The 48,721-nt window shown below is 75.0% G+C and carries 46 protein-coding genes, 4 pseudogenes and 1 riboswitch; of the genes and pseudogenes, 29 read left to right on the plus strand and 21 right to left on the minus strand.

What is annotated here, in order from left to right:
* The first annotated feature begins 56 nt into the window (after nt 1-56).
* From GA0070558_RS21405 to GA0070558_RS21415, 3 genes are all read left to right on the plus strand, one after another.
* The gene (locus tag GA0070558_RS21405) at nt 57-524 is read left to right on the plus strand and encodes a DUF4442 domain-containing protein (RefSeq protein ID WP_091283037.1); all 468 of its coding nucleotides are present in this window, start codon (nt 57-59) and stop codon (nt 522-524) included.
* Nucleotides 525-627: 103 nt separating this feature from the next.
* A complete protein-coding gene (locus tag GA0070558_RS21410; RefSeq protein ID WP_091283038.1) occupies nt 628-1,380 on the plus strand; it encodes a beta-phosphoglucomutase family hydrolase in 753 nt (250 codons plus the stop codon).
* Nucleotides 1,377-3,749: a glycoside hydrolase family 65 protein gene (locus GA0070558_RS21415; RefSeq protein ID WP_091283040.1), complete on the plus strand. Its 2,373-nt coding sequence runs from the start codon at nt 1,377-1,379 to the stop codon at nt 3,747-3,749. The genes GA0070558_RS21410 and GA0070558_RS21415 overlap by 4 nt, the downstream gene beginning before the upstream one ends.
* Nucleotides 3,750-3,812: 63 nt before the next feature.
* On the opposite strand, the gene GA0070558_RS21420 is transcribed toward GA0070558_RS21415, so the two are convergent.
* The 3 genes and pseudogenes from GA0070558_RS21420 to GA0070558_RS35240 form a co-directional block, all read right to left on the minus strand.
* Nucleotides 3,813-3,995 (minus strand): hypothetical protein, encoded by a 183-nt coding sequence (locus GA0070558_RS21420; protein WP_091283042.1) that lies wholly within the window; start codon nt 3,993-3,995, stop codon nt 3,813-3,815.
* A gap of 137 nt (nt 3,996-4,132) precedes the next feature.
* The gene (locus tag GA0070558_RS34500) at nt 4,133-4,399 is read right to left on the minus strand and encodes a thioredoxin family protein (protein ID WP_091283044.1); all 267 of its coding nucleotides are present in this window, start codon (nt 4,397-4,399) and stop codon (nt 4,133-4,135) included.
* 50 nt (nt 4,400-4,449) lie between these two features.
* Nucleotides 4,450-4,761, minus strand: a pseudogene (locus tag GA0070558_RS35240) (MerR family transcriptional regulator); the annotation flags it as partial.
* Between the two features lie 129 nt (nt 4,762-4,890).
* Between GA0070558_RS35240 and GA0070558_RS21435 the strand changes: the two are divergent.
* Complete coding sequence (locus tag GA0070558_RS21435) at nt 4,891-5,574, plus strand: dienelactone hydrolase family protein (RefSeq protein ID WP_091283045.1); 684 nt, start codon at nt 4,891-4,893, stop codon at nt 5,572-5,574.
* Nucleotides 5,575-5,622: 48 nt separating this feature from the next.
* On the opposite strand, the gene GA0070558_RS21440 is transcribed toward GA0070558_RS21435, so the two are convergent.
* Nucleotides 5,623-6,876, minus strand: a complete 1,254-nt coding sequence (locus tag GA0070558_RS21440; protein WP_256092055.1) for an AI-2E family transporter — start codon at nt 6,874-6,876, stop codon at nt 5,623-5,625.
* A 197-nt stretch (nt 6,877-7,073) separates the two neighbouring features.
* Between GA0070558_RS21440 and GA0070558_RS21445 the strand changes: the two genes are divergently transcribed.
* From GA0070558_RS21445 to GA0070558_RS21455, 3 genes are all read left to right on the plus strand, one after another.
* Entirely contained in the window at nt 7,074-7,259 is a 186-nt protein-coding gene (locus GA0070558_RS21445) for an antitoxin (RefSeq protein ID WP_091283047.1), read from the plus strand.
* Between the two features lie 286 nt (nt 7,260-7,545).
* Entirely contained in the window at nt 7,546-8,748 is a 1,203-nt protein-coding gene (locus GA0070558_RS21450) for a cytochrome P450 (RefSeq protein WP_091283049.1), read from the plus strand.
* Nucleotides 8,749-8,767: 19 nt separating this feature from the next.
* The gene (locus GA0070558_RS21455; RefSeq protein ID WP_077935820.1) at nt 8,768-9,010 is read left to right on the plus strand and encodes a ferredoxin; all 243 of its coding nucleotides are present in this window, start codon (nt 8,768-8,770) and stop codon (nt 9,008-9,010) included.
* Nucleotides 9,011-9,106: 96 nt separating this feature from the next.
* Here GA0070558_RS21455 and GA0070558_RS21460 read toward each other — a convergent pair whose 3' ends face one another.
* The 5 genes from GA0070558_RS21460 to GA0070558_RS21480 form a co-directional block, all read right to left on the minus strand.
* Nucleotides 9,107-9,730 (minus strand): hemerythrin domain-containing protein, encoded by a 624-nt coding sequence (locus GA0070558_RS21460; RefSeq protein ID WP_077935821.1) that lies wholly within the window; start codon nt 9,728-9,730, stop codon nt 9,107-9,109.
* A 71-nt stretch (nt 9,731-9,801) separates the two neighbouring features.
* Nucleotides 9,802-10,209, minus strand: coding sequence for a pyridoxamine 5'-phosphate oxidase family protein (locus tag GA0070558_RS21465; RefSeq protein ID WP_043961593.1), 408 nt, complete (start codon nt 10,207-10,209; stop codon nt 9,802-9,804).
* A gap of 87 nt (nt 10,210-10,296) precedes the next feature.
* Nucleotides 10,297-10,629: a YkvA family protein gene (locus GA0070558_RS21470; protein WP_091283050.1), complete on the minus strand. Its 333-nt coding sequence runs from the start codon at nt 10,627-10,629 to the stop codon at nt 10,297-10,299.
* A gap of 113 nt (nt 10,630-10,742) precedes the next feature.
* Nucleotides 10,743-11,561 (minus strand): hypothetical protein, encoded by an 819-nt coding sequence (locus tag GA0070558_RS21475; RefSeq protein WP_091283052.1) that lies wholly within the window; start codon nt 11,559-11,561, stop codon nt 10,743-10,745.
* Between the two features lie 242 nt (nt 11,562-11,803).
* On the minus strand, nt 11,804-12,226 hold the full coding sequence (locus GA0070558_RS21480) for a hypothetical protein (RefSeq protein WP_091283054.1): 423 nt from the start codon (nt 12,224-12,226) through the stop codon (nt 11,804-11,806).
* A gap of 259 nt (nt 12,227-12,485) precedes the next feature.
* Here GA0070558_RS21480 and GA0070558_RS21485 point away from each other — a divergent pair, with 259 nt between their 5' ends.
* Complete coding sequence (locus GA0070558_RS21485) at nt 12,486-13,097, plus strand: lipocalin family protein (protein WP_091283056.1); 612 nt, start codon at nt 12,486-12,488, stop codon at nt 13,095-13,097.
* Between the two features lie 135 nt (nt 13,098-13,232).
* Here GA0070558_RS21485 and GA0070558_RS21490 read toward each other — a convergent pair whose 3' ends face one another.
* From GA0070558_RS21490 to eccB, 6 genes are all read right to left on the minus strand, one after another.
* A complete protein-coding gene (locus tag GA0070558_RS21490; protein WP_218107050.1) occupies nt 13,233-15,530 on the minus strand; it encodes an FtsX-like permease family protein in 2,298 nt (765 codons plus the stop codon).
* Nucleotides 15,527-16,297, minus strand: coding sequence for an ABC transporter ATP-binding protein (locus GA0070558_RS21495; RefSeq protein WP_091283058.1), 771 nt, complete (start codon nt 16,295-16,297; stop codon nt 15,527-15,529). The genes GA0070558_RS21490 and GA0070558_RS21495 overlap by 4 nt, the downstream gene beginning before the upstream one ends.
* Nucleotides 16,294-16,818 (minus strand): PadR family transcriptional regulator, encoded by a 525-nt coding sequence (locus tag GA0070558_RS21500; protein ID WP_091283060.1) that lies wholly within the window; start codon nt 16,816-16,818, stop codon nt 16,294-16,296. The genes GA0070558_RS21495 and GA0070558_RS21500 overlap by 4 nt, the downstream gene beginning before the upstream one ends.
* A 103-nt stretch (nt 16,819-16,921) precedes the next feature.
* Nucleotides 16,922-18,133, minus strand: coding sequence for a WXG100 family type VII secretion target (locus GA0070558_RS21505; RefSeq protein WP_091283061.1), 1,212 nt, complete (start codon nt 18,131-18,133; stop codon nt 16,922-16,924).
* On the minus strand, nt 18,126-18,494 hold the full coding sequence (locus GA0070558_RS21510; protein WP_091283064.1) for a hypothetical protein: 369 nt from the start codon (nt 18,492-18,494) through the stop codon (nt 18,126-18,128). The genes GA0070558_RS21505 and GA0070558_RS21510 overlap by 8 nt, the downstream gene beginning before the upstream one ends.
* Before the next feature lie 139 nt (nt 18,495-18,633).
* Complete coding sequence (eccB, locus tag GA0070558_RS21515) at nt 18,634-20,046, minus strand: type VII secretion protein EccB (RefSeq protein WP_077935834.1); 1,413 nt, start codon at nt 20,044-20,046, stop codon at nt 18,634-18,636.
* Between the two features lie 185 nt (nt 20,047-20,231).
* Between eccB and GA0070558_RS21520 the strand changes: the two genes are divergently transcribed.
* Nucleotides 20,232-21,425 (plus strand): type VII secretion protein EccE, encoded by a 1,194-nt coding sequence (locus tag GA0070558_RS21520; protein WP_091283066.1) that lies wholly within the window; start codon nt 20,232-20,234, stop codon nt 21,423-21,425.
* 20 nt (nt 21,426-21,445) lie between these two features.
* On the opposite strand, the gene eccD is transcribed toward GA0070558_RS21520, so the two are convergent.
* Entirely contained in the window at nt 21,446-22,843 is a 1,398-nt protein-coding gene (gene eccD, locus GA0070558_RS21525; RefSeq protein WP_091283068.1) for a type VII secretion integral membrane protein EccD, read from the minus strand.
* 201 nt (nt 22,844-23,044) lie between these two features.
* Here eccD and eccCa point away from each other — a divergent pair, with 201 nt between their 5' ends.
* From eccCa to GA0070558_RS21575, 10 genes are all read left to right on the plus strand, one after another.
* Nucleotides 23,045-27,007, plus strand: coding sequence for a type VII secretion protein EccCa (eccCa, locus tag GA0070558_RS21530; RefSeq protein WP_091283070.1), 3,963 nt, complete (start codon nt 23,045-23,047; stop codon nt 27,005-27,007).
* Nucleotides 27,008-27,091: 84 nt separating this feature from the next.
* Nucleotides 27,092-27,511 carry a YbaB/EbfC family nucleoid-associated protein gene (locus tag GA0070558_RS21535; RefSeq protein WP_228986355.1) on the plus strand — a complete coding sequence of 140 codons (420 nt, stop codon included), beginning with the start codon at nt 27,092-27,094 and terminating at the stop codon, nt 27,509-27,511.
* A 19-nt stretch (nt 27,512-27,530) separates the two neighbouring features.
* Entirely contained in the window at nt 27,531-27,824 is a 294-nt protein-coding gene (locus tag GA0070558_RS21540) for a hypothetical protein (RefSeq protein ID WP_077935838.1), read from the plus strand.
* 31 nt (nt 27,825-27,855) lie between these two features.
* Nucleotides 27,856-28,581, plus strand: a complete 726-nt coding sequence (locus GA0070558_RS21545) for a hypothetical protein (RefSeq protein ID WP_091283072.1) — start codon at nt 27,856-27,858, stop codon at nt 28,579-28,581.
* 27 nt (nt 28,582-28,608) lie between these two features.
* On the plus strand, nt 28,609-28,851 hold the full coding sequence (locus GA0070558_RS21550; protein ID WP_091283074.1) for a hypothetical protein: 243 nt from the start codon (nt 28,609-28,611) through the stop codon (nt 28,849-28,851).
* A 205-nt stretch (nt 28,852-29,056) separates the two neighbouring features.
* The gene (locus GA0070558_RS21555) at nt 29,057-29,365 is read left to right on the plus strand and encodes a WXG100 family type VII secretion target (protein WP_043961610.1); all 309 of its coding nucleotides are present in this window, start codon (nt 29,057-29,059) and stop codon (nt 29,363-29,365) included.
* A 28-nt stretch (nt 29,366-29,393) separates the two neighbouring features.
* Complete coding sequence (locus tag GA0070558_RS21560; RefSeq protein ID WP_043961611.1) at nt 29,394-29,675, plus strand: WXG100 family type VII secretion target; 282 nt, start codon at nt 29,394-29,396, stop codon at nt 29,673-29,675.
* Between the two features lie 81 nt (nt 29,676-29,756).
* Nucleotides 29,757-31,013 carry a type VII secretion-associated serine protease mycosin gene (gene mycP / locus GA0070558_RS21565; protein WP_091283076.1) on the plus strand — a complete coding sequence of 419 codons (1,257 nt, stop codon included), beginning with the start codon at nt 29,757-29,759 and terminating at the stop codon, nt 31,011-31,013.
* A gap of 37 nt (nt 31,014-31,050) precedes the next feature.
* On the plus strand, nt 31,051-31,590 hold the full coding sequence (locus tag GA0070558_RS21570) for a hypothetical protein (RefSeq protein WP_077935842.1): 540 nt from the start codon (nt 31,051-31,053) through the stop codon (nt 31,588-31,590).
* 17 nt (nt 31,591-31,607) lie between these two features.
* Entirely contained in the window at nt 31,608-32,921 is a 1,314-nt protein-coding gene (locus GA0070558_RS21575) for a WXG100 family type VII secretion target (RefSeq protein WP_091283078.1), read from the plus strand.
* Between the two features lie 22 nt (nt 32,922-32,943).
* On the opposite strand, the gene mycP (GA0070558_RS21580) is transcribed toward GA0070558_RS21575, so the two are convergent.
* Both mycP (GA0070558_RS21580) and GA0070558_RS21585 read right to left on the minus strand, forming a co-directional pair.
* Nucleotides 32,944-34,140, minus strand: coding sequence for a type VII secretion-associated serine protease mycosin (gene mycP / locus GA0070558_RS21580; RefSeq protein ID WP_256092056.1), 1,197 nt, complete (start codon nt 34,138-34,140; stop codon nt 32,944-32,946).
* Between the two features lie 110 nt (nt 34,141-34,250).
* Nucleotides 34,251-34,559 (minus strand): annotated as a pseudogene (locus GA0070558_RS21585) (helix-turn-helix transcriptional regulator); the annotation flags it as partial.
* 193 nt (nt 34,560-34,752) lie between these two features.
* Between GA0070558_RS21585 and GA0070558_RS21590 the strand changes: the two are divergent.
* Nucleotides 34,753-35,463: a carbonic anhydrase gene (locus tag GA0070558_RS21590; RefSeq protein WP_091283118.1), complete on the plus strand. Its 711-nt coding sequence runs from the start codon at nt 34,753-34,755 to the stop codon at nt 35,461-35,463.
* Between the two features lie 118 nt (nt 35,464-35,581).
* Here GA0070558_RS21590 and GA0070558_RS21595 read toward each other — a convergent pair whose 3' ends face one another.
* Nucleotides 35,582-36,607, minus strand: a complete 1,026-nt coding sequence (locus tag GA0070558_RS21595) for a coiled-coil domain-containing protein (RefSeq protein ID WP_043961613.1) — start codon at nt 36,605-36,607, stop codon at nt 35,582-35,584.
* A gap of 4 nt (nt 36,608-36,611) precedes the next feature.
* Nucleotides 36,612-36,742: riboswitch (cyclic di-AMP (ydaO/yuaA leader) on the minus strand.
* 166 nt (nt 36,743-36,908) lie between these two features.
* Nucleotides 36,909-38,348 carry a YibE/F family protein gene (locus tag GA0070558_RS21600; RefSeq protein WP_091283080.1) on the minus strand — a complete coding sequence of 480 codons (1,440 nt, stop codon included), beginning with the start codon at nt 38,346-38,348 and terminating at the stop codon, nt 36,909-36,911.
* Between the two features lie 320 nt (nt 38,349-38,668).
* Here GA0070558_RS21600 and GA0070558_RS21605 point away from each other — a divergent pair.
* The 3 genes and pseudogenes from GA0070558_RS21605 (at nt 38,669) to GA0070558_RS21615 (ending at nt 42,197) form a co-directional block, all read left to right on the plus strand.
* A pseudogene (locus GA0070558_RS21605) lies at nt 38,669-40,719 on the plus strand (heavy metal translocating P-type ATPase).
* Between the two features lie 104 nt (nt 40,720-40,823).
* On the plus strand, nt 40,824-41,456 hold the full coding sequence (locus GA0070558_RS21610) for a hypothetical protein (RefSeq protein WP_091283082.1): 633 nt from the start codon (nt 40,824-40,826) through the stop codon (nt 41,454-41,456).
* 84 nt (nt 41,457-41,540) lie between these two features.
* Nucleotides 41,541-42,197 (plus strand): DUF305 domain-containing protein, encoded by a 657-nt coding sequence (locus GA0070558_RS21615; protein WP_091283119.1) that lies wholly within the window; start codon nt 41,541-41,543, stop codon nt 42,195-42,197.
* A gap of 234 nt (nt 42,198-42,431) precedes the next feature.
* On the opposite strand, the gene GA0070558_RS21620 is transcribed toward GA0070558_RS21615, so the two are convergent.
* A complete protein-coding gene (locus GA0070558_RS21620) occupies nt 42,432-42,734 on the minus strand; it encodes a metal-sensitive transcriptional regulator (protein WP_091283084.1) in 303 nt (100 codons plus the stop codon).
* A gap of 149 nt (nt 42,735-42,883) precedes the next feature.
* Here GA0070558_RS21620 and GA0070558_RS21625 point away from each other — a divergent pair, with 149 nt between their 5' ends.
* The 6 genes and pseudogenes from GA0070558_RS21625 to GA0070558_RS34505 form a co-directional block, all read left to right on the plus strand.
* Entirely contained in the window at nt 42,884-43,093 is a 210-nt protein-coding gene (locus GA0070558_RS21625) for a heavy-metal-associated domain-containing protein (RefSeq protein ID WP_043961619.1), read from the plus strand.
* A gap of 34 nt (nt 43,094-43,127) precedes the next feature.
* A complete protein-coding gene (locus GA0070558_RS21630; protein WP_091283086.1) occupies nt 43,128-44,141 on the plus strand; it encodes a DUF8832 domain-containing protein in 1,014 nt (337 codons plus the stop codon).
* Nucleotides 44,142-44,153: 12 nt separating this feature from the next.
* The gene (locus GA0070558_RS21635; protein WP_091283088.1) at nt 44,154-46,427 is read left to right on the plus strand and encodes a heavy metal translocating P-type ATPase; all 2,274 of its coding nucleotides are present in this window, start codon (nt 44,154-44,156) and stop codon (nt 46,425-46,427) included.
* Nucleotides 46,428-46,501: 74 nt separating this feature from the next.
* Nucleotides 46,502-46,675, plus strand: coding sequence for a CsbD family protein (locus GA0070558_RS21640; protein WP_043961622.1), 174 nt, complete (start codon nt 46,502-46,504; stop codon nt 46,673-46,675).
* A 170-nt stretch (nt 46,676-46,845) separates the two neighbouring features.
* A complete protein-coding gene (locus tag GA0070558_RS21645) occupies nt 46,846-47,364 on the plus strand; it encodes a hypothetical protein (RefSeq protein ID WP_091283090.1) in 519 nt (172 codons plus the stop codon).
* A 1,129-nt stretch (nt 47,365-48,493) separates the two neighbouring features.
* Nucleotides 48,494-48,721 (plus strand): annotated as a pseudogene (locus tag GA0070558_RS34505) (IS701 family transposase); the annotation flags it as partial.

A 48,721-nucleotide genomic window follows, 5' to 3' on the forward strand; every position in this document is an offset into this window, starting at 1 on the left:
CCCGCTGGCCCCGCCGGGCGCTTGAGCCGCAAGTTACTGGGGAGTAGCGTGCGGGCATGACCATCGACTCGCGCCAGGTCGCCGCCGGCATGCTGGAGGCGGTGCCGTTCGCCCGCACGCTCGGCGTCGAATTCGTCGAGGTGGCCCCGGAGGCCGAGGGCGGCGTGCGCGCCGTGGTCCGGCTGCCCGACTCGCCGGCCACCCACAACCACGTCGGCGGCCCGCACGCCGGAGCGATGTTCGCCCTCGGCGAGACCGCCTCCGGCGCGGTGGTGCTCGCCGCGTTCGGGCAGTTCCTCGACCGGGCGGTGCCGCTGGCGGTGCGGGCCGAGATCGCGTACGGGAAGGTGGCGATGGGGCCGGTGCTGGCCACCGCGCGGCTCGGTCGGCCGGCGCCCGAGGTGATCGCGGAGCTGGAGGCCGGCCGGCGGCCCGAGTTCCCGGTCGACGTCGAGATCGGCACCGAGGACGGCACCCCCACCTCGGCGATGACGGTCGTCTGGACGCTGCGCCCCCACCGCTGACTCGGGTGGTGAGAAGGGTGCCCTTCTATACCGTATGCGTTAACAGGGGGCCCTTCCTTCGCAAAGGGGTTTGGGGGGTTCCGGGGGTGGATAGATTCGTACCGTGCTGGGCCTGCCTGCTCACGTGACCGCGTGTCTCTTCGACCTGGACGGTGTGCTGACGCAGACCGCCCGGGTGCACAACGCCGCGTGGACCGAGACGTTCGACGCGTTCCTGAAGCGTCGCGCGGCGGCCACCGGCGAGCCGTACCGGCCGTTCGACCCGGGGCCCGACTACAACCGGTACGTCGACGGCAAGCCCCGCGCCGACGGGGTGCGGTCGTTCCTCGCCTCCCGGGGCATCGTCCTGCCGGAGGGCTCGCCCGACGACCCGCCCGACGCGGACACCGTCCACGGCGTCGGCAACCGGAAGAACGCCGTCCTGCTCAAGCGCATCCACACCGACGGGGTCGAGGTCTATCCGGGCTCCGTGACGTACCTGCGGGCGGCGGCCGCCGCCGGCCTGCGCCGCGCCGTCGTCTCGGCCAGCGCCAACTGCCGCGACGTCGTCGCCGCCGCCGGGCTGGAGTCGCTGCTTCAGGCCCGGGTCGACGGGGTGGTCGCCCGCGAGCAGGGGCTGCGCGGCAAGCCGCACCCCGACACGTTCCTGGCCGGCGCGAAGCTGCTCGGCGTCGACCCCGCGCAGGCCGCCGTCTTCGAGGACGCCCTCGCCGGGGTGGCCGCCGGCCGGGCCGGCGGATTCGGGTACGTCGTGGGCGTCGACCGGGTGGGCCAGGCCGACGAGCTGCGCGCGCACGGGGCGGACGTCGTGGTGACCGACCTCGCCGACCTGGTGGACAGGAGGCCCGACGCATGATCCGGGAACGCGCCTATCCGGTGGAACCCTGGCACATCCGCGAGACCCGGCTCGACATGGACGTCCTGGCCCAGTCCGAGTCGGTCTTCGCGCTCTCCAACGGGCACATCGGCCTGCGCGGCAACCTCGACGAGGGCGAGCCGCACGGCCTGCCCGGGACATACCTGAACAGCTTCTACGAGCTGCGCCCCCTGCCTTACGCGGAGGCCGGGTTCGGCTTCCCCGAGTCCGGCCAGACCATCGTCAACGTCACCAACGGCAAGCTGATCCGGCTGCTCGTCGACGACGAGCCCCTCGACGTCCGGTACGGCGAACTCCTCGCCCACGAGCGGGTCCTCGACCTGCGCGCCGGCACCCTGCACCGGGAGCTGCACTGGCGCACCCCGGCCGGGCGCGAGGTCAAGGTGCGCAGCACCCGGCTGGTGTCGTTCACCCAGCGCTCCGTCGCCGCCATCAACTACGAGGTGGAGGCGGTCGACGGGCCCCTGCGGCTGATCCTCCAGTCGGAACTGGTGGCCAACGAGTCCCTGCCGGCGCAGAGCCGCGACCCCCGGGTGGCGGCGGTGCTGGAGTCGCCGTTGCAGGCCGAGGAGGAACTGACCACCAACGACGGCGGGCTGCTCATCCACCGCACCAAGGTCAGCGGGCTGCGGGTGGCCGCCGCCATGGACCACGACGTGCACGCCCCGGAGCACACCACCGTCACCACCGAGGGGTACGAGGACTGGGTCCGCACCACCGTCGGCTGCGTGCTCAAGCCCGGCGAGAAGCTGCGGGTGGTCAAGTACCTGGCGTACGGCTGGTCGAGCCGCCGGTCGCTGCCGGCGCTGCGCGACCAGGTCGGCGCGGCCCTCGCCGCGGCCCGCCTCGACAGCTGGGACGGGCTGCGCCGGGAGCAGCGGGAATACCTCGACGAGTTCTGGGACGCCGCCGACGTCCGGGTCGAGGGCGACCCGGAGGTGCAGCAGGCGGTGCGGTTCGGGCTGTTCCACGTGCTCCAGGCCGGGGCGCGGGCCGAGCGCCGGCCGATCTCCGCGAAGGGCCTCACCGGCCCGGGGTACGACGGGCACGCGTTCTGGGACACCGAGATGTTCGTGCTGCCGGTGCTCACCTACACCCAGCCGGGCGCGGTGCGCGACGCCCTGTACTGGCGGTACTCCACCCTCGCGCAGGCGCAGGAGCGGGCCCGCACGCTCAACCTGGCCGGGGCGGCGTTCCCGTGGCGCACGATCGAGGGGCCGGAGTCGTCGGCGTACTGGCCGGCGGGGACGGCGGCGTTCCACATCGCCGCCGACGTGGCCGACGCGCTGCGCCGGTACGTGCTGGTCACCGGCGACGAGGGGCTGGAGCGGGAGATCGGCCTGGAGTTGCTGATCGAGACGGCCCGGCTGTGGCGCTCCCTCGGCCACCACGACCGGCAGGGCCGGTTCCACATCGACGGCGTGACCGGCCCCGACGAGTACACGGCCGTGAAGAACGACAACGTCTACACCAATCTGATGGCGCAGCGGAACCTGCTCACCGCCGTCGAGTGCGCGATGCGGTTCCGGGACCAGGCGATCGACCTGGGGGTCACCGAGGAGGAGGCGGCGGCCTGGCGGGACGCGGCGAACGCGATGTGCGTCCCGTACGACGAGGGCGTCGAGGTGCACGAGCAGGTGGAGGGATTCACCCGGCTCCAGGAGTGGGACTTCGAGAACACGCCCACCGAGAAGTACCCGCTGCTGCTGCACTACCCGTACTTCGACCTGTATCGCAAGCAGGTCATCAAGCAGGCCGACCTGGTGCTCGCCATGCACTGGCGGGGGGACGCGTTCACCGAGGAGCAGAAGCGGCGCAACTTCCTCTACTGCGAGCGGCGCACCGTGCGGGACTCGTCGCTGTCGGCCTGCACCCAGGCGGTGATCGCCGCCGAGGTCGGCTACCTGGAGCTGGCCCACCGGTACCTGCGCGAGGCCGCGCTGATGGACCTGCACGACCTCAACGAGAACACCCGCGACGGCGTGCACATGGCGTCCCTCGCCGGGGCGTGGATCGCCCTGGTCGCCGGGTTCGGCGGGCTGCGCGACCACGACGGGCTGCTGACGTTCGCGCCCCGGCTGCCGAGCCGGCTCGACCGGCTGGAGTTCTCGTTGCAGTGGCGGGGGCTGCGGCTGCGGGTCGACGTCCGGGCACACCAGACGACGTACGCGCTGCGCCACGGCTGTTCCGGCGACGTGGTGGAGCTGCGGCACCACGGCGAGAAGGTACGGGTGACCTGCGCCGAGCCGGTCACCGTGCCGGTGCCGCCGCTCACGCCGCCGGGTACCGAGCCGGAACAGCCGCCCGGCCGGGCACCCCTGCTCCACCTGCCGGAACACCTCGGCTGAGCCCGTCCGCCCGGCGGGCGTTCCCGGTCGGCCGGGGCGCTTCCCCGACCGACCGGGGAGGGGTCAGAACTGCCGCCCGTTCGAGGGGCGACCGGCCGCGTCGTGCGGGGCGATGGCCCTCGGGTCGTCGGCGGTGCGGGCCTGCGCCGCCTCGTCCGCCCAGTCCCGGCTGCGCTCGGCGTCCCGTTCCCGCTGTTCGTCCCGCTCGGCGGTCTGCTGCTTGGACCTGTCCTGTCGTCGGGCCATGACGATCCTCGCGATCCGTCGGGGCGCGGCTGCGCCGGTGCTGCGGTCACCCCGGGCCTTCCCGCCCGGCCCGGCGGCAAACCGCAGCGGCGGGCGGCGGCCGGTGGCATGGGGGTAGCGCCGGGCGGCCGGCCGGGTCAGGGCCGCCAGGGCTCCAGGTGCCGGGCGAAGCTCAGCCGCAGGTTGCTCTTGGGGCGGGCCCCGACGGTGGAGCCGACCACCTCCCCGTCGCGGAACACCAGCAGGGTCGGCATCGACATCACCTGGTACGCCCGGGTCGTCGCCGGGTTCTCGTCGGTGTTGAGCGTGACGATGCGCAGCCGGTCGCCGAACTCCCCGGCCAGCTCGGCGAGGCTCCGGGAGACCGCCACGCACAGCGGGGTGGTTCCCGTTTCCTGAGGCATGTTTCCTCCCGGTACGCGATGGCCTGGGCGAGTTGGTCGTGCAGCTGTCGCCGCACCGCGCCGAGCCGGTCGAGGTAGGCGTCCACCTCGGCCAGCTTGCGACGCAGCACGGCCACCGAGTCCGGGCAGACGTCCCCGGAGGCGTGCCCGGCCCGGAGGCAGGCCACGAACGGCCGGATGTCGTCCAGGCCGAAGCCCACCGCGAGCAGGGCCCGGATCTCGTGTACGACGCGCAGCTCCGCCTCGTCGTAGACGCGGTAGCCGTTGGCGGAGCGGCGGGGCCGGACCAGCCCCTGCGATTCGTAGTACCGCAGGGTCCGGGTGCTCGTGCCGGCGCGTTCCGCAAGCTCACCGATCAGCATCCGACCTCCTTCACCCGCCACCGACCGCAACGCTAGACCTTGCCGCCGATGTCAAGGCAACGGCGAATCCCGGCCGCCGGGGCGGGTAAGCGACGCCGGACGAGGCGGAAGCCGTGGGGAGGATGTGCGATGGCGGCACGGGGACAGGTGGGCACGACGACCCGGGGTGGCGAGGTCACGATCCCGGCGGGTGATGCCGGGCTGCCGGCCGACGTCCTGGTCCCGGCCGGGGCCACGGGGGTCGTGCTCTTCGCGCACGGCAGCGGCAGCTCCCGGCACAGCCCCCGCAACACGGCAGTGGCGGGGGTGCTGAACGGGCGGGCGCTCGGCACGGTGCTGGTGGACCTGCTCACGCCGGAGGAGGACCGGGTCGACGCCCGTACGGCCGAACTCCGGTTCGACATCGGGCTGCTCGCCGACCGGCTGGCCGCGATCGTCGACTGGATGGCCGTCGAGCCGACGCTGGCCCGGTTGCCGGTGGGCCTGTTCGGCGCGAGCACCGGTGCCGCCGCCGCGCTGGTCGCCGCGGCGGCCCGCCCCGAGCGGGTGCGGGCCGTGGTCTCCCGGGGCGGCCGACCGGATCTGGCCGGCATCGCCCTGCCCCGGGTGGCCGCCCCGACGCTGCTGCTGGTGGGCGGGCTGGACGAGCAGGTGATCACGCTCAACGAGCAGGCGAAGGCGGAGCTGGGTGACGTCGGCGAGCTGCGGGTGGTGCCCGGCGCGACCCACCTGTTCGAGGAGCCGGGCGCGCTGGAGCAGGTCGCCGACGCGGCGGCCGACTGGTTCGCCACCCACCTGCGCCCGCCCACCTGACCGCGCCCGTGCCCCGGGCCTGCCGGGTCCGAGCGGGGTAGGCGGGTCTCAGGCCGGCGCGGGTGGTCGGGCAGCGGCGGCCTGCCGGTGCCGCTGCACGGTGTCGATCACCCGGTACACGACCGCCGTGATCGGCACCGAGACGAACGCCCCGGCGATGCCGGCGATCAGCGTGCCGGCCGTCACCGCCACCAGGACCACCGCCGGATGCAGCTGGACCTGCCGCTTCATCACCAGCGGCTCCAGCAGGTTGCCCTCGATCTGCTGTACGGCGATCACGGCGGCCAGCGTGAGCAGCGCGACGGTCGGCCCCTTCGCGGCGAGCGCCACCAGCACCGCCACCGCCCCGGCCACGGTGGCCCCGATGATGGGGACGAACCCGCCGAGGAAGGTGATCAGGGCCAGCGGCAGGGCGAGCGGCACCCGCAGCAGCACCAGGGCCAGGCCGATCCCGAGCGCGTCGATCGCCGCGATGATCATCGTCCCCCGGCTGTACGCGCCGAGCGTCCGCCAGCCCACCCGGCCGGCCTCGGCGGCGACGTCCCGGTTGGGGCCGGCCGTGCGGCGCAGCACCCAGTGCCACATGGACCGGCCGTCCTTGAGCAGGAAGAAGAGCAGCACCAGGGAGAGCAGGACGGAACCGGCGACCTCGGCGGCCGTCCGCGCCCCGCCGACCGGGTCGGGGGCGCCGCCGCCCAGCCCGTCCCGGGTCTGCCGGATCAGCTTGTCGAGCTGGTCGTCGGTCACCGGGAGGGTGGAGGTGACGAAGTCCCGCGTCCGCTGGAGGCCCTGGTCCAGCTCCTGGCTCAGCTCGCTGAACTGGCTGGCGGTCAGGTTCCACACCAGCACCCCGACGCCGACCAGGATGCCGAGCAGGAACAGCACGGTGAGCAGGGCGGCCAGCGCCGCCGGCAGCCGGAGCCGGCGCAGCAGGAGCAGCACCGGGTCGAGCAGCGCGGTGAGGAAGAGCGTCGCGGCCAGCGCGATCGCCAGCGGGGCCAGCAGCACGGCGATCTTCCCGACCAGGTACAGCCCGGCGACGACCACCACCAGGCAGGCGCTCCACAGCACGGCCGAGCGGACCAGCCACGGCAGCCCGGCCCACGCCTGGCGCGGCCCCGCGCCGCTGGCGTCGACCGCGACCTGCCGGGCGCGCTGCCCGTCGTCCGTCGTCGGCGGGGTGTCTCGCCCGTCTCCCGTCGCCGACTGGCTGTGTCGCCCGTCGTCCGTCGTACCCCCGGCACCGTCGTCGACCACGTCACCCTCCCACTTCTCGGCGAGTTCCCCGTACCCGAACGTCACCTCCCCGACACCCGCCCCACCTCGTACCAATCTTGGACGGTTGTCGTTCGGACGGAACGCGAACTGTCCAAGGTCGGCGGGCGCGGCCGACCCCGGCGGCGGTTTGTGCGGGTGGGGGCAGGGAACGCTTCCGTCAGGGAACCGGAGGGATCCAGCGAGGGATCCAGCGAGGGATCCAGCCCCAGGAGGAGAAGCGCGTGAGTGACTTCATGGACAAGGCCAAGGACTTCGCCGACAAGCACGACAAGCAGGTCGACCAGGGCATCGAGAAGGCCGGCGACATGGCCGACCAGCGCAGCGGCGGCAAGTACGACAAGCAGATCGACAAGGGTGTCGACATGGCCCAGCGGCGCACCGGCGAGGGCGACACCTCGCCGCGCTGACCCCGACCCGCCTCCGGTCCCGGGCCGCCACGCCGAGGCGCCCCGGGACCGTCGTGTCGGAGCGGCCGTCGTGTCGGAGCAGCCGTCGTGTCGGAGCGGCCCACCGCGCCGGGGCGGGCCAGGGGGACTCTCGTCAAGGCGACCGGGGCCGGAAATCCGGCCCCGCTCACTGGCCGATCATCGAACTCTCTCGCTACGATCCGTATTCGGGGCATGACTCCAGGTGGGTCGCCCCGGCGGACCGGGCGGCCCGACGGCGGGGCCGCGGACGAGAGGGAGTCATCCGGTGACCGACACATCCGAGGCGACGATCCAGCGCTACCCGTTCGGCGATCCCGACCGGCTCAACCTCGATCCGCGCTACGCCCGGTTGCGCCGGGACGAGCCGCTGATCCGGGTCCGCCTGCCGTACGGCGAGCCGGCGTGGCTGGCCACCCGGCACGCCGACGTGCGTACCGTGCTCGGCGACGCCCGGTTCAGCCGGGCCGCCGCCGTGGGGCGCGACGAGCCGCGCAACACCGCGCGGCAGATCCAGGGCGGCATCCTGTCCATGGACCCGCCCGACCACACCCGCCTGCGCCGGCTCGTGGCCCGCGCGTTCACCGCGCGCCGGGTCGAGGAGCTGCGGCCCCGCACCCGGCAGATCGCCGACGAGCTGGTCGACAACCTGCTCGCCGCCGGCCCGCCGGCCGACCTGGTGGAGCACGTGGCCACCCCGCTGCCGATCCGGGTCATCTGCGACCTGCTCGGGGTGCCGGTCACCGACCAGGATCGGTTCCACACCTGGTCGGAGGCGATCGTCTCGACCACCTCGCTCAGTCCGGAGCGGATCCAGCAGTACATCGACAACCTGTTCGCGTACATGGGGGAGCTGATCGCGCGGCGGCGCGACGAACCCACCGACGACCTGATCGGCGCGATGGTCCGGGCCCGCGACGCCGACGACCGGCTCAGCGAGGAGGAGGTGGTCCAGCTCGCGGCGGGGCTGCTCGCCGCCGGCCACGAGACCACCGTCACGCAGATCCCCAACTTCGCGTACGTCCTGCTGCAGCACCCCGACGAGTGGGCCCGCCTGCGGGCCGACCGGACGCTGGTCCCCCGCGCGGTCGAGGAGCTGATGCGCTTCGTCCCGCTCGGCGCGACCGCCGCCTTCGCCCGCTACGCGAAGGAGGACGTCGAGATCGGCGGCGTGCTCGTGCGCGCGGGTGAGCCGGTGGTCGTGTCGATCCCGTCGGCCAACCGCGACGAGACGGTCTTCGCCGACGCCGACCGGCTCGACCTGGGCCGGGAGGTCAACCCGCACCTGGGCTTCGGGCACGGGGTGCACCACTGCGTCGGCGCCCAGCTCGCCCGGATGGAGCTCCAGGTGGTGCTGGACACGCTGCTCGACCGCACCCCGGGGCTGCGCCTGGCGGTGCCCGAGCCGGAGCTGGTCTGGAAGAGCGGCCTGCTGGTACGCGGCCTCACCGCGATGCCGGTGGCCTGGTGAGGGGGAGGATCAGGTGAGCATGGAGGAAGGGCAGTCCGGCCCGGGGTGGCGGCTGCACGTGGACCCGACCCGGTGCATCGGCTCGGGCATCTGCGCCGGCACGGCACCCAGGCACTTCGGCCTGGTGGACGGGTTGTCCCGCCCGCTGGCCGAGCGGGTGTCCCCGGCGCAGGCGGTGCTCGACGCGGCCGACTCCTGCCCGATGGAGGCGATCCTCGTCTCCGAGGCGGACAGTCGCCGACGGATCGCCCCCGAGCCGTGACCGGCGACGCACCCACCATCCACTGAGGACGAACGCATCGCCGCCTGCCGGGTCGCCCGGGGGAGGGCCCGGCAGGCGGCTTCGCGAGTCCCTGCGTCAGAGCTGCTTCTCGCGCAGCTCCTCCATGGAGGTGGGCCGGCCGCTGAGGGCGTCCCGGAGCCGGTCCACCAGGCCGGTGCCGGGGGCGAGCAGCCGGTTCGCCGGCGGGTGGTCCGGCGCGGCCGGGTGCGGCCGGGTCGGCGCCGACCTCTTCGCCGCCTGCACCCTGCCGGCCAGCTCCACCAGTTCCTCCCGGGCCATCGCGGCGCGCAGCCGGGGGAACAGGTCGGACTCCTCCTCCTGCACGTGGTGGCGGATGGCCTTGGTCAGGTGGGCCAGCAGCGGCTCGAACCGGGCCTCCGACGGGTCGACCGATTCCAGCTCCTTCATGGTCCGCTCGGCTTCGGCGTGCTCGGCGATCTCGTGCTCGGCGAGCTGGTCGCCGTCGGGCAGCGCCCGGCGGGCGGCCGGGTAGACGTACTGCTCCTCGGCGACCGAGTGGCGGACCAGTTCGGCGATCACCACGTCGGCGAGCTGCCGGCGGTGCTCCGGGGTGCCCTGCCGGCCCTCCAGCTCCACGAAGATCGCCTCCACCTCGCGGTGGTCGGCGACGAGTACGTCCACGACGTCCTGGTCGGTCACGCCCTGCGGGTGGTCGGTCCTGCTCTGCGGGTCGGTCATGTCGTACCCCTTACCGGTTGCGGGATCGGTCGGTGCTGAGGCTGGTACCCCGACGCGACCGTCCGAACCGGTCAGAGACTGCCCAGCACCCGGGTCACGGCGATCTCGATGACGACCCGCTGCGGATTGGGGCGCGGGACGCGGTAGCGCTCGGCGTACCGGCGCTCGGCCTCGGCGACCGACGCCGGGTCGGCGCGCAGCACCGCCCGACCCTCCACGGTCAGCCAGCGCCTCCCGTCGACGTGACAGACCGCCACCGGGGTGCCCGCCGCGCCGGCCGCCGCGACGTGCCGGGCCTTGGCCGACGTGCCCGACGTGATCACCCGGGCGAGGCCGGCGGCCGGGTCGAGGGTCATCCCGACCGGTACGACGTGCGGGGTCCCGTCCGCGCGCAGCGTCGTCAGGGTGGCCAGGTGCCGCTCCCGGCAGAACGCGAGGACCCGTTCGTCGTGGATGCCCAACCGATGGTCGCCCGGCATTGTCCCGCCCCCGTCCGATCCGGCCGCCCCGCGCGGGCCCCTGTGCGGCCTTTTCGTGCGGGGCCCGGCCCCGATCATGGCACGGGCTCAGCCGACCGGGCGGCGCGTCCTGCCTTCCTGGGGCTCGGGCTGGCCGGGGAGCTGCCGCTGGGCGGCGCGGTGCTGCCGGACCAGCCGGCCCAGGTAGAGCAGGGCGGCGGCGAGCACCCCGATGTCGTCGAGGTAGATCGGGTCGGGCAGCACGTCGATCGGGAAGATCGTGTAGGCCAGCGCGCCCCAGAAGGCGACCTTGCCGCCGACGCCCAGCGTGCCGAGCAGCTTGCGGGTGCGGACCACCCGTACGGCCAGCACGATGGCGCCGACGAGTGTCGCCGCCACGATGAGGCCGGCGACGACCAGCAGCCAGGTGCGCTCCGTCATGCGCCCACGCTAGCCGACCGGTGGTAAGGAAGGGCCCCCTGTTAACGCCTCCGGTCGAGAGGGGTCCCCTTCTCACCACGGCGGCGGGGGCGGCCCGGCGGTGCCGGGCCCGCTCAGGCCGGGACGGCGGCCCGGCCCCGCGCCACGGCCGGCTTCTGCCGGGCGACCACCGGCATCTCCCGGGTCTGCTCGGCGGCCGGCGACGGCTCGTCGCCCACCCCGGGCAGCAGCGACTCCTGCTCCTGCGGGGCGGGCACGGTCGCGGCGAAGGCCTCGTCCCGCAGGCTGCGCGCGGCGACGGCGGCCTGCCCGGCGGCCCGCCAGGCGGCCTGCTCGCGCTCCCGGGCGGCCTCCTGCCGGGCGCGCAGGTGGTCGCGTACGGCGCGGCGCAGCACCAGCTCCTGGTCGACCGGGTGCAGCCGGGGGTCCCACCCGTTGCGGTGCGCGAACACGTCGCTGAGCTGCTCCTCCGACAGCTCCCGACGCCAGTACGCGTCCAGCGCGGCCCGGTGCAGGTAGCGCTCGCGGTCGGCGTACTCGGCGGGGGTGCGCTCGGTGTGCGGGCGGGGCAGGGCCGTGGCGGCGGCCAGCCGGCGGACGTCGGCCTCCGCCGTCTCGTACGCCTGCCACGCGGCCTCGACCTCGTCCTGTGCGGACAGCCACTCGGCCCGCATCCGGCCGGCGGTCGCCGCGGCCCGTTCCGCCGCGGTCGCCACCTCGTCGGCGTACCGGCGCTGGGCCCGTTCCTCGGCGGCCTCCTCCAAGAGGCTGGGCATGGCGGCCTCGCGGATCCGCCCGCCGATCACGGAGCGGAACAGGTCGGGCCGGGCGACCAGGCCGGCCACGGCGACGACGGCGAGGACGAGCAGGGCCAGCCAGATCGCGGCGGCCCGGGGCACGTCGAGCAGGACGGAGGAGAGGGCGGTCTGCATGAGGGGCACCTCGGAGGGGACGAAGTGGACTGACGGTCGGGGCCCGCGGTGCGGGCGGGGGCCGCGCGTCGACCGGTGCCGGACGGGGCCCTACCGGGGTCGTCACCGGGGCGGGTGACGGCGGGCGGGGTCGTCGGCGGCGCGGGGCGCGGCGGGTGGCGGGCTCGCGGCGGGCCGGTGCGGTGCCGGCGCGGCGGTACGACGCCGGGGCGGACCGGATCGGCGGCTGGTGGCGGCCCGGGTCAGTGCCGGGGCGGCCCGCGCCGGACGACGGCGCCGGCGGCCGGGTCGACGGCGGGCCGGTCGGCCGGGACGGCCGCCACGGGCCCGCCCACCGGGGCGGGGACCGGCCGCCGCGCGTCGCCGACGACCGGGCGGGCGTGCTGGGCGGCCGAATCGGTGCGCGGCTCGGCCGTCGCGGCGGGGCCCAGCGAGTCGACCCGGCTGGCCACCACGACGGTGTGGGCCGGGCCGGTGGCCGCGGACGCCATGGCGGGAGCGCCGGCCGTGAGGGCGGCGACGCCGCCGAGGCCGACGGCGAGGACGAGGGTGGTCAGCGCGAGGCGACCCAACTCCCCGATGCGGCGCAGCCTCGACCGCCACGAGAGGCGCATCCCGCGCAGCGTCGCCGGCAGGGACGGCCGGGCGAACGCTACGGACTGCACGACACCAACCTATCGCCGTTGCGGCCCGTCCGCAGCCTCCGCGGTCGGCCCGGCTGGTGACCCGGGCCACGACCCGCCGCAGTGGACAGAAGGTTCCCGTCGGGATACGACGGTCGCGCCGCCGGCGGATGCATCGACGGCCATGAGAATGCTGACAGTTTCCCGGCGGCGGCCCCGGGCACCTGTCGGGCAGCGCGGCCCCGCCGTCGCCCGTGGGGTGCCGCACCCCACGGTGGAGCCCAAGACCGGAGGAGACCCCATGGGAGTACGTCGACAGGTGGCGCACGCCGTCGCCGCCACCGCCCTGCTCGTGGCCGCGACGGTGGCGGCCACCGGCGCGCCCGCCAGCGCCGCGCCGTCGGTGGACGCCGCGGCGGTGACCCCGGTGGCGGCGGTCGACCTCCAGCGCTACGCCGGGGACTGGTACCAGGTCGCCGCGATCCCGGCGATCTTCGAGATCCAGTGCTTCAAGAACGTGCGGGCCCGGTACGACGTCCAGCCCGACGGCACCGTCGGGGTGCGCAACACCTGCCGGACGATCCTCGGCACCACCAGCGCGGTCACCGGCCGGGCCCGCAGCGAGAACCCGCCGGCCAACTCGGTGCTGACCGTCTCGTTCCTGGAGGTCGGCGGGCGCTGGCTCTACTTCGGTGGGCCGAACTACGTGGTCATGGGCCTCGACGCGGACTACCGCTGGGCCGTCGTCGGCGACCCGGACCGCCGCACCGGCTTCGTGCTGTCGCGCGGGCCGGCGCTGGGCGGCGCCGAACTGGCCGAGGCGAAGGCGGTGCTGACCGCCAACGGCTACGACCTCTGCGACTTCCGCACCACCCGGCAGGACGGCGGGGCCGACGCCGGCAGCTTCTGCTGACCGCCCGGCCGGCCCGTCGACGCCCGGCCTGCCAGCAGGGGGCGCGACGGGCCGGCCGCCCGGCCCACGCCGGCCCTCGTCGGCCGGCGCGGGGAGTGACCGGGGCGGCGTCGGCCGGCCGGCTCCGGGCCGGCGTCACTCGGTCCGCAGGCCCGCCGGCCGGGTCAGCCGCCACAGGGCGGGCAGGCTCGCGCCGGTGACCAGCAGCACCACGCCGCCGCCGAGGGCGACCCCGAGGCCGACCACCGGCCAGCTCACCGAGACCGGCGCGCCGACCATGCGCAGCAGCACCGCCCCGAGGCCCAGGCCGAAGGCGACGGCGAGGCCGAGCCCGACGAGCACCGGCACGGCCGCCTGCCACAGCACCGACAGGCCCAGCGTGCGGCGCGGGGTGCCGACGGCGGCCAGCATGGCCAGCAGGCGGCGGCGCTCCCGCAACTGCTCCAGTACGCCGACGAGCATGCTCGCGCCGAGCAGCAGCAGGGTCACCGCGACGCCGACGACGAGGCCGCGCTTGACGTTGACGAACTGCGTGGCCTGGCGTTCCTCGTCCAGCGCGAGGACCTGGGCGCGCAGGTCCACCTCGGCGGCGGCGTTGCGGACCCGCTCCAGCGCGTCGGGGTCGTCCGGGTCGAGGCTGAGCAGCGCCTGCGCTCGCAGTCCCGTCCAGGCGGCGTCGGCCGCGCCGGGGGTGACCAGCAGGCCCGCGCCGATCCAGCCGGCGGGGTCCGGTATCGCCGGCACGGTGCGTAGCCGCCGCGGCAGGGTCCAGGCCGTCTCGCTTCCGCTCACGGTCACCCGGTCGCCGGGGCCGAAGCCGGTGAGCTGCTGCTCGCCGGCCGGCGGTTGGGCGAGGAAGACGTCGCCGTCGGCGCAGGGGCCGAGCCGCGCGTACTCGGCCAGGGTGGCGCAGTCGCCGATGCGCACGTCGGCGGTGCGGTTGGCCGCGCCGCTGCCAAGCGCGAAGGTGCCCGACGTGCCCGCGCTGCGGGTGACGCCCGGCGCGGCGGCCAGCCGGGCCAGCGCCGCGCCGGGGTCGGGCAGCTCGTCGAAGTTGACGAACACCTGGGCCCGGGAGGTGTCCTGGCCGGTGCGGGTGGTGAACCGCGCCTCCACCCCGGCGACGAGCATCTGCAGGCCGATGCTGCCCGCCACCGCCACCGCCACGCCGCTGACCAGGCGCGCGGAGGTGGCGCTGTCCAGTTGCAACCGGCGCACCGCGAGCTGCCAGGGGACCGGGCCGCCGTGCAGCCGGCGTACGGCGAGGTCGACCAGCCAGGGCAGCAGGGTGACCGTGCCGACCAGCAGCAGCACCGCCCCCGCCGCCACCTGGTAGTCGGCGGTGTCGGCGCGGCCCTTGCCCACACCGGTCAGCGGGTAGAGCAGCGCCAGCCCGGCGGCCGGCAGCAGCAGCCGCCACCACAGGCGGCGACGCACGGCCGCGCCCTGGCGGCTCACCCCGAGGGGCTCGACGACGACCCGGCGCAGCGCGACGAGCGCCACCAGGACGGCGAGCACCGGCACCGCGACCGCGACCGCCGCCACCAGGGCCGGGGCGGGGCGCAGGTCCGCCGCGTACACGCTGATGTCGCGGAGGGTGACCAGCGGGGCGAGCTGGCGGCCAGCGGCGAAGAGGACGCCGCCGACGGCGAGGCCGAACACCGCGCCGGCCGCCGCCTCGCCCGCGGCGATCCGCCGGACCATCGCGGTGTCGGCGCCGAGCAGGCGCAGGGCGGCGAGCCGGCGGTCCCGGCGGTCCCCGCCGAAGCGGACCGCCGCGCCGACGAAGACGACGATCGGCAGCAGCAGCACCACGACGACGACCACGACGAGGACCATCAGCACCGGCGAGAACTCCTCGCCGGGCTCCCCGCCGCCGAACTGGTCGCGCCGCACGGCCCACTCGTCGGTGAGGTCCGCGCTGCCGAGATAGAAGGCCAGCTCACCGGGGCCGGCGAGGCCCTGCGCGCCGATCGTGCCGGCGACCCGCGCGCCGCCGAGCCGGGGCGCGAGCAGCGGGCCGTCGGGCGAGTCGAGCAGGTCCCGCAGCGCCGGGGAGACGACCACCTCGCCGGCCCCGGGCAGCCGGGCCAGCCCCGGCGGCACCGGCGCGGCCGGCCCCTCGGCGCGCACGATCCGGCCGCGCATCGGGCGGTCCCGGAACTCGGTGTCGACGGTCGTCACCAGCACGGTGTTGGCGGCGGCGACCCGCTCGGGTCGCCACCCCGTGTCGTTGCGGGCCTCGTTGCGGACGGCCCGGGCGTCGAGCGCGCCCGGCACGGCGGCGGCGAGCAGCAGCATGGCCACCCCGATGCCGACGCCGAGCGCGGTCAGCGCCGCCCGCGTCCACCCGTCCCGGCCGCCGGTGACGGCCATCCGCGCGCCCATCCACAGGTCGGCCAGCACCCGGCCCCGCTTACGCGGCCCGGTCACGCGGCCGGCTCCAGGCTGCGGGTGCGGCCGTCGCGCACCACGACCTCCCGATCCGAGTACGCGGCCACCCGCGCCTCGTGGGTCACCAGCACCACGGCGGCACCGGTGTCCCGGGCCGCCCCGGTCAGCAGCCGCATGACCCGCTCGCCGTGCAGCGAGTCCAGCGCGCCGGTCGGCTCGTCGGCGAAGACGACCCGAGGGGCGGTGACCAGCGCCCGGGCCACGGCGACCCGCTGGCCCTGCCCGCCGGAGACCTCGCCGGGGCGCTTGCCGGCCACGTCGCCGACCTCCAGCCGGCCGAGCCACTCGGCGGCGCGCCGCTCCGCCTCCCGCCGCCCGACCCGTTCCAGCCGCAGCGGCAGGGCCACGTTCTCCAGGCAGGTCAGTTCGGGCACGAGCTGCCCGAACTGGAACACGAAGCCGAACTGCCCCCGCCGCAGGGCGCTGAGCTCCCGGTCCGACATGGCGGTCAGGTCCGCGCCCCGGTAGGTCACCCGCCCCGAGTCGGGGCGGACGATGCCGGCGAGGCAGTGCAGCAGGGTCGACTTGCCGGAGCCGGACGGGCCCAGCACCGCCAGCACCTCGCCGGCCCGGACGGTCAGCGACGCCCCGGCGAGCGCCGGGGTGGGGCCGAAGGCCCGGTGCAGCTCCTCGGCGACGAGCAGCTCCTCCGCCGGGCTGCCCCGGTCGTGGCCGTCCGCCGGCGCCCCGCCGTCGGCGCGTCGGCCCGTCGCCGCTGCCCCGCCGTCGGCGTGGATGCCCGTCATCGCCGCACCGCCTCGGCCAGCTCGTCCAGCCGGGCCGCCGTCAGCTCCAGCCAGCGCAGGTCGGCCTCGAGGTGGAACAGGGCGTGGTCGCAGATGAGCCGCTCGGCCAGGTCGCCGGAGTCCCGACGCCGGGTCAGCTCGCGCATCAGCCGCAGATGCTCGGCGCGCTGCGTGTCGAGCAGGTCGGCGGCGGAGCGGCCGGTGAGCAGCGCCAGCACCACCTTGGTGTAGAGGACGCTGTGCAGGTACGGCTCGGGCTTCTCCGGCTGGGACAGCCAGCGCCGCACGTCGGTCACCCCGGCCTCGGTGATGGCGTAACGCTTGCGGTCGGGGCCCTCGCCGGCCTCGACCGAGTCCACCTCGACGAGGCCGTTGCGCAGCAGCCGGGACAGGGTGGCGTAGACCTGGCCGAAGTGCAGCGGGCGGGCCTGGCCGAAGCGCTCGTCGTAGGCGCGTTTCAGGTCGTAGCCGTGGCGGGGGGTGGACTCCAGGAGCCCGAGGAAGGTCTGACCGATCGACATGGCCGCGACTATACACACCATGTATACGCATGGTGGATACGCAGGTCGGAAGAGGGGCCCTCCCCGTCGGGGAGGGCCCCGCAGCGTACGCGTGGCGGAAGCGTCAGCCAGCGTCGAGCACCGGAGGGACTCCCGGGTCGCCGTCCCGCCAGACCATGTCGTCCTCCGTCAGCCAGGTCAGCCGCTCGTCGGACTCGTCGTCGTCGGCCCGCCCGCGCCCGCCGAGCACGCCCGCCCGGCCGCCCCCGGTGCCGTTCGCGCCCACCCGGCCCACGCCCGTGGCGGCCCGGTGCTCGGCCCCCGCCAGGCCACCCGCCGGCCGGGCCGCCACCGTCGCGCCCGTGCGGGCCGACCCGGCCAGGGAGCCGGTGCCGCCGCCGAGCACGCCGACCGGCGCCCCGGCGGGCGCGCCGAAGAGCAGCCCCGCCCCGGCCCCGGCCGACGCGGCGGCCGTCACGCCGCCCGCCGTGCCCACCGGGCCAGCCGGCACGCCGCCGCCGAGCGGCGCAGCGCCGGCCAGGGACGTGCCGGTGTCGAGGTCGGTGCCGCCGGCCCCGGCCGTGCCGCCCGGCGACGTCGACCCGTCGTCGTTCCCGCCCGTCGTCCCGGTGTTCGGCCCGTCCGTCAGGTTGCCCGGGGCGTCCACCGTCGCGTGACCCGTGGTCGGGTTGCCGAAGCCGCCGCCCGGCGCGCTCCTCGGGGCGTGGGCCCCGGGACCGGCCGTCGGCGTCGACGTGCTGGTGCTCGGGTCGTACGGCAGGTCGCCGTCCGGCGGCGGCGGGTCGACCAGCCGGCCGTACGCCGACAGGTCGTAGCCGGCGGCCAGCTCGGCGACCACCTGGACCATCCGCCGGTGCGCCTTCTCCTGCTCGGCCTTGTCCTGCCCGTGCCCGAGGAAGCCGCCGACGATCGCGCCCGGCAGGCCACCGGTGAGGCCGCCCGTGATCGCCCCGGAGACCGTCTTGTCGTGGTCGTCGGTCTCGGCCGGGCTCTCCGCCTGCTTCTGCGCGGCGCGCAGGTCGGTGGCCATCAGCGTCAGCCCCTGCCGCACGTCGGCCATCCCCTCGGTGAGGGTCGTCGAGTAGTCGACGATCAGCGACACCCGCCGCTGGAACTCCCGGCCGGCGTCGCCCGTCCAGCCGTTGGCCAGCTTCTCCAGGTCGGCGCGCAGGTCGCGGGCGAGGTCGTCGAGGGTGCCCTTCATGGAGCTCCAGCTGCTGGCGAGACCGTCGATCTGCTCGGGGTCGCCGGCCCGCACGGCGTCGTAGAGCCGCTCGTGGCTGACGTTCTCGTAGCGCGCCGTGTATTCAGACACGAGGGTCGTCCCTCCCGTTCAGCGCGTCGTTGACCCCGGTCAGCGCGGCGGCGATGTCGGCGGCGTTGGCCGCGTTGCGCGCCTCCGTGGTCCGGTAGTTGGTCAGGATCGTGCCGGTCGCGCTCTGCGCCGCCTGCACCGCGTCGCGCAGCCGCTCGACCCGCTGCGCGTAGCTCGTCTGCAGGGCCGAGTAGCGGCGGGCGTTGCTGGTCGCGTCGGCGAACGTGCCCAGATCCGGCGGCCGGCACTGCAACTCGGTGGTGAGCTTCCTGAGCACGGCCTCGGCCTCGGCGAGCCGCGCGGCCAACCGTCGCTGGAAGTCCTCCAGGGACAGTACGTCGACTGTCGTGCGCCCGGTCATGGCATTCCCCGTACGTCGTCGATAACCGTTGGCGAGGATCAGGTTAGTGGACGGCGACCAGACCGGGCGACCCGTGACGACGCCCCACGGCAGCGGCTGCGTGCCCGTGCGGCAGCGCCGACGTGCCCGGCGGCAGCGGCTACGTGCCCGGGGCGAAGTAGGCGAGCGCGTCCTGGCGTTCCAGGGCGGGACCCGTCGGGATGAGGGCCAGCAGTGACGCGGGCACCGCCAGCGGCTGCACCCCGCCGTAGCCGAGGGCGGTCAGCGCGTCGCCCGACCGGGTGCCCAGCGGGTGGCGTACCCCCTGGGCGGTGACCAGGTAGACCGTCGAGCCCGGCGCACCCGCGCCGCCCTCCCCGGCGCCCGGCGCGGCCTGGACCAGCACGCCCCTGCCGCCCGGCAGCAGCACCTGCTCGGCGGTGCGGACCGCGTCGCGGGCCCCCTGCCGGACCGGGGTCGCGGCCGGGCCGGTCAGCTCGGTCGGCACCCGGTCGAAGACCTCCAGGGTGGTGGTGGGCGGCGCGTCGGCCGCCGACCTGCGGTAGGTGGCGCAGAGCACCGTCCGGCCCGCCTGCACCGGGTGCAGCGTCGGCAGGGTGCGCGGCGTGCCCTCCGGCTCCACCCGCTGCCGGGTCAGCAGCCGGCCGGCCTCGTCCGGGGTGATGTCGGTGATCCGGCCGCCGTCGCGCAACAACAGCAGGGCGCTGACCTCGCCGATCGACGCCAGCCCCTCCCGGGTCAGCACGTAGTGCTGACCGGCGGCCCGGAACACGTCGCCGACCCGGGCCGGCCCGTCGCCCACGGCCTGCCGGCCGGTCTCGCCGTCGCCGGGCAGCTGCGGCTCGCGGAGCACCGGCCCCGCCGGCACGGCGTTGAGCAGCTGCTCGCCGACCGTGAGCGTGGTGGCCCCGGCCATCCGCAGCGCGGCGGTCGCCGGGTCCCCGCCGGCGATCCGCAGCCGGGCGTCGCCGGTGAGCAGGTAGCGCCGGCCGTCCACGGTGGCCAGCACCGCGCGGTCGCCCAGCGGCGTGCCGCCGGCGAGCGGCCGGTCGATCACCACGTGCGTGGTCGACCGGTCGGGAGCGGCCGGGTCCGGCACGTCGCAGACCGACCAGGGCAGACCGACCAGCGCCTTCCGGTCGGGCAGCGCGTCCGGCGCGCCGACGATCCCGATGGTGCGCCCGCGCGGCCGGTCCGCGATGGATGCCCGCGACATGGTCCGCACCGTCGGGTCCGCCTCGTCGAGGACGAGCCGGGCCGAGGCGTAGTTCAGGGTCGGGTGCAGCAGGCCGTCCACGTAGACGTACGTCGCGCCGGTCTCCCGCTCGATCACCAGCGTGTTCGCCTCCAGCGGCGCGGCGTTGCCGGTGAGCTGGCCGTATGCGCCGACGCCGCCGAGCACCACCGCCGCGGCGACCACGCTGCCGACCACGGCCAGCCCGAGCCGCCGCATCGGCAGGTTCGTCGTCTCGGGGTCGCCGGAGAGCAGCGCGGAGACGATCCGGCGGGTGACGAAGCGGTACGCCTGCACCTGGTCGCGGCGGGTCCGCATGAGCTACCTCCGGCGGCGGGTCGGGCCGCGACGATCGAGCCCGACGACGGGGTGGGCCGTGGCGATCAGGTCCGAGCGCCGCCACGGGCTTCCCTACGATAAGGGGCCGCCGTCCACGCGGGGCGGGGGCCGCCGCCCGCCGGGCCGCCCGCCAGGAGAGCCGCTGTCGAGAAGGGACGCCACCGATGACGCAGGTCCAGGCGCCACCCGGTCGTACGGCCGCCGGCCCGGCCGACCCGCCCGCGCGGCCCGCCCCGCCCGACCGCGCGGTGGTCCCCGCCGACCGGCGCAGCCGGGGCCGGCTCGGCCCGGTCGTCGTCGGCCAGCTCGTCGTGGCGGAGCTGGCCGCGCTGGCCGGCTACGCCGTGCTCGGCGGACCCCCGTGGCTGGTCGGCGTCGTCGGGGTCGGCGCGGTGGCGGCCGTCGCCGCCGCCTTCGCCCGCCGGGGCGGCCGCTGGTGGTACGAGGACCTGCTGCTGCGCCGCCGGCTGCGGCTGCGCCGGGAGGAGGCGCGGGCGGCGGCGGGCGGCGACACGGGCGAGGCGCGGCTGGCCGTCGTCGCCCCCGAGCTGACCATGATCGAGCTGACCGAGCGCGGCACCCGCCTCGGCGTCGGCCAGGACGTCCGGGGCTGGTTCGCCGCCGTGGCGCTGGACCCGCCGCCCGGCGCTCCCGCCGGCTCGGTCGACGCGGCGGTGGTGGACCGGGCGCTGGCCGTGCTCACCGAGTTCACCGCGCCGGTGTCGCTGGCCCAGGTCGTCTCGCACACCCTCGTCTGGTACCCGACGCCGGGCGCGCCCCCGGCCGCCCACCGCACCGTCTGGGTGGCCGTACGGCTGTCCGTGCGCGACGCCCGCGCCGAGGCGGTGACCCGGGGCGGCGGGACGCTCGGCGTGCACCGCACCGTCGCCGCCGCGGTCGGCCGGCTCGGCAAGGCGCTGCACGCCGCCGGCCTGCGCCACCGGGTCCTGGGCCGGGACGAGCTGCGCGCCGCGCTGGTCTCCGGGGCCGGCCTGGACCTGACGCCCGAGCCGCAGGCGGAGACCTGGACCGGGCTGCGCGGCGGCGGCTGGACCCAGCGCTGCCTGGCCCTGCGCGCCCGCGCCGGCACCACCTGGGGGCCGCTGGTGGACGCCGTCACCGCCACCTCCGCGCCGTCGCACACGTTCGCGGCCGTGGCCCGCCCCGGCGACCGGCCCGGCCCGCCGCTGCTGCGCGTCGCCGCCCCGGCCGACCACGTCGAGGCACTGGTCACGGTGGTCCGGGACGTCGCCCGCCGGGCGGGCACGCCGGCCCGGCCGCTGGACGGCGAGCACGGCCCCGCCGCCTGGGCCGCCGCCCCGACGGCCCGCCGCGTCGTCGACCACCGACCCGGCTGAGCCCTCCCCGCAGGGGCGGGTCAGGGGCGGAGGTTGACGATCCAGCCGTAGAGGCCGCAGACCCAGACCGCGAGGGGCACCAGGGAGATGATCAGCAGGACCTCGACGATGTCCAGCAGCCGCCCCCAGACCGGCGAGATCCGCTTGCCCGCGACGGTCAGCCCGTAGATCAGGCTGACCACGGCCGCCACCACCAGCCCGCCGAGGACCACGCCGAGCCGGACGGCCGCCCCGCCCGCGGCGAACGTGGCCGCCGCCGTGAGGCCCAGCCCGAGGCCCCCGGCCAGCAGCACCGGCACGCGTTGGGCGCGGCCGAGGAACGGCCGGGCGCGCAGCAGCGACAGCAGGGCCAGCACCAGGCAGAGCAGCACCGCCGGCAGCCGGCCGTCGAGGGCGAGCACGACCTCCCCGCCCAGCACCAGCAGGGCGACCGTCCACAGCAGGCCGGTGAGGAACTCGTCGGCCCGCTCGCTGCGCCGCAGCACGCCGCGGCCGTCGACGGTCTCCGTGTCGGTCTTGAGGTCGTCGGGGCCGGTCGGGATGGACGGCACGGGCAGCCGGGCCAGCCGGTACGCCGCCATCGGCAGCGCCGGCAGGGTGGCGAACGCGACCGTGGCGACCACCGCGGCGGCGGCCGGCGCGTCCACCGAGAACGCCAGGCTCACCACCGCGCCGAAGCCGACCGCCCCGCCGACGGCGACCGCGCCGAAGAACAGCGGCAGCCGGTCGCCGACCGCCAGCGCGGCGACCGCGCCGAACACCACCACGGCGGTCGCGGCGAGCAGCACGTGCGGGCCGGCCAGCTCGCCCAGGCCCCGGTCGCCGGCCAGCACCAGCAGGCCGCCGACGGCGGCGTGGCCGAGGCCGACCAGGGCGAGCACCGCGCCGGTGCGGCTGTCGCCGGCCGCCCGGGACAGCACGGCCGCGCCGACCAGCAGGGCGACCGCCACCAGCAGGGCGGCGATAGCCCCGGGCAGCTGCGGCGGGCCCGTGAACAGCGCCGCCAGCGCGCCGGCCGACAGCGCCGCCGCCGCGAACAGCACCGCGAACGAGCGGCTCGTGCTCACCTGCCAGCTGCCGGGGCGCTGGTTCGTCGCCGTGGCCACCGCGTCCACCACGTCGTCGAAGACGATCTCCGGGGCCGCCGCCGCGCGGGGGTTGAAGTAGAGCACCTCGCCGTCGCGGACGCCGAGCTGCGCGGCCGTACGCCCACCGTCGAGCGGCTGTCCGCCGAGCCGGGCCAGGCTCCAGCCGCCGTGCCGCACCCCCTCGTCGGCGAGGTCCTCACCCGCGTACCGCAGCAGCGTCGGCAGCAGGTCCGCCAGCGGCACGTCGGCGGGGAGGGCGAGGTCCATCCTGGTCCGGGGCGCCACGATGGTGACCCGGCTCAGGCCGCCGGTCGCCGTCCTCGTCGCCACTGTGGCCTCCTCGCGTTCGCCTGCGCTCTACCCGCCCGGGCCGCCGCCGAAGTGGGTCCCCGACGCCCACGGGAGATTACCTACGATGGCCCCTACGTACGATGCCCACCCGACGGCCCGCGCCCGGTCGTCGCGCCACCCCGGCCGCACGTCACGCCGCGCCGGCCGGCGTCCGGGCCGCTTCTGGGGGAGGAGAACGCCGTGAGCACCGTCGTGTTCCGTCGGCTTCCGCGTCAACCGGGGCCGGCCCTGCCGCGCGGCGAGGTGCTGCTGGAGTCCCCGCCGGAGCTGCCCGAGCCGACCCCCCGGGGCATGGGCCAGCTCCTGATGATCCTGCCGATGGTCTGCGGCGTCGGCGCGATGGCCTTCCTCTACGCCGGCCGGGGCGGCGGCATGATGACGTACGTCGCGGGTGGGCTCTTCGGGGTCTCCATGCTCGGCATGGCGATCGGCTCGCTGAGCAACGGCGGCAACGACAAAGCCGAGCTGAACGCCGAGCGCCGCGACTACATGCGCTACCTGGCCCAGATGCGCAAGCGCACCCGGCGCGCGGCCGAGCAGCAGCGGGCCGCCATGACCTGGCGGCACCCGGAGCCCGACGCGCTCTGGTCGATCGCCGCGTCGCGCCGGCTGTGGGAACGCCGGGTCACCGAGGACGACTTCGGCGAGGCGCGGATCGCCGTCGGCCCGCAGCGGCTGGCGGTGGAGATCGTGCCGCCGGAGACGAAGCCGGTGGAGGACCTGGAGCCGATGAGCGCGATCGCGCTGCGCCGGTTCGTCCGCGCCCACTCCACGGTGCCGGACCTGCCCACCGCGCTGTCGGTGCGGGCGTTCTCGCGGGTGGTGCTGCGCGGCGAGCGGGAGCCGGTGCTCGACCTGGCCCGGGCCACGATCGGTCAGCTCGCCACCTTCCATGCCCCGGACGACCTGGTCGTCGTCGTGGTCGCCGCCGACGACCGGCAGCCGGCCTGGAACTGGGTGAAGTGGCTGCCGCACGCCCAGCACCCCGGCCGCACCGACGCCGCCGGGGCCCGCCGCCTCGTCTTCGCCACCCTCGCCGAGGCCGAGGAGTCCCTCGCCGACGAGCTGGCCGGCCGGGCCCGGTTCAGCCCGGACGCCAAGCCGCTGACCACCGCGCCGCACCTGGTGGTGGTCGTCGACGGCGGCGAGGTCGCCGCCACCTGCCAGCTCACCGGGCCGAGCCTGCTCGGCACCACCGTCGTCGACCTCTCCGGGGCCGTCCCCCGCGACGCCGGCCGCTGGCTGCTCTGCCTCGACGTCGGCGACGGCACCGCCGTCGACCTGGTCCGGGGGGCCACCACCACCCGGCTGGGCCGCCCCGACCGGCTCACCGCCGCCGCGGCCGAGGGGCTGGCTCGGCAGCTCGCCCCCTACCGCCTCTCCCAGCAGCAGGCCGGCGCGGAGGAGCCGCTGGCCCGCAGCACCGAGCTGCCGGACCTGCTCGGCGTCGGCGACGCCGCCGCCGTCGACGTGCGGCAGACGTGGCGGCCACGCAGCCACCGCGACCGGCTGCGCATCCCGCTCGGCGTCGGCCCCGACGGCAACGTCGTCGAGCTGGACTTCAAGGAGTCCGCCCACGAGGGCATGGGCCCGCACGGCCTGGTCATCGGCGCGACCGGCTCCGGCAAGAGCGAACTGCTGCGTACGGTGGTCGCCGCCCTCGCGGTCACCCACGCCTCGGAGGAGCTGAACTTCGTCCTGGTCGACTTCAAGGGCGGCGCGACGTTCGCCTCCCTGGACGCGCTGCCGCACACCAGCGCGGTGATCACCAACCTTTCCGACGAGCTGCCGCTGGTCGACCGGATGCGCGACGCCCTGGCCGGCGAGATGAACCGCCGCCAGGAGGTGCTGCGGGCCGCCGGCAACTACGTCTCCCGCTACGAGTACGAGAAGGCGCGGGCCGCCGGCGAGGCGCTGGAGCCGATGCCGAGCCTGCTCATCATCTGCGACGAGTTCAGCGAGCTGCTCGCCGCGAAGCCCGACTTCATCGACCTGTTCGTGATGATCGGCCGGCTGGGCCGGTCGCTGGGCGTGCACCTGCTGCTGGCCAGCCAGCGGCTGGAGGAGGGCAAGCTGCGCGGCCTCGACACGCACCTGTCGTACCGGATCGGCCTGCGCACCTTCTCGGCGGTGGAGAGCCGGATCGTGCTCGGCGTGCCCGACGCGTACGAGCTGCCCAGCGCCCCCGGCCATGGCTACCTCAAGACCGACACCGCCACCATGCTGCGGTTCCGCGCCGCGTACGTGTCCGGCCCGTACCGGGCCCCGGGCGAGCAGGCGCGTTCGGCGCAGGCGCTGGTGCGCCGCCGCATCGTGCCGTACGGCACGGAGTTCGTGCCGGCGCCCGCCCCGGACCTGACGGCGGAGCCGGTGGCCGAGCCGGAGCAGCCGGCCGAGGGCAAGGCCGTGGCGATGCTCGACGTGCTGATCGGTCGGCTCGCCGGCCAGGGTCGCCCCGCCCACCAGGTGTGGCTGCCGCCGCTGTCGGAGCCGCCGAGCCTTGCGGACCTGCTCGGCCAGCTCGCCGTCGACCCGACGTACGGCCTGACCACCGCCGGCTGGGCGGGCCGGGGCCGGCTCACCGTCCCGGTCGGGGTGGTCGACCGCCCGTACGATCAGCGGCGCGACCCGATGATGGTGGAGCTGGCCGGCGCGGGCGGCAACGTGGTGATCGTCGGCGCGTCGCTGTCCGGCAAGAGCACCCTGCTGCGGTCGCTGCTCGCCTCGCTGGCGCTCACCCACACCCCGCGCGAGGCGCAGTTCTTCTGCCTCGACTTCGGCGGCGGGGCGCTGCGCAGCCTGGACGGGCTGCCGCACACGGCGGGGGTGGCCGGCCGGCGGGACACCGAGGCGGTCCGCCGCACGGTCGCCGAGGTGGTCGGGATCATCGACGAGCGGGAGCAGCGGTTCGCCCAGCACGGCATCGACTCGGTGGCCGCGTACCGGCGTCGTCGGGCGGCCGGCGAGTTCGCCGACGACCCGTTCGGCGACGTGTTGCTCGTGGTGGACGGCTGGAACACGCTGCGCCAGGAGTACGAGGAGCTGGAGCAGACGATCACCAACCTGGCCAACCGGGGGCTGGGCTTCGGCATCCACGTGGTGATCACGGCGGTGCGCTGGGCGGAGATCCGGATCAACCTGCGCGACCTGCTCGGCACGAAGCTGGAGCTGCGCCTCGGCGACGCTGCCGAGTCGGAGATCGACCGGCGGGCCGCGCAGAACGTGCCGGAGAAGACCCCCGGTCGCGGCCTGACCCGCGACAAGCTGCACTTCCTGGCGGCGGTGTCGCGGATCGACGGCCGCCGCGACGTCGACGACCTGACGGAGGCGTCGGTCGCCCTGGCCGGGCACGTGGCGCGGGCGTGGCCGGGCGCCCCCGCCCCGAAGGTACGGCTGCTGCCGCGCCGGCTGCCCCTGGCCGAGCTGGCCCGGGTGGCCGACCGGTCGGCGCCGGGCCTGCCGATCGGCGTGAACGAGCAGGCGCTCGCCCCGGTCCACCTGGACCTGGCCAGCGAGCCGCACCTGACGGTGTTCGGCGACGCCGAGTGCGGCAAGACCAACCTGCTGCGGGTGATCGCCCGGGGGATCGTCGAGCGCTACACCCCGGCCCAGGCCCGCCTGGTCATCGCCGACTACCGGCGTGGCCTGCTCGGCGCGGTCGAGGGCGAGCACCTGCTCGACTACGCCCCGTCCAACCAGGTCTTCGCCCAGGGGCTCGCGTCGATCCGCAGCGCCCTGTCCAACCGGCTGCCCGGCCCCGACGTCACCACCGCCCAGCTCCGCGACCGGAGCTGGTGGAAGGGGCCGGACCTCTACATCCTGGTGGACGACTACGACCTGGTCGCCTCCGGCGGCAGCAACCCGCTCAGCGCCCTGCACGAGCTGCTGCCGCAGGCCCGCGACATCGGCCTGCACCTGATCGTCACCCGCCGGATGGGCGGGGTGGCGCGGGCGCTGTATGAGCCGGTGCTGCAACGCCTGCGCGAGCTGGACTCGCCGGGCCTGCTGATGTCCGGCGCCCGGGAGGAGGGCCCGGTCTTCGGCACGCTGCGCCCGAGCCCGCAGCCGCCGGGCCGGGGCACGCTGGTGCGGCGGCGCGACGGCCAGCAGCTCATCCAGACGGCCTGGTCCGATCCGGCCTAGCCGCGTTCCGTCGGGGCCGGGGACGGACGCCGGGTGACCCGGTCCGGTAGCGTCGGGCCGATCGTCGACCGTGCAGAAGGGACCGTGGTGAGCACCTCGGGGGGATACGGGGGCGGCGGCGCCGTCGAGAACATGTTGCGTCAGGCGCAGGAGCAGCAGCGCCGGTTGGCCGAGTTGCAGCGGCGGCGCGCCGAGCTGCGGGTGCCGGGGGAGAGCCCGGATGGCCTGGTCCGGGTCACGGTCGACGGCGAGATGAAGATCGGCGACATCGAGATCAACGCCCGGGCGATGCGGCTGGACAGCTTCTCCCTCGCGGAGTCGCTCCAGGCCGCGATCGACGCGGCGTACGCGGCCTTCGGCGAGCAGCAGCAGGAGCTGCTCACCGAGATGCTCGGCGGCTCCGAGCTGGTCAGGAAGGCCCAGGACGGCACCCTGACCCCCCAGGACTGGTTCCGCCGGTTCGGGGTGGACCTGGACGACCCGTTCCGCGGCCTGCGCCGCTGAGCCCGGCAGGGAGACACGGATGGCGAACAAGGTCGACGTCGAGGCGATCCGCAAGGCGGGCCGCAAGCTGGACGCCCCGGACGGCCCGATCCAGTACCTGCGCAACGTGCAGGCGCTGCTGGAGAGCGTGAAGCTGCCGAGCGGGTCGCTGACGTTCCTCGGCGGCGCGACCGTCGATGCGCACAACGCCTCGGTCGACGGCCACCTGGAAAACGTGAAGACCGGCGTCGAGCACCTGCACCGGGCGGCCGAGCAGCTCGAACAGACCGCGAAGAACTGGGAGAAGTCGGACCAGCCCTGGGTGGTCAAGTGACCGCTCGGGAGCACCACGGGGGGAGCAGCCGATGACGGAGATCCTGATCGCGAACGCGGCCGGAACGGTGACCGGCACGCACACCGTCGCCGCGGCGACGGCACCGGTGCGGGGGCTGCTCCCGGCGGCCCGGGCCAACATCGCGTGGCTGGTCGGCGCGGGCCTCCTCGGCGCGTGGATCGCCTACCTCGAGACGTTCGACAACGACGAGGTCAACAGGTCCATCAAGGAGTGGGGCGACGCCGCCCGGCTGCTCGGCGCGGACCAGTTCGGCGAGGCCCTCGGGCAGGTGCCGCCGTCCGACGAGGAGTGGGACTTCGACGACCGGGACGCGTTCGAGCTCTTCCTCCGCAAGCTGGGGGCGGAGATCAACTCGCTGGCCGAGGCGTTCAACGCCAACAAGGAGAGCCTCACCGCCGCCCGCGACGCCTTCAACGACGCCGTGAACGCGCTGGTCGAGGCGCTCGTCCCGATCCTGATCGCGGTGATCGCGGCGGTCGCCCTCCAGGCGTTCCCGGCGACCGCACCCATCGCCGAGGCGATCGGGGTGGCCGGGCTGACCGTGAGCGTGGCGATCCTCGCCCTGGTCTTCGGCGACATCAGCGCGCTGTTCACCAGCCTGATGGCGGGGCTGCAGAACAACAACCGGTTCGCCTTCGTGTCGGACTCCCGCCCCGGCTGGGCGGCCACCGGCGCCGACCCGGACATCAAGGACATCAAGATCGACTGGGTCAAGGACTCCAAGTTCTACCAGTGAGAGGCGGCGACCTTGTTTGCGCTCACCATGCTTTCCCTGGCCTGCATCCCGGCCTTTCTCGTGCTGGGGCTGATCGCCCAGCTCTCGAAGGCGACCTGGGCCAGGCGGGCCACCGAGATCGCGGCCCTCACGGGCGTCGCCGCGCTGCTGCCGGTGGTGATCGAGCGGGCCTTCGAGAAGCCGGTGCTCTGGCCGGTCGTGGTGCTGCTGGCCGCGATTCTGGTGTTCGGCGTGGCGATGCACGTGCGGTCCTACCGCCAGCCCTCCTGACGTTCGTGGACCGGGTCCGATGAGGACCTTCCCCCGCAGGAGCCACCCCGGCGCGGCGACGGCGACGTGCTGACAGGGCTGCGCGGCGCGGACGGGGTCGGTTACGGTGCATCCTGAATGTCCGTCGGTGGGGTTGGTCGCCTTGCCACGGGGGAGGGGCGCGGCAGATTTCCGCCGCCACAACGATGACGGAAGGGTGTGAAGCATGGCGTTCGAGGTCGACGCATCGACTCTGCATACCGCGGCGAATGACGTGCGGTCCACGCGCGGCGATGTCGACGGTGAGCTCAAGAAGCTGTGGAACGTGGTCGACGACCTGGCGATGGCCTGGAAGGGGCAGGCATCCTCGGGCTTCCAGCAGCTCATGCTGCGCTGGAACGAGGACACGGCCAAGCTGCTGACCGCGATGGACAACATCGCCGACCTGCTCGACAAGTCCGGCACGACCCACCAGGTCAACGACGAGGAGCAGCAGCAGATGCTGGACAAGTTCCACGCTGCGCTGAACCCGTGACCGGCAGCCAGGCGTAGGGGAGGAAATCATGAGCATCAAGGTCGACTACGCGGTTCTCGAGAGCAGCAACCAGCAGATGACCGCCATCTCGCGGACCATCGACGAGAAGCTCGACACGCTGCGGTCCATGCTGAGCAAGCTGCACTGGGAGGGCGAGGACCGCACCGCCTACGAGCAGCACCAGGCGCAGTGGGACGCCGCCGTCCGGGACATCAACAAGATCCTGAACGACATCGGCGGCGCGGTCGGCATCGCCCGCGAGAACTACGTCACCACGGAGATGAGCAACTCCAAGGTGTGGAACAGCTGAGCTGACGCGGGAACGGCTCCGGTCCGGTCGAGCCGGATCGGAGCCGTTCTGCGTGAGGGCCGACGAGAGCCGGGGGGAACGATGCACACGGGGGGACACCGCCGACCGCTGCTGCGGTCCGCCGCCGCCACGCTGGCGCTGGTCACCCTCGCCGGTGGCGGCCTGCTCGCCGCGCCCGCCCCGGCGCGCGCCGCCGACACGGTGCGCGGCCTCCAGTGGCACCTCGACTCGTTGCGCATTCCCGAGGCGCACAAGCTGTCCCGGGGCAGGGGCGTCACGGTCGCGGTGATCGACGGGGGGGTCTACGCCGCCCACCCCGACCTGCGCGGTCAGGTCCTGAAGGGCACCTCGCTGTCCAGCGCGGTACGCGCCGACGGCCACGCCGACCCGGATCGCGAGCATGGCCACGGCACCGCGATGGCCGGCATCATCGCCGGCCGGGGCGGCGGGCCCATGCGCCTGCTCGGCATCGCCCCGGAGGCGAGGATCCTGCCGGTCGCGCTGGGCCAGCCCCGCGAATACGACATCGCGGGTGGCATCCGCTGGGCGGCTGACGCCGGAGCCGACGTGATCAACCTTTCTGTCGGCACCCCCGGCGACGATCCGCAGGTCACCGAGGCCGTTCAGTACGCGCTCGGCAAGGGCGCGGTGCTGGTGGCCGCCGCCGGCAACCGCAGCACCAACCAGGCCGTGCCGACTCCGGCCAACGTGCCCGGCGTGCTCGCGGTCGGGGGCACCGCGAGGAACGGCTCGCGGTGGAGCGGGTCGGTCACCGGCCCGGAGCTGGTGCTCGCCGCGCCCGGTGAGCGGATCATCAGCTCGGTGCCGCCGCCGGTGTCGCCGAACGGGTACGGCGTGGGCGACGGGACCAGCGACGCGGCGGCGATCGTCTCCGGGGTCGCCGCGTTGGTGCGGTCCCGCTATCCCCGGCTCGACGCCGCGAACGTGGTCAACCGGCTGATCCGCACCGCGCGCGACCGGGGCGCACCCGGCCGCGACCCGGAGTACGGCTTCGGCGGCGTCGACGTGCTGGCCGCGCTGACCGCGACCGTGCCCGAGGTGGACGGCAATCCGCTGCTGACCGGCGCTTCCCCGAGGCCGGGCGACCCCGACGCCGACTCCCCGGCCGACGACTCCGACGACGGTCGGCCGGCGGTCTCCTTCGGCCTGGCGGACAACGCCCCGATCCAGCTCGCGCTCTGCCTGCTGGCGGTGCTCCTGGCCGGCGTGGTGATCGTGGTGCTGGTCGTGGTCAACCGCCGGGCGGCCCGCCGCCGGGTCCCGGGCGGCCCGCCGGGCCCGCAGCCGCAGAGCCCGCAGGGCTCGCAGCCGCGCTGACACCGACACCTGAGATACGGGGCCAGGGGAGGGCACCATGAGCGACGAACGGAACGACCCGGACCGGGTGGAGGTCGACCTGCCCGTGCCGTTGCCGATCAACCCGCTGTACCCGGGGATGGGCGACATCCGGGGGATCAGCTTCGACCGGACCGGCGTGGACCAGGCCGAGACGCCGAGCGGTGTGGTCGCCGGCAAGGGCGAGAAGGGCGTCCAGACGGAGTGGGACGCCGGCAACCTCGACTCGGCCATCACCTGGCTGGAGACGCACGCCAGCTACCTCCACCGGCTCTCCTACGACATGGCCGACATCTCCGAGAAGCTCGGGGGCGGCCAGGCCGTCGCCGGCAAGGGGCCGCTCGGCGGCTTCCCGTACGCCCTCCAGCTCGCCCAGCGGCACCAGCAGGTCTACACCGGCACGGAGGGCGGGCTGCGCACCCTCTCGGAAAACCTGTACTCGGCGGCCGAGGCGCTGCGCACGGTCAAGCGCAACTACGAGACCGCCGAGGGGGCCAACGAGATGACCGCGCAGGAGATGCAGCAGGCCTTCACCGACGCCGCCCGCGGCGGCAGCTAGATCGACGGGAGCGGAGCATGGGGGACAAGAGCTGGGAGGACATGGCCCGGGAGGTCCTCGTCGAGGGCCGCCCGGCCGACGTGCAGAGCGCCGCGCTGGGCTGGCAGGAGCTGATCAAGAACGTCGATCAGGTCCGGGAGAGCCTGGAGAAGAACGTCAAGGACCTCGGCGCGGTCTGGAAGGGCCCGGCGTACGAGTCGTTCAAGACGCACATCGAGGGGCTCGCCAAGAACGCCAAGTCGATCGTCGACGACATCGACAACCCGGGGCGGGGCAAGGTCAGCATCGTGACCACCCTGGAGACGGCCGCCCGCCAGCTGGAGGACGCCCAGAACAAGATGCCGATCCCGGCGGCCTGTGTCGGTGACGTCCTGGCCGCCCGCAACGGCGAGATCACCCTCGGGGTCGGGCTCTTCGAGACCCGGGTCACGGCGGAGGTCATGGGCAGCTGGCCGGTCGAGCAGCTCGGCAAGGTGGGCGACTGGGTGACCGGCTGGTTCTCCGACCAGGAGGGCGACGCCCGCAAGGTCTACGACGAGGTCAACGGCAACTTCAAGGACCGCACCATGGAGGCGCCGGGCACGGTGACCTCCAACAACCTGGGGACCGGCCCGACGGAGGTGCCGAACCTCGGCGGCGGCCCGGGCGGCGGGGGCGCCGGCGGGGTCCCCTCGGTGGGCGGCATGCCTTCCACCGGCGGCGTCGGCGGCGCGTCCCCGACGGGCCTCGGCAAGCTGCCGGACGTCGGCGACGGCAAGCCCGACTTCGGGTCGACGACCCACCCGGACCTCACCCCGGTCACCGACCTCCCCGACACCGGGTCCGTGGACCCGGGCGGGCTGGACGACGGCTACGGGACCGGCCTGGCCGGTGCCGGCGGGCCGACCACCACCGGCCTCGGCTCGGGCGGGCTGGGCGGCGGCAGCGGCGCGGGTCTGTCCGGTGGCGGCGCGGGCGGCGGCATCCCCGGCGGCGGCGCGCTCGGCAAGACGGTCAGCCCCGGGCTGCCGCCGATGCTCGGCGGCGGTGCCGCCGGCGCGGGCCGGGGCGCCGGCCGGGGCGTGGGCGGCCGGCTCGGCGCGGGCAAGCCGGGCATGGGCGGCATGATGGCCCCCGGCATGGGCGGCGGTGCCGCCGGTGCCCGGGGCGCGGGCGGCCGGGCCGCCGGTGCCGGTCGGCCGGGTGGCGCGACGGCGGGCCGGGGCGGCGTGGCCGGCGCGGGCGGCGGGGCCGGCTACGCCGAGGAGGAGCAGGTGCGCAACACCTGGCTGGAGGAGGACGAGGACGTCTGGGGCGCGGGCGGCGACGCCACCCCCGGCATCCTGCGCTGACGGTGCGGCGGCCCGGCCGAGGTCATCCCCCGGCCGGGGTGGGGCGGCGGCCCGGCCGCCAGCCCCGGCGCCGTCCCCGGGCCAGGATCGGCCTGGCGGCCAGCAGCACGCCGGCCAGCACCGCGCCGGCCGCCGCCACCCAGACCGCCACGGCCCGCTGCCAGCCCAGCGGGTCCCGCAGCGGGGCGGGCGCGGCCAACGCCCCGGGCGGCGGGTCGCTGCGCGTGCCGAGCACGCTCGTCACCGCCCGGTACGGGTTCACCACCCCGTAGCCGACCTCGGCGTTGTGCCCGTCCGGGGGGTTGTCCGCCGTGCGGGTGAGCCGGTAGGCCACCCCGTCCGGCGTGAGGTCCGGATGCGCGGCGCGGACCAGCGCGGCCACCCCCGAGACGTACGCGGCGGCGAAGCTCGTGCCGCCCTGCGGCTCGGCGAGGTATCCCTCCCCCCGGGGCGCGGGGCCGACGATGTCCAGCCCCGGGGCGGCGATGTCCACGTAGTCGCCGCTGACCGAGCTGCCCACGTGGCCGGCCTGCGCGTCGACGCCGGCCACGGCGATGACCCCGGGATACGCCGCCGGGTACGCCGGCAGGTCCTGCTGCTGCTCCTGGCGGTTGCCGGCGGCGGCCACCACGACGACGCCCTTGGCGAGGGCGTACTCGACGGCGGCGGCCAGCTCGGGCCGGGGCAGCGTGACCAGGGACAGGTTGATCACGTCGGCGCCCTGGTCGACGGCCCAGCGGATGGCGAGGCCGATCTGCGCCGGCAGGCCCTCGTCGTTGGTGCGCCGGGTGTCCGGCAGCACGCGTACGGGCAGGATCTGGGCGGCCGGTGCGACGCCGGTGAACGGCGAGCCGGTGCCCTCCCGGCCGGCGATGATGCCGGCGACGATCGTGCCGTGCCCGGCCGCGTCGCACTGACCCTCGTTGGGGGGCAGCGCGTTGAAGTCCCGGCCGGGTCGCACCTGGCCCCGCAGCAGCGGGTGGGTGGCCGACACGCCGGAGTCGACGACCGCCACGGTGACGCCCTCGCCCCGGGTGACCCGCCAGGCCGCGCCCGGGTCGAGCCGGGTCAGCGCCCACGGTGCCGCGGTGGGCGCGGGGCTGCCGGTCGGCCCGCAGCTGGGGGTGGCCGACGCCGGGGCGGGCGGCACGACGGCGGTGGCGAGCAGGGCCGCCAGCGCGGGCAGCGCCGCCCGCTGCAGCCCGGCCCGCCCGGTCACCCGGCGTCCCCTTCGGCCCGGCCTGGGGCGTGTCCGCCCGGGGCGGTCCGCCCGACCTGGTCCGGGGCGCTCCGTCCGGTCTGGTCCGGGGCGTCCCGCTCGGGCTGGTCGGTGGTGAAGAGGGCGAGCAGGTCGCCGACCTGGCGGTCCGCCTCGGCCGGGTGGCGGAAGTGGCCGCTGGGGTCGACCGTGTATTCGTTGCGCCGGCCGACCCGGGTCCGCCGCAGGTAGCCGCCGGCCTCCAGGTCGGCCACGATCGCCTGCGCCGCGCGCTCGGTCACGCCCACCTCGTCCGCGACGTCGCGCAGCCGGGCGGTCGGGTTGCGGGCGATGGCGAGCAGGACGTGGCCGTGGTTGGTGAGGAACGTCCAGTTCCGGGTGCTCCCGTTCCCACCTGCTGTCGTCGCCATGTCGGACATGTTAGGGCTCGGCGACGACGCCCACGCCCCTGGGCCGACGCGGGCCGGAGCGCGGGCCTGCGCAAGCCCTTCCCAAAGCAGGAAATGTGTATCACGTAACGCTTGACGTGCCTTTCGCTGCGTGTGACCGTGGGGGAACTGGTCGTGCGCGTGAATGACGAGGTGATGGGGCATGGAGCATTCCAGCATGTCGATGGCTCAGGCGGGCTCCGGGCAGCTAGACCCCCTCTCGTCCGTCGGGCGACCGGGCGAGCCGGGCGCTGCCTGCACCCCGGCCCGGGCCCTCGCTGAACTGCACGCCGGCAACCACCGCTTCGTCAGCGGAACGCCGCGCCACCCCAACCAGGACGCCGACCACCGGGCGGCCGTCGCCGACGGGCAGCACCCGTTCGCGGTGATCGTCGGCTGCTCCGACTCCCGCCTGGCCGCCGAGATCATCTTCGACCGTGGCCTGGGGGACCTCTTCGTGGTCCGCACCGCCGGGCACACCGTCGGCCCCGAGGTGCTGGGCAGCGTCGAGTACGCCGTGACCGTGCTGGGCACCCCCCTGGTGGTGGTGCTCGGCCACGACTCCTGCGGGGCGGTGCAGGCGGCCAAGGCGGCGGCCGGCACCGGCAGCGAGCCCGCCGGCAACCTGCGGGCCGTGGTGGACGCCGTGGTGCCCAGCCTGCACCGGGCCGCCGAGCGGGGCGTCGAGGGCATCGACGAGATCGTCGACATCCACATCGCGTGCACGGTCGAGGCGATGCTCGACCGGTCGCCCGTGCTGGCCGCCGAGGTCGACGCGGGCCGCTGCGCGGTCGTCGGGATGTCGTACCGGCTCAGTGCCGGCGGGGTGCGGACGGTGGCCGCCGTTCCGGCCGCCATGGCCGCGGACGCCACCCCGGCCCGCGCCGCCGCCTGACGCACCCCCGCCGCCCGGCGCTCACCCCCGGGCCTGACGCGCACCGCCGCCCGAGACACGACGAGAGGGGCCGCCCCCACAGCGGGACGGCCCCTCTCGTCGTGCGCGCCGCGCCGCGTCAGAGCAGCGACATGTGCACGTGGTCCGTGTGGTTGGACGGCCCGCTGTAGGACTTCCAGCCGGTCGCCGGGAACCAGATCTGCCGGTTCCAGATGACGTAGTAGATGCCGAGCCGGTCGGCGTTGCGGATCAGGAACGCGGCGAGGTTGTTGCCGTACATCCGGGTGTCGTTGTTGTGCCAGGGGGAGAACCCGCTGTTCTGGAGCGACCAGTCGCAGGCCCGGCCCTTGGGGTGTTCCCACGGCCCGCCCGGCCGGTAGCAGCCCACGAACCGGTTGAAGCCGGCCCGCTTGGTCTCCTTGTAGGCGTGCAGGGTGCGGGGCGTGATGCAGCCGGAGGTGGTGGGGTCGTTCTCGCTGCACGACTCGGGCCGCCAGTCGCCGTCCGACGTCCGGCCCGGCCCGATCCTCGCGACCGGGGAGGTGGCGTTGACCAGGCCGCCGGTGAAGCCCTTGCCGCCGACCAGGGCGAGCGCCTTCTCGGCGTCGAACTTCTTCTTCGCCATGACCGACGCCTGCTTCTGCTGCTCGCGCACCTCGGCGTCGAGCGCGAGCTTGGCCTGCTCGGCGCGGTTCTTCGCCGCGCTGACCTCGGCCAGCTTGTTGGCGTTGACCATGTTCAGCTCGTCGAGGGCCGAGGCGCGCTTGACGAACGAGTCCGGTGTGTTGCTCTCCAGCAACATCGCCATCGCGCCGACCCGGCCGGTCCGGTACGACTGCGCGGCCATCTCGCCGACCTGCGGCGCGAGCGCGTCCAGCTCCTCCTGGGCCTTGCGCACCTCGTCGGCGAGCTGGGCCTGGCGCTTCTTGGACTTCTCGAGCTTCGACTTCGCCTGGGCGTAGTCCCGGTTCGTCGCCTCGATGACGTCGGTGATGAGCTGGGGCTCGTCGTCCTCCTCGTGCCCCGAGGGTTGGGGGGCGGCGGCGGGCAGGGCGAGCGCCGGGGCGGCCGGCCCGGCGACGACCGCCAGGGCAGCGAGCACGGCCACCACAGGTGTCAACCAGCGGTGCAGGGGTGCCGTCACAATGTTCCCTTCCATCGACCGCCGACCGGGTTAGCTGACGGGTTCGGGGCGGAAGCGGCCCCTACCGCTCGCGCGGATTCACCCCGGGCACCTGGTTCCCCGGCTCGCCTCGCGGCGATTGGGCGGCGGCACCGCAGGCGCCGCTTCGCGCCTTCGGCGGTGACCGGCAGCGAGGTTACCCGAGAGCCCATGCGGGGAGCTACGTCCGGATGCCGACTAAAAGCGTCATTTCGTAATCGCCATCGGTAATCAGTGATGCGCTTCTCAGGGCGGATGCCGCCACCGGTCACGCTGTGAAGTGTCACCATGCGGTGTCCGTGCCTCCTTCTCGGTGCGGCCGTCCGGCCGGGGGGTGGGTGGGGGCGTGGTCGTCGGGGAACCCCTCGGCCGCCCGGCCGCCGCCGAGCGCCTCCAGCGCGAGATTGCGGTCCGCGGTCCGCCGCCCGCCCCCGGGGGTACGCGCCGCCGGCACGTCCCCGCCGTCCGCCGTGCCGGGCCGGGACGCGGCGGTGTGCCCCTCAGCGGCGTGCCCAGTGGCGGTGTGTCCCGCCGCCGTGCGCCCCGCTGCGGTGACCACGGCGGCCAGCCCGGTGGTGAGCGGCACGGCGGCGATCAGGCCCAGCGTGGCGACCGCGCTGCGGACGATCTCCTGGGCGAGGAACTCGCTGGTCAGGATCTCGGTCACGGGGCGGGAGTCGGCGGTGAGCAGGAGCAGCAGCGGCAGCGACGCGCCCGCGTACGCCAGCACGATCGTGTTGACCGTGGAGGCGATGTGCGCCCGGCCGACGCGGGTGGCCGCCCGGTAGAGCTGCAACCGGGACAGCCCCGGGTTGGCGTGCGCCAGCTCGGTGACCGTGGCCGCCTGGGTCACGGTGACGTCGTCGAGGACCCCGAGCGAACCGATGATGATGCCGGCCAGCAGCAGGCCGTGCAGGTCCACGTCGCCCCGGAACATCGACAGGGTGGTGGCGTCCTCGCTGCCGTACCCGGTGAGGTGGGTGGCCGCGGTGGCCAGGGTGCCCAGCAGGCCGGTGAGCACCAGGCTGCCCAGGGTGCCGAGGACGGCCACCGACGTCTGCGCGGTGACCCCGTGGGTGAGGTACAACACCACGAACATGATCAACGCGGAGCCGACGACGGCGATCGGCAGCGGCGACCCGCCCGCGCCGATGCCGGGCAGCACGAAGGTCAGCAGGATGGCGAAGGTGGCGGCGAGCCCGGCCAGGGCGGCCACCCCCCGCCAGCGGCCGAACGCGACGATCGCCAGCGCGAACACCACCGCCAGCCAGATCAGCGGGGCGCCGCGCTGGTGCTCGGCGATGTTGTAGGCGCTCGCCGCCGGGTCGGCCGGGTCGGTCAGCTTCACCAGCACGATCCGGTCGTCGACGGCGACGGTGGGCGCGCCGGGGCCGGTCGGGATCGGCGTCTCGACCTGCTGCCCGGCGTCGGGCCCCTGCTCCACCCGGACGGTCACCGTGCCGCACGGGCCGTCCGCGACGCCCGGCCCGCCGCCCTCCGGCGTCTCCGGCTGCGGCGGGCACTCCTCGGTGACCACCCGGGTCACCGTGCCGTGATAGCGGGGCACCGGCGAGCCGCCGTCGACCTCGGGGCCGCCGCCGCGGGGCCACAGGACGACCGCCGCGACCACGGTGAGCACGAAGAGGGGCACCACGGTCGCGACGAGGACCCGCCGCACCCTCGGTGGGGTGGGCGGAGCGGGTCGGTTGTGGTCGGCGCCCATCGACGATCTCCAAACGGTGTCAGCGCGGGGTACGGCTCGGCGGCCCGGACGGTTCAGCGTCGCGGGAGATCGATCCGGGCCGGCTGCCCGGACGACCGCACCGGGCCGGCCGCCGGAGGACCTGCCCGTCCCGCGGGCCGCCCGAAGCCCCGCCCCGCCCCACCGGCGGCCCGGTCTCCGCCCTGCGGGCCGCCCGGAGCGGGATCCCACGTCCCATCGCCCGGAATCGTAGCCACCCTCACCTGCGAACGCAGGTCGGCCGACACCATGTCGGCGACATGGCGGTGTTCCGGCCGCCCTGATACCGCCATCTGGCCGACATGCTGTCGATTCGGCGGGCGGCAGGGCATGTTGGAGACATGGCCCACGACAAGCACGCCGGGCACGACAAGCACGCCGGGCACGACCCGGAGATGTTCCGCCGCCGGTTCTGGGTCTGCCTCGCGCTGACCCTGCCGATCGTCGTCACCAGCCACATGGTGATGGACTGGTTCGGCTACTCGCTGGAGTTCCCCGGCCGGGCCCTGGTCGGCCCGGTGCTCGGCTCGGCGGTCTTCTGGTGGGGCGGGTGGCCGTTCCTGGTCGGCGCGGTCCGGGAGCTGCGCGACCGGGCACCCGGGATGATGCTGCTCATCGCGATGGCGATCAGCGTGGCGTACGTCGCGTCGCTGGCCACCAGCGCCGGCGCGTTCGACCTGGACTTCTGGTGGGAGCTGGCGGCGCTGGTCACCATCATGCTGCTCGGGCACTGGCAGGAGATGAAGGCGATCGGCCAGGCCCGGGGCGCCCTCGCGGCGCTGGCCGCGCTGCTGCCCGACGACGCGGAGCGGGTCGGGCCCGACGGCGGCACCGAGCGGGTCCCCGTGGCCGCGCTGCACGTCGGCGACGTGTTGCTGGTCCGGCCCGGCGGTCGGGTGCCGGCCGACGGCCGGGTCGTCGACGGGGCCGCCGAGCTGGACGAGTCCATGATCACGGGCGAGTCCCGCCCGGTCGCCCGGTCGGTCGGCGACCGGGTGGTGGCGGGCACGGTGGCCACGGACTCCGCGCTCCGGGTCGAGGTGCAGGCCACCGGCGAGGAAACCACCCTCGCCGGCATCCAGCGCATGGTCGCCGAGGCCCAGCGCTCCAGCGGCCGGGCCCAGGTGCTCGCGGACCGCTTCGCGGCCTGGCTGTTCTACGTCGCTACCGCCACCGCCGTGGTGACGGTCGTGGTCTGGTCCCTCCTCGGCGACACCGACGAGGCCGTCGTGCGGACCGTCACGGTGCTGGTCATCGCCTGCCCGCACGCGCTGGGGCTCGCGATCCCGCTGGTCATCGCGCTGTCCACGGCGGTGGCGGCGCGCTCCGGCATCCTGGTGAAGAACCGTCTCGCGCTGGAGCGGATGCGCACCGTCGACGCGGTGCTGTTCGACAAGACCGGCACCCTCACCCGGGGCGAGCACGCCGTGACCGGCGTCGCGGCCGTCGCGGGCACCGGCGAGGACGAGCTGCTGCGGCTGGCCGCCGGCGTCGAGGCGGACAGCGAGCACCCACTGGCCCGCGCGATCGTCGCCGCCGCCGAACAGCGCGGCGGCCCCGCACCGGCCACCGGCTTCCGCGCCCTGCCGGGCCGTGGGGTGCGGGCCACGATCGACGGCACGGAGTACGCCGTGGGCGGGCCGGCCCTGCTGCGCGAGCTGGGCGTGGGCCTCCCCACCGAGCTGGAGCAGGCCGCCGCCGACTGGGCGGGGCGAGGGGCCGCCGTGCTGCACCTGGTCCGCCTCCCCGGCACGGTGCTCGGCGCGCTCGCCCTCGCCGACGAAGTACGCCCCGAGGCCCGCGAGGCGATCGCCGAGCTGCGTGCCCAGGGCATCCGCACCATCGCGATGATCACCGGGGACGCCCGAGCGGTGGCGGACGCGGTCGCCGCCGACCTCGGCTTCCGTGCCGGTGTGGATGAGGTCTTCGCGGAGGTGCTGCCGGCCGACAAGGACGGGAAGGTCACCGAGCTGCAACGACGTGGGCTGACGGTGGCGATGGTCGGAGACGGGGTCAACGACGCCCCGGCGCTGGCCCGCGCCGACGTGGGCATCGCCATCGGGGCCGGCACGGACGTGGCGATCGAGTCCGCCGGGGTGGTGCTCGCCTCGTCCGACCCGCGCGGGGTGGCGGCGGTGGCCCGGCTCTCCCGGGCGTCCTACCGCAAGATGGTGCAGAACCTGGCCTGGGCGGCCGGCTACAACGTGGTGGCCCTGCCGCTGGCCGCCGGGGTGCTGGCCTGGGCGGGGGTGGCACTGAGCCCGGCGGTCGGGGCGATCCTGTGTCGGCGTCCACGATCGTGGTGGCGCTGAACGCCCAACTGCTCCGCCGGGTCCGCCTCACCCCCGGCTGATCCCGGCCGGGGCCGCAGCCCGGCCCGCGGTGCCGGGTCACATTCCGCGCCCGCATCCGCGAGGCGAGGCGAGTCGACCCCGGGCGAGGCTCTAGCGTGGTGGTGTGGGGACGACGGCGGCGACGGGCGGGCGGTGGGGTCGCCTCGCGCTGCTGCTCTGCACCCTGATCGGCCTCGCCGCCATGCACACCCTCGGCCACGGCGCACACTCCGGCGGCACCCACGCCGGTCACGACGGGGCAGCACCGCGCGACGGCCACCCGGCCCCAGCGGCGTTCGCCGACGGCGCGGCTGTCCCTGCGACGCTCGCCGGCGGCACGGGTGGTCCCGTGGCGCTCGCCGGCGGCACGGGCGGCCTCGTGGCGCCCGCTGTCCCCGTCGCGCTTGCCGGCGGCGCGGATGCGCTCTGGGCGTTCGCCGGTGGAATGGCCGTCCGCGTCGGCGGCATGGTCGCCGCCGCCCTGGGTGCCCGCGCTGGCTGTCCGGCTGGTGGGTGTGCGCCCGCCCGGCTGCTGCCGGACGGTGGTGGCGCCGACGGGCCGTCCGGGTGGAGCGCCTGCCTGGCGGTGCTCGGCGCGCTCGGGGTGGCCCTGCTCGTCGCCGTGCTCCTGCTGACCCGTGCCCGGGCACCCGGCCCGCCCGGCTGGCAGGCCGGTGGCGTGTCCGCCGGGCCGCGCGCCCCGCCATCCCGCCCGCTCGGCCTTCGGCTGGCCGAGGTCTCGGTGTCGCGTACGTAGGACGCCCCGGCGCGGTGCCCGGCTCTGCCGGTGACCCGTGTCTCCGTCCTGCCCTCGTACGTGACCGAGACCGAAGGATTCACCATGACCACTCGTACGACCGCGCGCCGTGCCGCCCTTGCCGGCGTGGCCCTGACCGCCGTCCTCGACCTGGCCGCCTGCGGCTCCGCCGACCACGGTTCGCCCAGCCACGACCAGCCGGCCGCCGGCACCGCCGCTGCCGGCGCCAGCGCCGCTGGGACTCCGACGCGCGGGCCGGCCGCGTTCGGCGACGCCGACGTGATGTTCGCCCAGATGATGATCCCGCACCACCGGCAGGCCGTGGAGATGGCCGAGTTGGCCGAGGCCCGCGCCGCGGACCCGGAGGTCAAGCGGCTCGCCGCCGCGATCAAGGCCGCCCAGGCGCCGGAGATCGCCACCATGACCGGCTGGCTGACGGGGTGGGGCCGGCCGGTCCCGTCGCCTGCCCCGGGGCACGGGCACGGCATGCCGGAGATGGACCACGAGATGCCGGGGATGATGTCCGAGGCGGACATGACGAAGCTGGCCGGCGCGCGCGGCGTCGGCTTCGACCGGCAGTTCCTGACCATGATGATCGCCCACCACGAGGGCGCGATCACCATGGCGAGGGAGGAGTTGGCCGAGGGGGCGAACCCCGAGGCCAAGGCGCTGGCCCAGCAGATCGCCACGAGCCAGCAGGGCGAGATCGACCAGATGAGGAAGATTCTCGGCCGGCTCTGACGGCCGGGCGCCACGATCATGCCGGCGAGGTGGGGGTGTCCGCAGCTCGGGATGCCCCCATGTCGCCGACATGAAGTCGATCAAGCGCCTGTCGGCGCGCGAGGCGAGCCGCGAGCAGCCCGGGGCGAGTCGCGAGCCGCGAGCCGCGCTGCGCGGGCGGGGTCACAGGGCCGGGCGGGGTCACAGGGCCCGGCAGCGTCAGTGGGGCCGGGCGTCAGTGGGGCCGGGCGGGCGTCAGCCGCGCTTCATGAGGCGGCCGACGGCGGCCATCATCTCGGTGGCCATCTCGTCGGCCCGGCCCTCGACCGCGCCCTCGTGCAGGCAGTGCCGGGCGTGCCCGTCGAGCAGGCCGAGGGCGACCTTGTCCAGGGCCGCCTGGATCGCGGAGATCTGGGTGAGCACGTCGATGCAGTAGCGGTCCTCGTCGACCATCTTCTCGATGCCGCGGACCTGACCCTCCACGCGGCGGAGCCGCGCGAGCAATTGGTCCTTGCTGGCGGTGTACCCCCGGGTCGGGGCGGGCGTGGGGCCGGTCATGCGACCGAGATTACCATACCCCTCGGGGGTATGGTACGGTTTCCCTGCGTCGGATACCCCCACCCGGTATTCCTGGCGTTCCTGAGACGGTGGTCCGCCTCGCATTTACCCCCCGGGGGTAACGTGAGGTGCAGCGGAAGGAGAGAGCGATGGTCAGCACGACGTACGAGGTGCGGGGGATGAGCTGCGGGCACTGCGCCGGCTCGGTCGTCACCGAGGTCGGCGCGATCGACGGCGTCACCAACGTCAAGGTGGACCTGGAGGGCGGCCGGGTCACCGTCACCAGCGACAACCCGCTGGACACCGAAACCGTGCGCGCCGCCGTCGACGAGGCCGGATACACCCTCGTCGACGCGTGACGCCGCCCCCCCCGCGGAGAAACTGAGGCACACGATGAACACGGCGACGAAGCTGAGCGGCTTCGCCCTCGGCCTGGCGGCGGTGTTCGGCGCGGCGTACGGGGTCGGCCAGGTGGTCGGCCCCGTCACCCCGGCCGCCGACGTCCGCCACGACGCCGACGCCCCCGCCCACGGCACCACCACCCATGCCGACGCCGGGGACGCGCCGGCCGCCCACCTGCCCGGCGGGCTGCTCGTCTCCGACCGGGGCTACACCCTCGCCCCGCTGGCCGCACCGGCCGGCGAGTTCGCCTTCCGGATCACCGGCCCCGACGGGCAGCCGGTCACCCGCTACGAGGTCGCGCACGACAAGCGGATGCACCTGATCGTCGCCCGGCGGGACCTCTCCGGCTTCCGGCACGTCCACCCCGAGGCGGGGCCGGACGGCACCTGGCGGGTGGCGTCCCCGCTCGCCGGCCCCGGCGTCTGGCGGGCGTTCGCCGACTTCACCCCGGCCGGCGGGCCGGCGCTGACCCTCGGCGTCGACGTCACGGTCCCCGGCGCGCTCGACGCCCGGCCGCTGCCGCCGCCCGCCACCGCCACGACCGTCGACGGCTACACCGTCACCCTGGCCGGCGCGGCCCAGCCCGGCCGGGCCAGCCGGCTCACCCTGACCGTCAGCCGGGACGGCACGCCGGTCACCGACCTGCAGCCGTACCTCGGCGCGTACGGGCACCTGGTGGCCCTGCGGCAGGGCGACCTGGCGTACCTGCACGTGCACCCGGAGGGCGTTCCCGGCGACGGGGCGACCCCGGCCGGGCCGGCGGTCACGTTCTCCGCCGAGTTCCCCTCGGCCGGGAGCTACCGGCTCTACCTCGACTTCCGGCACGGCGACACGGTGCGCACCGCCGAGTTCACCGTCGTCGCCGGCACCCCCGCCGGAGCCGGCCCCGGCGCGTCGGGCGCACCGACGACGACCGGCACACCGACGACGACCGGCACACCGGCCGCCACCAGCACCCCGACCGCCGACGCCGGCCACGGCGCCCCCGGGCACGGGCACGACTGACGGGAGGCAGCGATGAGCTCGCCCACGCGACCGCTACCGGTCGCACCGAACCGCATCGAGCTGGCGATCGGCGGCATGACCTGCGCGTCCTGCGCCGCGAGGATCGAGAAGAAGCTCAACCGGATGGACGGCGTGACCGCCACGGTCAACTACGCCACCGAGAAGGCCACCGTCTCGTACGCCGACGACGTCACCCCCGACGACCTGATCGCCACCGTCACCAAGACCGGCTACACGGCCGCCCTGCCGCCCCCACCGTCGCCCTCGCCATCGCCCGAGTCGGCCACGGCCGCCGCCGAGCCGGTGGACGAGCTGCGCGGGCTGCGTACCCGGCTCTGGGTGTCCGTGGCCCTGGCCGTGCCGGTGGTCGTGCTCGCCATGGTCCCGGCCTGGCAGTTCGACTACTGGCAGTGGCTGTCGCTGACCCTGGCCGCCCCGGTCGTGGTCTACGGCGGCCTGCCGTTCCACCGGGCCGCCCTGATCAACCTGCGACACGGCGCGGCCACCATGGACACCCTCGTGTCGCTGGGCACCCTGGCCGCGTTCGGCTGGTCGCTGTGGGCGCTGTTCCTCGGCGACGCCGGCATGCCGGGGATGACCCACCCGTTCCGGCTCGACATCACCCGCACCGACGGGGCCGGCAACATCTACCTGGAGGCGGCGGCCGGGGTGACCGTGTTCATCCTCGCCGGCCGCTACTTCGAGGCGCGCTCCAAGCGGACCGCCGGTGCCGCGCTGCGCGCCCTGCTTACGCTGGGTGCGCGGGACGTCGCCGTGCTGCGCGACGGCGTGGAGACCCGGGTCCCGGTGGACCGGCTCGCCGTGGGGGACCGGTTCGTGGTCCGCCCCGGCGAGAAGATCGCCACCGACGGGGTGGTCGACGAGGGCACCTCGGCCGTCGACGCCAGCATGCTCACCGGCGAGTCCGTGCCGGTCGAGGTCGGCCCCGGCGACACCGTCGTCGGCGCGACCGTGAACGCCGGGGGCCGGCTGGTGGTCACCGCCACCCGGGTCGGCGGCGACACCCAGCTCGCCCAGATGGCGCGGCTCGTCGAGCAGGCCCAGACCGGCAAGGCGGCCGTGCAGCGGCTGGCCGACCGGATCTCCGGGGTGTTCGTGCCGATCGTGATCGCGCTCGCCGCCGGCACCCTCGGCTGGTGGCTCGGCGCGGGGGCGGGTCCGACGGCCGCGTTCACCGCCGCCGTGGCGGTGCTGATCATCGCCTGCCCGTGCGCCCTCGGCCTGGCCACCCCGACCGCGCTGCTGGTCGGCACCGGGCGCGGCGCGCAGCTCGGCATCCTGATCAAGGGCCCGGAGATGCTGGAATCCACCCGGCAGGTCGACACGGTGGTGCTCGACAAGACCGGCACGGTCACCACCGGCCGGATGACCCTGGTCGACGCGCTGCCCGCCGACGGCGAGGACGCCGCCGAGGTGCTCCGGCTCGCCGGGGCGCTGGAGGCTGCGAGCGAGCACCCCATCGCCCGCGCCGTGGCCGCCGGTGCCGCCGACGCGGGGCCGCTCGCCCCGGTCACCGGCTTCGCCAACGTGGAGGGTCTGGGCGTCACCGGCACGGTCGACGGCCGCGAGCTGACCGTCGGGCGGCCCCGGCTGCTGCGGGAGCGCGGACTCGACGTACCGGATGAGATCGAGCGGGCGGTGACCGACGCGGAGGCCGCCGGCCGGACGGCGGTGCTGGCCGGCTGGGACGGCCGGGCCCGGGGGATGCTCGCGGTGGCCGACGTGGTGAAACCGACAAGCGCGGCGGCCGTCGCCGGGCTGCGCGCCCTCGGCCTCACGCCGATCCTGCTCACCGGCGACAACGCCACGGTGGCGCGGGCGGTGGCCGCCGAGGTCGGCATCGACGAGGTGACCGCCGAGGTGCTGCCCGCCGACAAGGTCGACGTGGTGAAGCAGCTCCAGGCCGACGGCCGCACCGTGGCGATGATCGGCGACGGGATCAACGACGCCGCCGCCCTCGCCCAGGCCGACCTGGGCCTGGCCATGGGCACCGGCACCGACGTGGCGATCGAGGCCAGCGACCTGACCCTCGTCCGGGGCGACCTGACGGCCGCCGTGGACGCGATCCGGCTGTCCCGCCGCACGTTGGCGATCATCAAGGGCAACCTGTTCTGGGCGTTCGCCTACAACGTGGCCGCCCTCCCGCTGGCCGCCGCGGGCCTGCTCAACCCGATGATCGCGGGCGCGGCGATGGCCTTCTCCTCGGTCTTCGTCGTCGCCAACAGCCTCCGCCTGCGCCGCTTCCGGCCGGCCCGCGTCGGTTGAGGGTTTGGCGGGCCGCGTCGGGGTACTGGATGGGTGTCGCACCACCGCAGTGACCAGGACGTTGGAGGTTCATGATGGGTTTCGATGACAAGATCGCCAACGCGTCCGAGGACGCCGCCGGCAAGCTGAAGGAAGGCGCCGGCCGGGCCACCGACGACGAGCGCCTGGAGGCCGAGGGCCGCAACGACCAGGCCAAGGCCAGCCTCAAGCAGGCCGGCGAGAAGATCAAGGACGCATTCAAGAGCTGAGTCGTACGTCCCGTCGCGCGCGCCGGGTCGGCCCCTGTTGCCGGCCCGGCGCGCGCGCGTTCGTGCCCGCTTGCGGCTGTGACCTCGGCGGGCCGACGTGCCGGGGTCGACGGCGGCCGGCATGCTGGGACGGTCCACCACCGAACGGGGAGAACATGTCTCGTCCTGCCGTGACCGCGCTCCGCGCCGCCGCCCTGGTGGCCGTGCTCGCCTTCGGCGCCGGCTGCCAGTCCGACGACACCGCCGACGACCCGGCAGCCGCGCCCGCCACCGCCGCGCCCACCGCCTCCACCGCGCCGACCGATTCCGTTGAGCCGTTCGCCGCAACCTCGACGCCGTCGGCGTCCACGCCCGCCGTGACCGCCGCCAACACCGCAGAGGTGTGCGGGGAGGTCGACCGGCTGATCCTCGCCGGCAGCAAGAAGCTCGCCGCCGACTCGGCCGCCATCACCCGGGACAAGGAGACCACCCCCGACGAGCTCAACGACCGGCTCAAGCGGACCATCGCGGGGCTGGCCGGCGACGTACGCAGGCAGGCGGCGCGCGCGGAGGACCCGGAGATCGAGAAGCTGATCACGGACGTCGCGAAACAGCTCGACGGGGGCGCGAAGGCGGCCAGCCCGGCGAAGTGGCTGGGGGAGACGTTCGTCGACATCCCGCCGAAGCTGGCCCGGGACTGCCACGCCTGACCCGAAGAGCTTCTCTTTGAAGGAGCATTCGGCAATAGACGGCGCACCGCCCCCGGCTGTCCGGGCCGGGGGCGGTTGCGTGTCAACGACGGCTCTCCGTGCGCTTGGGTGAAGGCGGTGCCGGCGCTGCTGACCATTCGACAGTGAGCGACGGTGTGGCGTGATGGAGGTGAGCCGTGACGTCGAGCAACGGCGAGAGAATTCCCGAGCGTCCGACTGCTGAGCATGTGCCGGCAGAGGACTTAACCCGTCGGCAGGGTGTGTGGCCGATCGCCTCCGTTGACGACCTGGCCCGGCCGGACCTATTTGAGTCCGACGGAGAACTGGACGACTTCCTCGCCGACTTGTACGCCGCCCGGTGGGTCGGTCCGGACCTTCGCCATACGGTTTAGGAGGGCGGAAGGACTACCGCCTGCTAATCATCCAAGCGGTCGTCCACCGAACTTGGCCTACCACCTCGGCCACGACCGGCTATGTGAATGCCCGCACAGCCGAGCCGACTTACCTTCGGCATACGGTCTCAATGCCTAACGCCGCCGCTGGTGTGGCCATGCTCTTCCGCACCGGCAACACACGCGCTGTCCCTCCACGACCTCGCTTGGAGACTCCTCCTGAGAAACCGGACAGTAGTCATTTCCGTTAGTCATATTAACTCTGCACCTTCAGTGCGAAATGGAAGTGCCGTAAGGCGCTGCTGATTCCCGAGGGATGCGGCCGGGGTTCCGGCGAATGCCTCGCGGGCAACGGTAGTGGAAGGGTCGTTCGGTATCAACTATAAATTTGATGTACGTCAATTATTGGGGCGCTTGACCAGGTGCAAGGCTGTCAGATTGAATCTGAGTGCCCGACGGGAGTCGCTGGAGGGGGGTGTCGGACGATTTGGATCAAGGGGATTCTTATTTATCTAGTTTAAAGTTGGGTAGGGTGCGGCGGGCGGAGGCGCTGTTCTCGCAATCGGCATTGCGAGATAGGCGGACGCGGACGATCTCGTGCTCGAAGTTGGCGAGCTGGCCGAAGGGCCGCTAGTACGGCAGCCGCCGTTTGAGATGTTGCTGGTGGGGGCCGGGTAGACGGGGTACGGCCACCGCGTGATCGTCTGTCTGCTGTGGACATGACTTCAGATCTGGCGGTGGCCGCGTGTCACAGCGTAGACCCTGGCCGGTGGCGGCAGGTCCTGACCGGGGTGTGTGATGCGTTCGCGGGCCGGTTCGGGCGGGTGGAACCGCGTCGGACGGCGGTGGCGTTCGTGACCGGGTTGCTGGCCGATATCGAGGTCAAGACGTGTTGGCAGTTGGCGCAGCGGGCCGGGCATGCCCGGCCGGACGCGATGCAAAGGTTGTTGTACCGAGCGGTTTGG

The organism is Micromonospora haikouensis, from assembly GCF_900091595.1.
GTDB lineage: Bacteria > Actinomycetota > Actinomycetes > Mycobacteriales > Micromonosporaceae > Micromonospora > Micromonospora haikouensis.

Bases quoted from the DNA above. Each gene is read 5' to 3' on its own strand.
- GA0070558_RS21405 (WP_091283037.1), top strand. From the start codon at position 57: ATGACCATCGACTCGCGCCAGGTCGCCGCCGGCATGCTGGAGGCGGTG.
- GA0070558_RS21415 (WP_091283040.1), top strand. From the start codon at position 1,377: ATGATCCGGGAACGCGCCTATCCGGTGGAACCCTGGCACATCCGCGAG.
- GA0070558_RS21420 (WP_091283042.1), bottom strand. From the start codon at position 3,995: ATGGCCCGACGACAGGACAGGTCCAAGCAGCAGACCGCCGAGCGGGAC.
- GA0070558_RS34500 (WP_091283044.1), bottom strand. From the start codon at position 4,399: ATGCCTCAGGAAACGGGAACCACCCCGCTGTGCGTGGCGGTCTCCCGG.
- GA0070558_RS21435 (WP_091283045.1), top strand. From the start codon at position 4,891: ATGGCGGCACGGGGACAGGTGGGCACGACGACCCGGGGTGGCGAGGTC.
- GA0070558_RS21455 (WP_077935820.1), top strand. From the start codon at position 8,768: ATGGAGGAAGGGCAGTCCGGCCCGGGGTGGCGGCTGCACGTGGACCCG.
- GA0070558_RS21460 (WP_077935821.1), bottom strand. From the start codon at position 9,730: ATGACCGACCCGCAGAGCAGGACCGACCACCCGCAGGGCGTGACCGAC.
- GA0070558_RS21465 (WP_043961593.1), bottom strand. From the start codon at position 10,209: ATGCCGGGCGACCATCGGTTGGGCATCCACGACGAACGGGTCCTCGCG.
- GA0070558_RS21470 (WP_091283050.1), bottom strand. From the start codon at position 10,629: ATGACGGAGCGCACCTGGCTGCTGGTCGTCGCCGGCCTCATCGTGGCG.
- GA0070558_RS21475 (WP_091283052.1), bottom strand. From the start codon at position 11,561: ATGCAGACCGCCCTCTCCTCCGTCCTGCTCGACGTGCCCCGGGCCGCC.
- GA0070558_RS21485 (WP_091283056.1), top strand. From the start codon at position 12,486: ATGGGAGTACGTCGACAGGTGGCGCACGCCGTCGCCGCCACCGCCCTG.
- GA0070558_RS21495 (WP_091283058.1), bottom strand. From the start codon at position 16,297: ATGACGGGCATCCACGCCGACGGCGGGGCAGCGGCGACGGGCCGACGC.
- GA0070558_RS21500 (WP_091283060.1), bottom strand. From the start codon at position 16,818: ATGTCGATCGGTCAGACCTTCCTCGGGCTCCTGGAGTCCACCCCCCGC.
- GA0070558_RS21510 (WP_091283064.1), bottom strand. From the start codon at position 18,494: ATGACCGGGCGCACGACAGTCGACGTACTGTCCCTGGAGGACTTCCAG.
- eccB (WP_077935834.1), bottom strand. From the start codon at position 20,046: ATGCGGACCCGCCGCGACCAGGTGCAGGCGTACCGCTTCGTCACCCGC.
- GA0070558_RS21520 (WP_091283066.1), top strand. From the start codon at position 20,232: ATGACGCAGGTCCAGGCGCCACCCGGTCGTACGGCCGCCGGCCCGGCC.
- GA0070558_RS21540 (WP_077935838.1), top strand. From the start codon at position 27,531: ATGGCGAACAAGGTCGACGTCGAGGCGATCCGCAAGGCGGGCCGCAAG.
- GA0070558_RS21545 (WP_091283072.1), top strand. From the start codon at position 27,856: ATGACGGAGATCCTGATCGCGAACGCGGCCGGAACGGTGACCGGCACG.
- GA0070558_RS21550 (WP_091283074.1), top strand. From the start codon at position 28,609: ATGCTTTCCCTGGCCTGCATCCCGGCCTTTCTCGTGCTGGGGCTGATC.
- GA0070558_RS21555 (WP_043961610.1), top strand. From the start codon at position 29,057: ATGGCGTTCGAGGTCGACGCATCGACTCTGCATACCGCGGCGAATGAC.
- GA0070558_RS21560 (WP_043961611.1), top strand. From the start codon at position 29,394: ATGAGCATCAAGGTCGACTACGCGGTTCTCGAGAGCAGCAACCAGCAG.
- mycP (WP_091283076.1), top strand. From the start codon at position 29,757: ATGCACACGGGGGGACACCGCCGACCGCTGCTGCGGTCCGCCGCCGCC.
- GA0070558_RS21570 (WP_077935842.1), top strand. From the start codon at position 31,051: ATGAGCGACGAACGGAACGACCCGGACCGGGTGGAGGTCGACCTGCCC.
- GA0070558_RS21575 (WP_091283078.1), top strand. From the start codon at position 31,608: ATGGGGGACAAGAGCTGGGAGGACATGGCCCGGGAGGTCCTCGTCGAG.
- GA0070558_RS21590 (WP_091283118.1), top strand. From the start codon at position 34,753: ATGGCTCAGGCGGGCTCCGGGCAGCTAGACCCCCTCTCGTCCGTCGGG.
- GA0070558_RS21600 (WP_091283080.1), bottom strand. From the start codon at position 38,348: ATGGGCGCCGACCACAACCGACCCGCTCCGCCCACCCCACCGAGGGTG.
- GA0070558_RS21615 (WP_091283119.1), top strand. From the start codon at position 41,541: ATGACCACTCGTACGACCGCGCGCCGTGCCGCCCTTGCCGGCGTGGCC.
- GA0070558_RS21620 (WP_091283084.1), bottom strand. From the start codon at position 42,734: ATGACCGGCCCCACGCCCGCCCCGACCCGGGGGTACACCGCCAGCAAG.
- GA0070558_RS21625 (WP_043961619.1), top strand. From the start codon at position 42,884: ATGGTCAGCACGACGTACGAGGTGCGGGGGATGAGCTGCGGGCACTGC.
- GA0070558_RS21630 (WP_091283086.1), top strand. From the start codon at position 43,128: ATGAACACGGCGACGAAGCTGAGCGGCTTCGCCCTCGGCCTGGCGGCG.
- GA0070558_RS21635 (WP_091283088.1), top strand. From the start codon at position 44,154: ATGAGCTCGCCCACGCGACCGCTACCGGTCGCACCGAACCGCATCGAG.
- GA0070558_RS21640 (WP_043961622.1), top strand. From the start codon at position 46,502: ATGGGTTTCGATGACAAGATCGCCAACGCGTCCGAGGACGCCGCCGGC.